General features: G+C 74.0%; 53 protein-coding genes (1 of these 53 cut by a window edge). 25 read left to right on the top strand and 28 right to left on the bottom strand.

Features of this window, described 5'->3' with window-relative positions:
* Positions 1–174: 174 nt before the first annotated feature.
* On the bottom strand, positions 175–1,068 hold the full coding sequence (locus AC27IY_RS02875; RefSeq protein ID WP_487177037.1) for a DUF1838 family protein: 894 nt from the start codon (positions 1,066–1,068) through the stop codon (positions 175–177).
* 151 nt (positions 1,069–1,219) lie between these two features.
* On the opposite strand from AC27IY_RS02875, the gene AC27IY_RS02880 reads away from it, so the two are divergent.
* Both AC27IY_RS02880 and AC27IY_RS02885 read left to right on the top strand, forming a co-directional pair.
* Positions 1,220–2,113 (top strand): SRPBCC family protein, encoded by an 894-nt coding sequence (locus AC27IY_RS02880; RefSeq protein ID WP_487177038.1) that lies wholly within the window; start codon positions 1,220–1,222, stop codon positions 2,111–2,113.
* Positions 2,110–3,279 (top strand): zinc-dependent alcohol dehydrogenase, encoded by a 1,170-nt coding sequence (locus AC27IY_RS02885; RefSeq protein WP_487177039.1) that lies wholly within the window; start codon positions 2,110–2,112, stop codon positions 3,277–3,279. Before AC27IY_RS02880 ends, AC27IY_RS02885 begins: the two co-directional genes overlap by 4 nt.
* Before the next feature lie 24 nt (positions 3,280–3,303).
* Here AC27IY_RS02885 and AC27IY_RS02890 read toward each other — a convergent pair whose 3' ends face one another.
* Entirely contained in the window at positions 3,304–3,426 is a 123-nt protein-coding gene (locus tag AC27IY_RS02890) for a hypothetical protein (RefSeq protein ID WP_344216622.1), read from the bottom strand.
* 218 nt (positions 3,427–3,644) lie between these two features.
* Positions 3,645–4,163, bottom strand: coding sequence for a DUF6232 family protein (locus AC27IY_RS02895; RefSeq protein ID WP_487177040.1), 519 nt, complete (start codon positions 4,161–4,163; stop codon positions 3,645–3,647).
* A 294-nt stretch (positions 4,164–4,457) separates the two neighbouring features.
* Between AC27IY_RS02895 and AC27IY_RS02900 the strand changes: the two genes are divergently transcribed.
* Complete coding sequence (locus AC27IY_RS02900) at positions 4,458–5,840, top strand: S28 family serine protease (protein WP_487177041.1); 1,383 nt, start codon at positions 4,458–4,460, stop codon at positions 5,838–5,840.
* On the opposite strand, the gene AC27IY_RS02905 is transcribed toward AC27IY_RS02900, so the two are convergent.
* From AC27IY_RS02905 to AC27IY_RS02950, 10 genes are read right to left on the bottom strand one after another with little or no spacing between them, the layout of a single operon-like run.
* Positions 5,841–7,070, bottom strand: a complete 1,230-nt coding sequence (locus AC27IY_RS02905) for an ABC transporter substrate-binding protein (RefSeq protein ID WP_449952446.1) — start codon at positions 7,068–7,070, stop codon at positions 5,841–5,843. It lies immediately after the preceding gene.
* Positions 7,067–8,098, bottom strand: a complete 1,032-nt coding sequence (locus AC27IY_RS02910) for a branched-chain amino acid ABC transporter permease (protein WP_487177042.1) — start codon at positions 8,096–8,098, stop codon at positions 7,067–7,069. Before AC27IY_RS02910 ends, AC27IY_RS02905 begins: the two co-directional genes overlap by 4 nt.
* Complete coding sequence (locus AC27IY_RS02915; RefSeq protein ID WP_487177043.1) at positions 8,095–8,952, bottom strand: branched-chain amino acid ABC transporter permease; 858 nt, start codon at positions 8,950–8,952, stop codon at positions 8,095–8,097. Before AC27IY_RS02915 ends, AC27IY_RS02910 begins: the two co-directional genes overlap by 4 nt.
* A gap of 4 nt (positions 8,953–8,956) precedes the next feature.
* Complete coding sequence (locus AC27IY_RS02920) at positions 8,957–9,649, bottom strand: ABC transporter ATP-binding protein (RefSeq protein ID WP_344216610.1); 693 nt, start codon at positions 9,647–9,649, stop codon at positions 8,957–8,959.
* On the bottom strand, positions 9,646–10,407 hold the full coding sequence (locus AC27IY_RS02925) for an ABC transporter ATP-binding protein (protein ID WP_487177044.1): 762 nt from the start codon (positions 10,405–10,407) through the stop codon (positions 9,646–9,648). Before AC27IY_RS02925 ends, AC27IY_RS02920 begins: the two co-directional genes overlap by 4 nt.
* A 9-nt stretch (positions 10,408–10,416) precedes the next feature.
* A complete protein-coding gene (locus AC27IY_RS02930) occupies positions 10,417–11,691 on the bottom strand; it encodes an ABC transporter substrate-binding protein (RefSeq protein WP_449952460.1) in 1,275 nt (424 codons plus the stop codon).
* A gap of 1 nt (position 11,692) precedes the next feature.
* Positions 11,693–12,784: a branched-chain amino acid ABC transporter permease gene (locus tag AC27IY_RS02935; protein ID WP_449952463.1), complete on the bottom strand. Its 1,092-nt coding sequence runs from the start codon at positions 12,782–12,784 to the stop codon at positions 11,693–11,695.
* Positions 12,777–13,667: a branched-chain amino acid ABC transporter permease gene (locus tag AC27IY_RS02940; protein WP_423448320.1), complete on the bottom strand. Its 891-nt coding sequence runs from the start codon at positions 13,665–13,667 to the stop codon at positions 12,777–12,779. Before AC27IY_RS02940 ends, AC27IY_RS02935 begins: the two co-directional genes overlap by 8 nt.
* On the bottom strand, positions 13,664–14,434 hold the full coding sequence (locus AC27IY_RS02945) for an ABC transporter ATP-binding protein (RefSeq protein ID WP_487177069.1): 771 nt from the start codon (positions 14,432–14,434) through the stop codon (positions 13,664–13,666). The genes AC27IY_RS02940 and AC27IY_RS02945 overlap by 4 nt, the downstream gene beginning before the upstream one ends.
* A 23-nt stretch (positions 14,435–14,457) precedes the next feature.
* Complete coding sequence (locus AC27IY_RS02950) at positions 14,458–15,237, bottom strand: ABC transporter ATP-binding protein (protein ID WP_487177045.1); 780 nt, start codon at positions 15,235–15,237, stop codon at positions 14,458–14,460.
* 188 nt (positions 15,238–15,425) lie between these two features.
* Between AC27IY_RS02950 and AC27IY_RS02955 the strand changes: the two genes are divergently transcribed.
* Positions 15,426–16,622 (top strand): helix-turn-helix domain-containing protein, encoded by a 1,197-nt coding sequence (locus AC27IY_RS02955; protein ID WP_487177046.1) that lies wholly within the window; start codon positions 15,426–15,428, stop codon positions 16,620–16,622.
* Between the two features lie 51 nt (positions 16,623–16,673).
* Here the strand turns inward: AC27IY_RS02955 and argG are convergent, their stop codons facing one another.
* Positions 16,674–18,122: an argininosuccinate synthase gene (argG, locus tag AC27IY_RS02960; RefSeq protein ID WP_344216596.1), complete on the bottom strand. Its 1,449-nt coding sequence runs from the start codon at positions 18,120–18,122 to the stop codon at positions 16,674–16,676.
* A 111-nt stretch (positions 18,123–18,233) separates the two neighbouring features.
* On the opposite strand from argG, the gene AC27IY_RS02965 reads away from it, so the two are divergent.
* Positions 18,234–20,081 (top strand): DUF2264 domain-containing protein, encoded by a 1,848-nt coding sequence (locus AC27IY_RS02965; protein ID WP_487177047.1) that lies wholly within the window; start codon positions 18,234–18,236, stop codon positions 20,079–20,081.
* An 8-nt stretch (positions 20,082–20,089) separates the two neighbouring features.
* Here the strand turns inward: AC27IY_RS02965 and AC27IY_RS02970 are convergent, their stop codons facing one another.
* Together AC27IY_RS02970 and AC27IY_RS02975 are read right to left on the bottom strand one after the other, a co-directional pair.
* Positions 20,090–20,788, bottom strand: coding sequence for a hypothetical protein (locus AC27IY_RS02970; RefSeq protein ID WP_487177048.1), 699 nt, complete (start codon positions 20,786–20,788; stop codon positions 20,090–20,092).
* 81 nt (positions 20,789–20,869) lie between these two features.
* Positions 20,870–21,508, bottom strand: a complete 639-nt coding sequence (locus AC27IY_RS02975; protein ID WP_344216592.1) for an HNH endonuclease family protein — start codon at positions 21,506–21,508, stop codon at positions 20,870–20,872.
* Positions 21,509–21,662: 154 nt separating this feature from the next.
* On the opposite strand from AC27IY_RS02975, the gene AC27IY_RS02980 reads away from it, so the two are divergent.
* Complete coding sequence (locus tag AC27IY_RS02980) at positions 21,663–21,959, top strand: hypothetical protein (RefSeq protein ID WP_423448309.1); 297 nt, start codon at positions 21,663–21,665, stop codon at positions 21,957–21,959.
* A complete protein-coding gene (locus AC27IY_RS02985) occupies positions 21,959–23,095 on the top strand; it encodes a bifunctional WXG100 family type VII secretion target/C40 family peptidase (protein WP_423448307.1) in 1,137 nt (378 codons plus the stop codon). The genes AC27IY_RS02980 and AC27IY_RS02985 overlap by 1 nt, the downstream gene beginning before the upstream one ends.
* Here the strand turns inward: AC27IY_RS02985 and AC27IY_RS02990 are convergent.
* Complete coding sequence (locus tag AC27IY_RS02990; protein ID WP_364451931.1) at positions 23,077–24,030, bottom strand: cation diffusion facilitator family transporter; 954 nt, start codon at positions 24,028–24,030, stop codon at positions 23,077–23,079. The genes AC27IY_RS02985 and AC27IY_RS02990 overlap by 19 nt on opposite strands.
* 137 nt (positions 24,031–24,167) lie before the next feature.
* Between AC27IY_RS02990 and AC27IY_RS02995 the strand changes: the two genes are divergently transcribed.
* From AC27IY_RS02995 to AC27IY_RS03020, 6 genes are all read left to right on the top strand, one after another.
* Positions 24,168–25,388 carry a cytochrome P450 gene (locus AC27IY_RS02995; RefSeq protein ID WP_487177049.1) on the top strand — a complete coding sequence of 407 codons (1,221 nt, stop codon included), beginning with the start codon at positions 24,168–24,170 and terminating at the stop codon, positions 25,386–25,388.
* 63 nt (positions 25,389–25,451) lie between these two features.
* Entirely contained in the window at positions 25,452–26,132 is a 681-nt protein-coding gene (locus tag AC27IY_RS03000; RefSeq protein WP_487177050.1) for a TetR/AcrR family transcriptional regulator, read from the top strand.
* 361 nt (positions 26,133–26,493) lie between these two features.
* Positions 26,494–26,856 carry an STAS domain-containing protein gene (locus AC27IY_RS03005; protein WP_487177051.1) on the top strand — a complete coding sequence of 121 codons (363 nt, stop codon included), beginning with the start codon at positions 26,494–26,496 and terminating at the stop codon, positions 26,854–26,856.
* A 112-nt stretch (positions 26,857–26,968) separates the two neighbouring features.
* Positions 26,969–27,367: an ATP-binding protein gene (locus AC27IY_RS03010; RefSeq protein ID WP_364451923.1), complete on the top strand. Its 399-nt coding sequence runs from the start codon at positions 26,969–26,971 to the stop codon at positions 27,365–27,367.
* A gap of 101 nt (positions 27,368–27,468) precedes the next feature.
* Complete coding sequence (locus AC27IY_RS03015; RefSeq protein WP_344216575.1) at positions 27,469–27,834, top strand: MarR family transcriptional regulator; 366 nt, start codon at positions 27,469–27,471, stop codon at positions 27,832–27,834.
* 19 nt (positions 27,835–27,853) lie between these two features.
* The gene (locus tag AC27IY_RS03020) at positions 27,854–28,243 is read left to right on the top strand and encodes an STAS domain-containing protein (RefSeq protein WP_423448297.1); all 390 of its coding nucleotides are present in this window, start codon (positions 27,854–27,856) and stop codon (positions 28,241–28,243) included.
* Between the two features lie 90 nt (positions 28,244–28,333).
* On the opposite strand, the gene AC27IY_RS03025 is transcribed toward AC27IY_RS03020, so the two are convergent.
* The gene (locus AC27IY_RS03025; RefSeq protein WP_423448295.1) at positions 28,334–29,788 is read right to left on the bottom strand and encodes an AAA family ATPase; all 1,455 of its coding nucleotides are present in this window, start codon (positions 29,786–29,788) and stop codon (positions 28,334–28,336) included.
* A gap of 162 nt (positions 29,789–29,950) precedes the next feature.
* On the opposite strand from AC27IY_RS03025, the gene AC27IY_RS03030 reads away from it, so the two are divergent.
* Entirely contained in the window at positions 29,951–30,106 is a 156-nt protein-coding gene (locus AC27IY_RS03030; RefSeq protein ID WP_329576518.1) for a hypothetical protein, read from the top strand.
* A gap of 72 nt (positions 30,107–30,178) precedes the next feature.
* On the opposite strand, the gene AC27IY_RS03035 is transcribed toward AC27IY_RS03030, so the two are convergent.
* The 6 genes from AC27IY_RS03035 to AC27IY_RS03060 all read right to left on the bottom strand — a co-directional run bounded on the left by AC27IY_RS03035 (position 30,179) and on the right by AC27IY_RS03060 (position 36,181).
* On the bottom strand, positions 30,179–30,433 hold the full coding sequence (locus tag AC27IY_RS03035; protein WP_344216568.1) for a hypothetical protein: 255 nt from the start codon (positions 30,431–30,433) through the stop codon (positions 30,179–30,181).
* Between the two features lie 56 nt (positions 30,434–30,489).
* Complete coding sequence (locus tag AC27IY_RS03040; RefSeq protein ID WP_487177052.1) at positions 30,490–31,593, bottom strand: hypothetical protein; 1,104 nt, start codon at positions 31,591–31,593, stop codon at positions 30,490–30,492.
* 62 nt (positions 31,594–31,655) lie between these two features.
* Entirely contained in the window at positions 31,656–32,249 is a 594-nt protein-coding gene (locus tag AC27IY_RS03045; RefSeq protein ID WP_364451911.1) for a response regulator transcription factor, read from the bottom strand.
* Complete coding sequence (locus tag AC27IY_RS03050) at positions 32,246–33,334, bottom strand: sensor histidine kinase (protein ID WP_487177053.1); 1,089 nt, start codon at positions 33,332–33,334, stop codon at positions 32,246–32,248. Before AC27IY_RS03050 ends, AC27IY_RS03045 begins: the two co-directional genes overlap by 4 nt.
* Positions 33,335–33,416: 82 nt before the next feature.
* The gene (locus tag AC27IY_RS03055; RefSeq protein ID WP_487177054.1) at positions 33,417–34,418 is read right to left on the bottom strand and encodes a glycoside hydrolase family 11 protein; all 1,002 of its coding nucleotides are present in this window, start codon (positions 34,416–34,418) and stop codon (positions 33,417–33,419) included.
* A gap of 218 nt (positions 34,419–34,636) precedes the next feature.
* Positions 34,637–36,181, bottom strand: coding sequence for an MDR family MFS transporter (locus tag AC27IY_RS03060; RefSeq protein WP_423449004.1), 1,545 nt, complete (start codon positions 36,179–36,181; stop codon positions 34,637–34,639).
* Positions 36,182–36,347: 166 nt separating this feature from the next.
* Between AC27IY_RS03060 and AC27IY_RS03065 the strand changes: the two genes are divergently transcribed.
* The 7 genes from AC27IY_RS03065 to AC27IY_RS03095 all read left to right on the top strand — a co-directional run bounded on the left by AC27IY_RS03065 (position 36,348) and on the right by AC27IY_RS03095 (position 44,925).
* Positions 36,348–36,932 (top strand): TetR/AcrR family transcriptional regulator, encoded by a 585-nt coding sequence (locus AC27IY_RS03065; protein ID WP_423470765.1) that lies wholly within the window; start codon positions 36,348–36,350, stop codon positions 36,930–36,932.
* 29 nt (positions 36,933–36,961) lie between these two features.
* Positions 36,962–37,405 (top strand): GNAT family N-acetyltransferase, encoded by a 444-nt coding sequence (locus tag AC27IY_RS03070; RefSeq protein ID WP_423470766.1) that lies wholly within the window; start codon positions 36,962–36,964, stop codon positions 37,403–37,405.
* A 158-nt stretch (positions 37,406–37,563) separates the two neighbouring features.
* On the top strand, positions 37,564–38,283 hold the full coding sequence (locus AC27IY_RS03075) for a YoaK family protein (protein ID WP_423470767.1): 720 nt from the start codon (positions 37,564–37,566) through the stop codon (positions 38,281–38,283).
* Positions 38,284–38,369: 86 nt separating this feature from the next.
* Entirely contained in the window at positions 38,370–39,530 is a 1,161-nt protein-coding gene (locus tag AC27IY_RS03080; protein ID WP_423470768.1) for an FAD-dependent oxidoreductase, read from the top strand.
* 123 nt (positions 39,531–39,653) lie between these two features.
* On the top strand, positions 39,654–40,988 hold the full coding sequence (locus tag AC27IY_RS03085) for an amidohydrolase family protein (RefSeq protein ID WP_423470770.1): 1,335 nt from the start codon (positions 39,654–39,656) through the stop codon (positions 40,986–40,988).
* A 39-nt stretch (positions 40,989–41,027) separates the two neighbouring features.
* A complete protein-coding gene (locus AC27IY_RS03090) occupies positions 41,028–44,252 on the top strand; it encodes an ATP-binding protein (RefSeq protein WP_423470771.1) in 3,225 nt (1,074 codons plus the stop codon).
* A gap of 34 nt (positions 44,253–44,286) precedes the next feature.
* Complete coding sequence (locus tag AC27IY_RS03095) at positions 44,287–44,925, top strand: hemerythrin domain-containing protein (protein WP_423470772.1); 639 nt, start codon at positions 44,287–44,289, stop codon at positions 44,923–44,925.
* Positions 44,926–45,092: 167 nt separating this feature from the next.
* On the opposite strand, the gene AC27IY_RS03100 is transcribed toward AC27IY_RS03095, so the two are convergent.
* Entirely contained in the window at positions 45,093–46,343 is a 1,251-nt protein-coding gene (locus AC27IY_RS03100) for an AI-2E family transporter (protein ID WP_423470773.1), read from the bottom strand.
* A 148-nt stretch (positions 46,344–46,491) separates the two neighbouring features.
* Here AC27IY_RS03100 and AC27IY_RS03105 point away from each other — a divergent pair, with 148 nt between their 5' ends.
* Together AC27IY_RS03105 and AC27IY_RS03110 are read left to right on the top strand one after the other, a co-directional pair.
* A complete protein-coding gene (locus tag AC27IY_RS03105) occupies positions 46,492–47,019 on the top strand; it encodes an XdhC family protein (protein WP_423470774.1) in 528 nt (175 codons plus the stop codon).
* A gap of 87 nt (positions 47,020–47,106) precedes the next feature.
* Positions 47,107–47,532 carry a hypothetical protein gene (locus tag AC27IY_RS03110; protein ID WP_487177055.1) on the top strand — a complete coding sequence of 142 codons (426 nt, stop codon included), beginning with the start codon at positions 47,107–47,109 and terminating at the stop codon, positions 47,530–47,532.
* 141 nt (positions 47,533–47,673) lie between these two features.
* Here the strand turns inward: AC27IY_RS03110 and AC27IY_RS03115 are convergent, their stop codons facing one another.
* Positions 47,674–50,400 (bottom strand): hypothetical protein, encoded by a 2,727-nt coding sequence (locus AC27IY_RS03115; protein WP_487177056.1) that lies wholly within the window; start codon positions 50,398–50,400, stop codon positions 47,674–47,676.
* A 131-nt stretch (positions 50,401–50,531) separates the two neighbouring features.
* On the opposite strand from AC27IY_RS03115, the gene treZ reads away from it, so the two are divergent.
* Both treZ and malQ read left to right on the top strand, forming a co-directional pair.
* On the top strand, positions 50,532–52,283 hold the full coding sequence (gene treZ, locus AC27IY_RS03120) for a malto-oligosyltrehalose trehalohydrolase (protein WP_487177057.1): 1,752 nt from the start codon (positions 50,532–50,534) through the stop codon (positions 52,281–52,283).
* A 4-nt stretch (positions 52,284–52,287) separates the two neighbouring features.
* Positions 52,288–54,291 (top strand): 4-alpha-glucanotransferase, encoded by a 2,004-nt coding sequence (gene malQ / locus AC27IY_RS03125; protein WP_487177058.1) that lies wholly within the window; start codon positions 52,288–52,290, stop codon positions 54,289–54,291.
* A gap of 10 nt (positions 54,292–54,301) precedes the next feature.
* Here malQ and AC27IY_RS03130 read toward each other — a convergent pair whose 3' ends face one another.
* Together AC27IY_RS03130 and AC27IY_RS03135 are read right to left on the bottom strand one after the other, a co-directional pair.
* Positions 54,302–55,030, bottom strand: coding sequence for a peptidase inhibitor family I36 protein (locus AC27IY_RS03130; RefSeq protein WP_423448268.1), 729 nt, complete (start codon positions 55,028–55,030; stop codon positions 54,302–54,304).
* An 84-nt stretch (positions 55,031–55,114) separates the two neighbouring features.
* Positions 55,115–55,660: the 3' end of a helix-turn-helix transcriptional regulator gene (locus AC27IY_RS03135; protein ID WP_487177059.1), read on the bottom strand. 564 nt of this gene lie beyond the right edge of the window; only the last 546 of its 1,110 coding nucleotides appear in the window; its start codon lies off the right edge, out of view; the stop codon is at positions 55,115–55,117.

Raw genomic sequence — 55,660 nt, forward strand, 5'->3', positions numbered from 1 at the left:
GGGCCAGCGCCGCGGCGAAGCGGGCGAGCACCGGGCCGCGCCCGGCCGGCCCCGCCGCCGCCCACCCGGCGGCCCGCGCGCGCAGCCCGGCCGCGATCCCGGCGAGCCGGTCCGGCGGGACGGGACGCAGGGGCCGCTCGATCCGGCCGGTCAGCGGGTCGAGGACCGGCGTGCTCACGGCCGGCCGTGGGCGGCGCACCAGCCGGCCCACGTCATGGCGCCCTTGTCGAGCTGCTTGGCGTGGAAGGAGGTCCAGGAGTTCTGGCTCGGCCCCGGCTCGTCCGGCGCGGCGGTGTAGAGCGGGTGATGGGCCTCCACCTCGGCGCGCAGCCACGGCTCGACGTCGGCGTACGAGTCGAGCGACCAGGCGTGGGCGCGGTAGGTGAGCTGCCCGCGCACCTCGCTCTCGGCCAGGCCCATGAACGGCGCCCACGGGGCCGTGCGCGTCCAGCTCACCTTGACCTTCATCGCGCCGTCCGGGATCTCGCCGGGGACGGTCCGCGCGGCCACCTCGCGGTCGTCCACCTGGAACTCGAACATCTCCTGCGCCGTGTAGACGCCGCCGACCAGGCCGAACGTCTCGCCCAGGGTGGCGCCGTAGTCGGCGCGGACGGCGATGTCGCTGGTCCAGACGGTCTCGTCGTGCAGCCGCCGCACGGGCGGCCCGGCGAAGGCGGGGGTGATGGGGAACGGGCCGAAGTTGACCGCGTCGTTGTTGATCGGCACGACCGGGTAGGTGCGGCCGTCGAGGGGGTTCGCCCATTCGCGCAGGACGCGCACGGGGTCGCCGGGGTCGGTGTAGCAGACGATCTCGCGGGAGAGCTGGTGGAGCCGGTCGGTGCCGGGCACGCGGTACAGGCGGCGAATGTTGTAGCCCTCGATCCCGAACAATTTCCGGCCATGCGGAATATCAGGTTTCAGCGCGTCACCGGGAATGTTGGCGTAGACGGAGCCGGAAATGCGGAAAACCATGTCCTCCCCATCCGGACGTCCGAAAGTTTGGAGGGCCAGCATTCCGCTCGAGTCGGTCACCGTTCGGTAAACGGGGCCGGGATGCGTCGAGTCCATGACGATCAGAATAAAGGCTTAACGCTGCGTGTATTTCGTGCCGGAAACTGGGTGTGTCATCCCTTTTGTCAGGGGTACGGGGCGCGAAGGGCACCGGGAGGCGTGGCGTCTCCCGGCGCTCGCACGTACATCCGACACCTGTGAGGACCGCATGATGACCGACCGATTCGGCCGTGCGCTGGGCTGGACCAGCCTCGCGCTCGGCACGGCGCAGCTCGCGGCGCCCCGGGCCGTGACCCGCCTGTGCGGCGTCGACGACGCGCCGGGGGCCACGACGATCGCCAGGCTCGCGGGGGGACGCGAGCTGCTGCACGCCGCGCTGCTGCTCGGCGGCAAGACGCCCGCCCGGTGGACGTGGACCAGGATGGCCGGCGACGCGATGGACCTCGGCCTGCTCGGCACGGCCGCCGCCACCCGCACCGGCGCCCGGCGCCGCCGCGCGCTGTGCGCGCTCGGCGCGGTCGCCGGCATCGCCGCCCTCGACGCCGCCTGCACCGGGATGCGCGCCCGCAAGGCCCGCAGCCCGCTCCAGGTGCGCGCCTCCATCACCATCAACAAGCCGCGCGCCGAGGTCTACCGCTTCTGGCGCGACCTGGAGAATCTGCCGACCTTCATGACCCACCTGGAGTCCGTCCGCACCCTCGGCGGGGGCCGCTCCCGCTGGCGGGCCAAGGGCCCGGTGGTCGACCTGGAATGGGAGGCCGAGATCATCGACGAGCGGGCCGGCGACCTCATCGCCTGGCGCTCGGTGCCCGGCAAGGGGGTTCGCAACGCGGGCCTGGTCAGCTTCACCGACGGCCCCGGCGGGCGCGGCACCGTCGTGGACGTCTCGCTGGAGTACGGCATGCGCGGCCGCAAGCTCGCCGCCGCCGTCGCCCGCATGTTGGGCGAGCATCCTGAGCAGCAGGTCCGCGACGATCTGCGCCGCTTCAAGCAGGTCATGGAGACCGGCGAGGTGGTCCGTTCCGAGGGCAGCCCGGAGGGGCACCGCGCCCGGCGTCAGCTCCACCAGCGTCCCGCACAACCGATCGGAGCACGGGCATGAAGGCCATCGTGTGGACCGGCCGCAACAGCGTCGAGGTCCAGAACGTCCCGGACCCGCAGATCCTCAACGCGCGGGACGCGATCGTCCGCGTCACCTCGACCGCGATCTGCGGCTCCGACCTGCACCTGGTGGACGGCTACATCCCGACGGTGAAGAAGGGTGACATCCTCGGCCACGAGTTCATGGGCGAGGTCGTGGAGGTCGGTCCCGGCGTGCGCAACCTGCGGCCCGGGGATCGTGTGGTGGTGCCGTTCCCGATCGCGTGCGGGGCGTGCTTCGCCTGTGAGGCGGAGCTGTACTCGGTGTGCGAGAACTCCAACCCCAACGCGGGCATGGCCGAGAAGCTGATGGGGCATGCGCCCGCTGGGATCTTCGGCTACTCGCACATGCTGGGGGGCTTCCCCGGCGGGCAGGCCGAGTACGCCCGGGTCCCGTTCGCCGATGTGGGCCCGATCAAGATCGAGGACGACCTGCCGGACGAGAAGGTGCTGTTCCTGTCGGACATCTTCCCGACGGGCTTCATGGGCGCGGAGATGTGCGACATCAAGCCGGGCCAGACGATCGCGATCTGGGGTGCGGGGCCGGTGGGGCAGCTCGCCGCGGCCAGCGCGTTCCTGCTCGGTGCCGACCGGGTCATCGTCATCGACCGGTTCCCGTACCGGCTCAAGCGGGCCCAGCGGACCGGCGCCGAGGTGCTCGACTACGAGGAGGTGAACGTGCTGGAGGCGCTGCGTGACATGACCGGCGGGCGCGGCCCGGACGCCTGCATCGACGCGGTGGGCATGGAGGCCCATCATCCGACCCCGGCGATGTACGCCTACGACCGCACCAAGCAGGCCGCCCGGCTGGAGACCGAGCGCCCGTATGTGCTGCGTGAGGCCATCATGGCCTGCCGCAACGGCGGCGTGGTGTCGGTGATCGGCGTCTACGGCGGGTTCGTCGACAAGTTCCCGATGGGCACCGTCATGAACCGTTCGCTGACGATCCGCACCGGTCAGTGCCACGTGCAGCGCTACATGCGTCCGCTGCTGGACCGGATCCGCGCGGGCGAGATCGACCCGAGCTTCGTCATCTCGCACCGGATGCCGCTGAACGAGGCGCCGCGCGGCTTCGAGCTGTTCAAGCACAAGCAGGACGAGTGCAACAAGGTCGTGCTCACGACGTAGCCGCCGAGCGCGGGGGAGGAGGCGTCAGCCCCGCCGGCCCTTCTCCCCCGCGTACGCGACCGCCGCCCAGACGGACAGCAGGACGGCGGCGGCCGCGAACACCCACCAGCTCCATGACGCGGTGAGCAGATTGATCAGCGCGCTCACGACCGCCGACAGCACCGCGCAGCCGGCCGCCGCCGCCCCGTTTCTCCGCGATTTCCGGTGCTTTCTTCCGGGCGCCCTTCCAGGCGGTGCCGGAGAAACCGGCTGCGGCGACTGCGGGGACGACTGATGTTTCCCGCCGGCCACGATGTCCCCGGTCCCGTGATGCACCGCTTTTCCGATGCTGCCCGGCCCGTATTGGTGGATCTCGTCGCCGCCGTTCAACGGGTCTCGATGTTTCCGGCGCCGTGGTGGGTCGCTTTCCCGATGCTGCCGGCGCCGTACTGGTTGATGACCTCGTTGCGGCCCACGGCGTGGGTGATGTTGAAGGTCATCGGCGGCAGGTCGAGCTTGCCCACGGCGGCGGTGAGATCGGCGGAGAGCTGGTCGATCTCGCCTCGGTCGGTGCCCCAGACGGCCTCGCGCTCGACTCCGGCGGTGCCGATGACCAGGCCGTACACCGGCGGCAGCCGGAGCACCGCCACGAGCCGCCAGATCAGCAGCGCGAGGACGACGACGAGCGCGAGCGTCCACATGTCGCCCAGCGTCCCCACGAGGACGCCGCCGAAGATCAGGGTGAGCAGGGCGCGGACGACGAATTTCCGCCACGCCGCGCCCTTGTCCGCCACCAATTTCCGCTGTCCGATGTGCGTGATGGTCCGCAGCGCGTAGGTGTCGCTGCCGACCTGCATGACCCCGTCGCGAACCAGCACCTGCACCGGCGCGTATTCAGTTCCCATTGTCCCGCCCCTTTCTGGGAGATGAGAAGAAATCTATGTTTCGGTGGCGGCCGATGGGCGGATTATTGATAACTAGTTGGATTCATTGGATCGACATTCGCGTAACTGTAAATTCCGAAAAAATAATAAAAGCTGAAATGTGGCAATATGTCCGGCGAGGGCCGCGAAGGCGGTCCGGCCTGTGCCGGCGGGAGCTTCTGGGGACGAAACGGGAGAAGTCAACCCTTGCCCTGCGGGAAGATCGCGGGGACACTGCGGTCGGACCCGTGCTCACGTCCGGCTGGAGGCGCCACCGTGCGAAGCCTGCTCCTGACCGTTCTGCTCATCCTGACCGCCGTCACCGTGCCCATGAGCGCGCCGGCCGCCGCGGCGGAGGAGGAGCAGGACCCGCTGGACCAGCTCAGGGCCATCCCCGGCCTGACCGTGGTGTCGGAGACGCAGCCGGCCGGCTACCGGTTCTTCGTCCTCAGCTACACCCAGCCGATCGACCACCGCGACCCGCGCAAGGGGACGTTCCAGCAGCGCCTCACCCTGCTCCACCGCGCCGTCGACGTTCCCGTGGTCCTCTACACCGGCGGCTACGGCCTGGCCGCCGACCCCGCCCCCTCGCGGACCGAGCCCACCAGGATCCTCGACGCCAACCAGGTCTCCGTCGAGCACCGCTTCTTCCGCTCCTCGCGCCCCGCGCCCGCCGACTGGCGCGACCTGAACATCTGGCAGGAGGCCACGGACGAGCACCGCATCGTCCAGGCGCTCAGGACGATCTACCCGGGCCGCTGGATCCAGACCGGCGCCAGCAAGGGCGGCATGACCTCCGTCTACCACCGCCGCTTCTACCCCGGCGACGTGGACGGCGTCGTGGCCTACGTCGCCCCCGACGACCCGGTCAACCAGCTCGACCGCGACTACGACCGCTTCTTCGCCGAGGTCGGCACCGCCCCCTGCCGGCAGGCGCTGGAGACCGTGCAGCGCGAGGCGCTGCTGCGCCGCGACCGGATGGTCCCCCTGCTGGAGGCGGACGCCGCCCGCAACGGCTACACCTTCACCAGGACGCTCGGCAGCGCCGACCGCTCGTACGAGATGACCGTCCTGGACACGGTGTGGGCCTTCTGGCAGTACTCGACGGCCGCGGACTGCGCCTCGGTGCCGCCGGCCACCGCGACCGACGAGCAGCTCTACGCCTGGATCGACAACGTCGCGTTCTTCGGCTTCTACACCGACCAGGGCCTCGAGTACTACTGGCCCTACTACCACCAGGCGGCCACCCAGCTCGGCTGGCCCGACCTCGCCTTCGCCCACCTGCGCGGCCTCACCCGGTACCGCGGCCTCTACCAGCCCAACTCGGTGCTGCCCGCCGAGCTGCGCGCCCGGCACCAGCCCCTGCCCATGCTCGACGTGGACTTCTGGGTGCGCAGCCAGTCGGAGCGGATGATGTTCGTCTACGGCCAGAACGACCCCTGGAGCGCCGAGCGGTTCACCCCGTCGGGCCGGGACTCGTACCTGTACGTCGTGCCGGGCGCCAACCACGGCGCCAACATCGCCTCCCTGCCCGAGGCCGAGCAGAGGGAGGCCGTCGCGACGCTGCGGCGCTGGGCGGGGGCGACGTCGCTGCTGCGCTCCCCGGGCACCGCGACGCTGCCGGACGACGACATGCTCGTCCATCGACGGCCCGCCTGATCACCCGGCGCGGGTGTCGATCACCCGCCCGAACGGCACCCACCGCTCGCCCTCGAAACGCGAAAGCTGCTCGGCCTCGATCGGGAAGGCGTCACCCGGCCCGGTGGACAGCGTGATCCCCGGCAGCAGCATGCCGAGCCGGACGTCGTCCAGCCGGTGCGCCGCCGCGCGCAGCGCCTCCCGCGAGGGGCAGCGCATGCTCCGCAGCGTCTTGACGAACGCCTCCGCCGCCATCCAGCCGAAGACCACCTGCTGGCTGCCGGGGTCGGCTTCGGGGGCGTAGCGCTCCAGCGCCGTCAGATACGTCCGCACGGCCGGGTCGTCGGCCCACTCCGGCGCGGCCGGGTCCTTCTGGAACCCGGCGGTGATCACACCCTGCACCTTGTCGTAGCCGACCGGCTTGAGCACGGCGGGGGAGGCGGCCACGCCGTTCAGTATGTGCAGCGGGTTCCAGCCGGTCATGGCGGCGTCGGCGGCCAGCGCCTGCGCGGCGAACTTCGGCGTGCTCACGTCGAGCAGCACGTCCGCCTTCGACGCGGCGAGGTTGGCGAGCTGGCCCTGCACGCCGGGGTCGGTCACCTCGTAGCCGCGCTCGGCCACGATCCGCACCGAGGTGCCTTCGATCGCGCGGCGGAAGCCGTCCAGCAGCTCGTGGCCGAAGTCGTCGTTCTGGTAGAGCACCGCGACGCGGGCGTGCGGCACCTCCTCGGCGAGGTAGCGGGCGTAGACGCGGGCCTCGGCGACGTAGCTCGGCTGGAAGCCGATCGTCCAGGGGCGGCGCGCGGCCTCGGCGCCCCACGCGGCGGCCCCGGTCGCGACGAACACCTGCGGCACCTTCCACCGGTGGGCGAACTCGCGCACCGCCGCCGTCGAGGGCGTGCCGAGCGTCTGGAACAGCGCGAACACCCGCTCGTGCAGCACCAGCCTGCGGGCCTCCTCGACCGCGCGGGCCGGCTCGTAGGCGTCGTCGCGGACGAGGAAGTCGACGCGCCGCCCGTCCACGCCGCCGTGCCGGTTGACGTGCGCGAAGTACGCGCCCGCGCCCTGCGCGACCGCCGCGTAGGCGGAGGCGGGTCCCGACAGCGGGTAGATCCCGCCCACCTTGACGTGGTCCGCGCCGATGCCGGTGCCGTCCTGGCCCGCGCACTCGCCGGTGAGCACGGCGCCGCCGCCGTCCGTCCTGCACCCCGTCACCAGCAGGAGCATCAGGACCAGCAGGACCCGTCTCATGCCCGCCTCCCCGCCGGGAGACGGGCGGCCACGGCGGCGGCGGCCCGGCGCAGCAGCCCCGCCAGGCCGGTCGGGGCCGCGTAGACCACCACGACGATGAGCAGCCCGGACACCAGGCCGGGGGCGGCCGGGTCCAGCTCGCGGGCCGCGGCCGGCACCGCCGTCACGACCAGCGCGCCGAGCAGCGGCCCGGCCGGCGTCGCCAGGCCGCCGATCACCGCCCCGGCCAGCAGGGTGATGGACAGGCTCAGCGTGAAGGTGTCCGGCGCGACGAACCCCGTCGTCCACGTGTGGAGGGCGCCCGCCACGCCCGCGTACATCGCGCTCCAGGCGAACGCCCGCGTCAGGTGGGACGCGGCGCGCATGCCGAGCACCTCGGCCGCCGCCGGATGCTGCCGGATCGCGGTGAGCGCCCGCCCGCCGCGCGAGCGTGTCAGGTTGCGGATCCCGGCCACGGCCACCGCCGCCGTCGCCAGCACCAGGAAGTAGATCCACTGGTCGTCGTCGAGCCCGGCCCCGCGCGGCGTGGCCACCGGCATCCCCATCGCGCCGCCGGTGACCTCGGGGAACCGCTTCAGCAGCGGCGGCAGCACCACCGCGACGGAGAAGGTCACCACGGCCAGGTACAGGCCGCGCAGCCGCAGCGCGGGCAGCCCGGCCGCCCAGCCCAGCCCGTACGTGACCAGCGCGGCGGCGGGCAGCGTCACCGGGTACGGCAGCCCCAGCCGCCCGATCATGACCGCCGCCACGTACGCCCCGACGCCGAAGAAGGCCCCGTGCCCCAGCGAGATCTGCCCGCTGTGTCCCACCACGAGGTCCAGCCCGAGCAGCGCCACGGCGTACACCAGCACCAGCGTCACCTGGAACAGCCGGTACGGCGGCAGCACGAACGGCAGCCCTGCCGCCGCCACCCCGATCACCACGAGCGCGGCCCGCCGCCACGGCCACGTCGGCCGCCGGTCACCGGCCGCCAGCCCCACCGCCGGCCGCCGGTGCCCGGTGAGCGCGGCCCCCTGGACGCCGGTCATGCCCGCTCCACCGGAGCCGAGCCGAACAGGCCCTGCGGGCGCAGCAGCAGCACCGCGACCACGATCACCAGCGGCACCGCGATCTTCAGGTCCGCCCCGACGAACCCGAGGTACGTGCCCGCCAGCGTCTCGGCGACCCCGACGGCCAGCCCGCCCGCCACCGCGCCGGGCGCGCTGTCGAACCCGCCCAGCGTGGCGGCGGCGAAGGCGTGGACCAGCACCCCGGTCATCATCGAGGGCTCCAGGAAGAGCGCCGGGGCGAGCAGCACGCCCGACAGCGCGCCGACCGCCGCCGCCGCGCCCCAGCCCAGCGCCAGCACCCATCCCACGCGCACGCCCGACAGCCGCGCCGAGCGGGCGTCCGCCGCGACGGCCCGCATCACCAGGCCGAGCCCGGTACGCCGCACCACCAGCGCCAGCGCCCCGAGCACCGTCCCTGCCAGGCCCGCCGCCGCGAGCGCGGCGAGCCCCGGCGGGGCGTCGGGGAACGGGCTAGGGAAGGCCCGCAGCGCCGCCGTCCACACCAGCGTGGCCAGCGCGTTGACCAGCACGTACAGGCCGATCGTGGTCACCACCAGCGTCACCTCGCCCGCGCCGCTCTCCAGCCTGCGGATGACCAGCCGCTCGGTCACCACGCCCGCGGCGAAGGCGAGCGCCACCGTCACCGGCAGCGCCACCCAGTACGGCATCCCGGACACGACGAGCTGCCAGGCCACGTACGTGGCGAGCATGGCCAGCTCGCCCTGCGCGAAGTTGACGATCCCGGTGAAGCGGTAGGTGAGCACCAGGGCGAGCGCGAGGGCCGCGTACCCCGCGCCCGCGCCCAGCCCTTCGAGGAGTTGCTGGCCGAACACCGGCTCACCACCTCCCTCGGACGCGCCTGGCGGTGATCCGGCCCGCCTCCATGAGGAAGGACCGGTGCGCCACCTCCAGCGCCGCCGGCACGTTGTGCTCGACGATGACCATCGTGGTCCCCTCGTCCCTGTTGATCGCGTGGATGGTGCGGAAGAGCAGGCCCGCCGTCCGGGGGGCCAGGCCGCGCATCGGCTCGTCCATGAGCAGCAGCCGGGGGCGGGCCATCAGCGCGCGGGCGATGGCGAGCAGGCGCTGCTCGCCGCCGCTCAGCGTGCCCGCGGGCTGGCTGAGCTGCGCCCGGAGCACCGGGAACCAGCCGAACAGCCGCTCCAGGTCCTCGCCGGCGCCGCGCCGCGGCCACGGGCGGGCCCGTGCGCCCACCCGCAGGTTCTCCTCGACGGTCAGCGGGCCGAACGTGCCGCCCTCCTGGGTGACGTGCGCGACCCCGAGGCGGGCGATCTCGTCGGGGGCGCGGCCGAGCAGCCGCGTCCCGCCGAGCGTGGCCGTGCCGCGCGCCCGTACCAGGCCGGACAGGGCGCGCAGCAGCGTCGTGCGGCCCGCGCCGTTCGGGCCGAGCAGCACCGCGATCTCGCCCTCCGGCACGGTCAGGTCGACGCCGTGCAGCACGCGGGCCGCCCCGTACTCGGCCCGCAACCCCCGCACCTCCAGCCCGGCCCCGCCCGTCGGGCCCGTCATGGCGTGACTCCCAGGCAGGCGGCCACCACGGCGGGGTCCCGGCGGACGACCTCCGCCGGGCCGTCGGCGATCTTGTGTCCCCGTTCCAGGCAGACGATCCTGCGGCACAGCGACAGCACGAAGTCCAGGTGGTGCTCCACGACGACGATCGTCAGCCGCAGCTCCGCGTGCAGCCGCCGGATCAGCGCGGCGAACGCCGGCACCTCGGACGGGGCGAGCCCGCCCGCCGGCTCGTCGAGCAGCAGCAGCCGCGGCCCGGACGCCAGCGCCCGCGCGATCTCGACGAGCTTGGTCGTCCCGTACGGCAGCGCCTCGGGCGGATGGTCGGCGTACTCGCCCAGCCCGAACCGGGCCAGCAGCGCGTCGGCCGTCTCCCGCAGCCGCCGCTCCTCGCCCGCCGCCAGCCCGAGCGCCGCCCCCCAGAACCCGGCCCGGCCGTGCCGGTGCGCGCCCGCCATCACGTTCTCCCGCACCGACAGGCCGGGGAACAGCGCGGTGTTCTGGAAGGTGCGGGCCACCCCGCGCCCCGCCACCCGGTGCGCGGGCAGCCGGGCCAGGTCCTCGCCCGCCAGCAGCACGTGCCCCTCCTGCGGCGCGCACCGCCGGGTCAGGCAGTCGAACAGGGTGCTCTTGCCCGCGCCGTTGGGCCCGATGAGGCCGACGAGTTCGCCCTCACCGACGGCGAGGTCCACGCCCGAGAGCGCGGTGACCCCGCCGAAGCGCATGGTGAGCCCGGAGACCTCCAGCAACGCGGCCATGTCGCCGGCTCAGCCCGCCGTGGGGACGGTGTAGCCCTCGGCCAGCTCGGACACGGCTGCCTCCTTGACGAGCGTGGCGCCGCCGACGGCGTCCTTGTCCGGCTTGACGATGTACGACGCGCGCGAGGCGGGCCGGTCATAGACGCTGAAGTCCATCGGCGTGCCGCCCAGCCCGGCCTCCCACGCCTTCTGCGAGCGGTGGGCCGCGATGATGCCCGCCCGGCTGAGGTCCTTGTTCTCGCACGCCTTGCGCAGGGCGTCGCCGACGATGACGGCCGCCGTCCAGCCCGCCGCCACGCCGCTGTCGAGCGGCTGGCCGGCGTACTTGGCGCGGTAGTCGGCGATGAGCTTCTGGTAGGCGGGCAGCGGCGCGCTGATCGGCGCGCCGGCGGTCACGTAGTAGAAGTCCTTCAGCAGAGCGGGCGCGGCCGGCGTCTCGAGCAGCTGCGGGCTGTAGGCCGAGTTGCTGCCCATGAACGGCACGTCCATCCCGCCGGCCAGGGCCACGCCGACCAGCGAGGCGGCCTGACGCGGGCCGGCCGAGACCAGCACGGCCTTCACCCCCGCCTTCTTGAACGCCGCCACCTGGGCCGTCATGTCCTGGTCCGTCGCCTTGATCTTCTGCTCGACCACGGTGAGGCCGAGCTTGCCGGCCGCGTACGTGGACCCGGCGAGCGCGCTCTCGCCGTAGTCGCCCTCGAAGTACAGGTGACCGATCTTGTCGCCGGACTTCAGCCCCTTCTCCTTCACCAGGAAGTCCACGCCGTTGATCATGTCCACGTCGTACGTGGTGCCGGTGACCTGGATGGCCTCGCTGCCGAGCAGCCCGGTCGCCCACGCCATCGGGATGGTGAGCACCTTGTCGGCGTTGATCTTGTCCTTGAGCGCGGTCACCATCGGCGAGCCGATGAACTGCGGGATCGCCGCCGTCTTCGGCGCCACCTCGGCGTAGGACGCCATCGCCTTCTGGGCGTCGTAGCCGTGGTCGCGCACGACGGTCTCGATCTTCCTGCCGCAGACGCCGCCCGCCTGGTTGACCTGGTCGAAGTAGAGCTGCTGGGCCTGGGTGAGGCTCTTGCCGAGGGAGGCGTACGGGCCGGTCAGGTCGGTGAGCAGGCTGAGGGTGATCGTGTCGGCGGTCACGCCGGGGCCCGTCTTGACGCCGTCGCCGCCGGTGGCGCTCGCCTGGCCGCCACCGCCGGTGGCCTTGCCGCTGGCGCAGGCGGTGGCGGCCAGCGCCAGGGACACGAGCGCGGCCACGACGGCCTTGCGGTTACTGGACATGTCAGCTCCTGGTCTCAGGGGACGGGGTGGGGTTCGCGGACAGGGGGAGCCGCAGGCCGGGCAGCCGCCGGCGCAGCGAGTGGAGCAGGCCGAGCAGCCCGCCCGGCAGGAAGAGCACGACCGCGACCACGGCCGCGCCGTACAGGAGGCGGGCGGCCTCGGCGGGGGAGACGCCGTCGCCCGAGCCCGGCGCGGCCACCAGCGGCAGCGCGTCGCCGTAGCGGGTCAGCAGCTGCGGCAGCAGGGAGACGAAGACCGCCCCGATCACCGCGCCGCCCACCGAGCCGAGGCCGCCGATCACGATCATCGCGAGGTAGTCGAGGGAGAGCAGCATGCCGAAGTAGTCCGGCACCGTGCGCTGGAAGACCAGGGCGAGCAGCACGCCGGCGAGGCCGCCGTACATGGACGACAGCACGAACACCCCGGCCCGGTAGCGGGCGACCGGCACGCCCATCACCCCGGCGGCGATCTCGTGGTCGCGGATGGTGTTCATGGCCCGCCCGGGACGGCCGCGCAGCACGCCGCGGGCGAACAGCGCCGCCGCCAGCAGCACCGCCCCGCCGAGGAACCACAGCCGCTCCAGCGCGCCGAACGGCACGTCCATGACGACCAGCTCCGGCGTGTCGGCGAGGACGAAGCCGAACAGCTCCAGGGGCGGCACCGCGCGGCCGTTGAAGCCGCCCGTCACCGGCCCCGCGTTGAACAGCAGGTGCTGGCCCAGGAAGATCAGCGCCAGCGTGGCGATGCCCAGGTAGGCGCCCTTGAGCCGCCCGGCGATCGGGCTGAACAGCCCGCCCGCCGCCCCCGACAGGGCCACGGCGAGCACGGCGGCGAGCGGCGTGGGCAGCCCCAGGCCGCCCAGCGCCTCCGTGGGCTCGGCGGCGAAGTACACGTAGGCGTAGGCGCCCACCGCCAGGAAGAACGCGTGGCCCATGGAGAGCTGGCCGGTGGCGCCGGTCAGCAGGTTGATCCCGATCGCGCCGACCGCGGCCGACATCGCGAACAGCCCCGCCTGCAGCCAGAACCCCTCCAGGTAGAAGGGCACCGCCACGAAGGCGGCCAGCACGCAGGCCCTGATCAGATGCCTAGACACGGGCGAGCTCCTTCGTGCCGAACAGGCCCGCGGGCCGCAGCAGCAGGATGGCGATCATGACGAGGAACGGCGCCACGTCGCCGATCCCGCGGCCCAGGAAGGTCAGGTCGTTCTGGTAGCCGGTCATCAGCGCCTCGGTGACCCCGACGACCAGGCCGCCGACCAGCGCGCCCGTCGTGGAGTCCAGGCCGCCGAGAATGGCCGCGGGGAACGCCTTCAGCGCCGCGAAGGAGGCGCCGCGGTCCAGGCCCGGCGTGGGGAAGACGCACAGGAACAGCGCGGCCACCGCCGCCAGCGCCCCGGCCACCGCCCACGCGCTGAGCGACACCCGGCCGAGCCGCACGCCCATCAGCGCGGCCGTCTCCGGGTCCTCGGCCGTGGCCCGCATCGCCACGCCCCAGCCGGTGAACTTGAACGCCAGCAGGAACACCGCGATCAGCAGCGCCGCCGTGACCAGCGCGACCAGCCGGGTCTCGGCCACCGGGACCGGCCCGAGATGCACCACCCGCGACCCCCACGGGTCGCCCATGGCCAGCACCTCGGTGCCGATCCTGCGGGTCAGCTCGGTCGTCAGCACGATGTCCACGCCGATCGTCACGATCGCGAGCACGCCGTGCGCGGCCGCCTTGGACCGGCGGATGACGAGGAACTCCACCAGCGCGCCGAGCACGGCGGCCACGGCGATCCCGGCCAGCAGCGCGGGCCAGAAGCCGATCGCGCCGTGCAGCCGCGCCACCACGTAGCCGCCGGCCAGCAGCAGCGAGGCATGCGCGAAGTTCACCACCTCGGTCGCCTTGAAGATGACGACGAAGCCGAGCGCGATGAGCGCGTACACGGCCCCGATGGAGATCCCGTTGACGAGCAGCTCCAGGAACGTGATCACGAGCCCTCCCCGGTGCCCAGGTACGCGCCGACGACCTTCGGATCGTTCTGGACCTCGGCGGGCGGGCCGTCGGCGATGCGGCGGCCGAAGTCCAGCACGGTCACCCGGTCGGCGAGGCGCATGACCATGCCCATGTCGTGCTCCACCAGCAGGATCGAGATCCCGAGGCTCTCCCTGACCGAGGCGATCAGCTCGGCCATCTCGACCCGCTCGCCGCTGTTCATCCCGGCCACCGGCTCGTCGAGCAGCAGCAGGCGCGGCTCCATCGCCAGGGCGCGGGCCAGCTCCACCCGTTTGCGGATCCCGTACGGCAGCAGCCCGACCGGCGTGCCGAGCAGGTCGCCGAGCCCGACGAACGCGGCGATCTCCGCGACCCTCGCCTCGTGGGCGCGCTCCTCGCGGCGGGCGCGGGGCAGCCGCAGCCCGGCCGCGACGAAGCCGGCGCGGGTGAGCCGGTGCCGGCCGAGCAGCAGGTTGTCGCGCACCGGCAGGCGGGGGGAGAGCGCGATGTTCTGGAAGGTGCGGGCCACGCCGAGCGCCGCCACCTCGTGCGGGCGCAGCGCGGTCAGCTCGGTCCCGCCCAGCCGGACGCTGCCCGAGGTGGCCCGGTAGACGCCGGACAGCACGTTGAAGCAGGTGGACTTGCCGGCGCCGTTCGGGCCGATGAGGGCGTGCACCGTGCCGGGCTCGACGGTGAAGCTGACGCCGTCGAGCGCCGTCAGCCCGGCGAAGCGGACGGTCACGTCACGGACCTCCAGCGGCGGCATACCGCCCGGTCGGTATGTGCCGGTCACGCCGACCACCTCGACAGCCCGGCGCGGGGGCGCGCCTCGGCCGGGGCCTCGTCGCTGACGCCCAGGTAGCGCCGTCTGACCTCGTCGCTGGCGGCCAGCGCGGCCGCCGGGCCCTCCATCGCCACCCCGCCGACCTCCAGCACGTACGCGTAGGAGGCCAGCGACAGCGCCGTGGCCACGTTCTGCTCCACGAGCAGCACCGACGTGCCCGCCGCGTTGATCGCCTTGATCGTGGCCGCGATCCTGGCGGCCATCTGCGGGGCCAGCCCCAGCGTCGGCTCGTCGAGCAGCAGCACCGACGGCCCCGCCATGAGCGCCCGGCCGATGGCCAGCATCTGCTGCTCGCCGCCCGACAGCAGCCCAGCGGGCTGGCGGGAGCGCTCGGCGAGCACCGGGAACAGCTCCCGCACCCGCTCCCTCGCCTCGGCGGCGGCCCGGCGCGGCGTGCCGAGGCCGCCCGCGCGCAGGTTCTCCTCCACGGTCATGCGGGCGAACACCCGCCGGCCCTCCGGCACGTGCGTGACGCCGCACCGCACCACCGCCGCCGCGCCGAGGCCGGACAGGCGGGCGCCGTCCAGCTCGACCGTGCCGCGCGCGATCCGGCCGCGCTGGAACCGGAGCGTTCCCGAGACCGCGCGCAGCAGCGTCGTCTTGCCCGCGCCGTTCGCGCCGAGCACGGCCACGACCGCGCCGGACGGGACCCGCATCGACACGCCGTCCAGGGCGCGCACCGGCCCGTAGTCCACGACGAGATCGCCCACGGTCAGTTCGGCCATACGACTTCCTCCCAAGACCCCATGCCGGCTCACCCAAACCGCTGACGTGCGCCGTCGTCCAGATGCCGGCGGGAAGTCAGGCGGCCTGCCCACCGCGGCCGGGCCCCGGTTGTGCAGCCGCACAACGATGGATCACAAAACGCTACAGAGCCTTGTTCTGGAGCGGAGGGCGATGGCAGCCTCGGGGAATGCGTCCCCCTACGGTCGTGGACGAGGACGTCCGCCAGACGTTGCGCACCGCCGCCGTGGTCCTGCTGGAGCACCTGCCCGAGCTGACCGGCGAGCTGGTCGCCCGCACCCGCGACGGCGACGAGGTGTACTGCGCCTGCGTCCCCTACGACGAGCACTGGAAGAGCACGCTCGAAGGCGTCCGGCTGGGGCTCACCGCCATCCTGCAGCCGCCCTCCGAGCGCCGCGACCTGGTCTTCACCGCGAACATGGCCCGCCGCCGCGCCGAGCAGGGCCTGCCCCTCGACTCTTTGCTGCGGATGTACCGCCTGGCCGGCCAGGTCGTCTGGTCGGCGCTGGTCGATCACATGGAACGCGAGCGGCCCGAACGGCTGAGCGTGCTGGTGCGCGCCGCCGGGCACGTCTGGCACGCCATCGACCGGCAGTCCATGGTGGCCTGCGACACCTACAACCGGCGCGAGCAGGAGATACTCGGCCGCAGCAGGGAACGCGTCAACGCCCTGCTCGACGCGCTGCTCGACGGCACCGCCGACGCCGGGGTGGTCCGCGCCGCCGGGGCCGCGCTCGACCTGCCCGAGCACGGCAGCTACGCGGTCGTCACCGTACGCCGCGGCGGCCGGCAGGACGACGTCCTGCTGCCCGAGTCGCTGGACGGCATGCGCCTGCTGTGGCGGATGCGCACCGGGCACGAGGTGGCCGTGGCCGCGCTCGGCGGGGCCGGCCTGGACGACCTGTGCAGGGAGCTCAGCTACGTCATCAGCGGCGTGGCCGGCGTGAGCCCCGTCGTGACCGGCCTGGCCGAGCTGGCGGCCGCCCACGAGCTGGCCCTGCTCGCCATGCGCACCTGCGTGGACGGCGGGCCCGAGATCGCCCGCCTGGACGGCCGGGTGCCGGCCGCGCTCATGCTCACCCGGCCCGACCTCGCCTTCCACCTGCTGGACAGCGCGCTCGGGCCGCTGCTCGCGCTCGACTCCGCCGACCGCGACACGCTGCTGACCACGCTGGAGACCTGGCTCGCCTGCGACGGCTCGGCCGCCAGGGCCGCGGCCCGGCTGTTCTGCCACCGCAACACGATCGTCAACCGGGTGCGCAGGATCGAGCAGCTCACCGGCCGCTCGCTGGCCCGCCCCCGTGACCTGGTGGACCTGGCGCTGGCCCTCGACGCGGCCCGCCTGCTGCCGAACAGGAACGCGTGAGGCCGCGGGGGAACACCCCGCGGCCTCACGTCGCTCACGCTCAGCTCACCCTCAGTCGGTGCCGAACTCCATCGCGGCCTGGTCCAGCAGCTCCTCCTCCACCACGGCCTCGCCGCGCGAGGCGATGGCCTCCGCGCCGCCCTCGTCCATGGCGCCGATGAGGCCGGTCGAGGCGGCCTGGGCCGCGCCCACCAGGGTCGGCTGCCCGCCGCCGACCATGCCGAGCCGGGCGTACTGCTCCAGCTTGGACCGGGAGTCGGCGATGTCGAGGTTGCGCATGGTGAGCTGGCCGATGCGGTCGACCGGCCCGAACGCGGAGTCCTCGGTGCGCTCCATGGACAGCTTGTCCGGGTGGTAGCTGAACGCCGGGCCGGAGGTGTCGAGGATCGAGTAGTCCTCGCCGCGGCGCAGCCGCAGCGTCACCTCGCCGGTGATGGCCATGCCGACCCAGCGCTGCAGCGACTCGCGCAGCATCAGCGCCTGCGGGTCGAGCCAGCGGCCCTCGTACAGCAGCCGGCCGAGCTTGCGGCCCTCGACGTGGTAGCTCGCCAGGGTGTCCTCGTTGTGGATGGCGTTGACCAGCCGCTCGTAGGCGGCGTGCAGCAGCGCCATGCCGGGGGCCTCGTAGACGCCGCGGCTCTTGGCCTCGATGATGCGGTTCTCGATCTGGTCGGACATGCCGAGCCCGTGCCGGCCGCCGATGGCGTTGGCCTCCAGCACCAGGTCCACGGCGGAGGCGAACTCCTTGCCGTTGATCGTGACGGGGCGGCCCTGCTCGAAGCCGATCGTGACGTCCTCGGGGACGATCTCCACCTCGGGGTCCCAGAACCGCACGCCCATGATCGGCTCGACGATCTCGATGCCGGTGTCGAGGTGCTCCAGAGACTTGGCCTCGTGGGTCGCGCCCCAGATGTTGGCGTCGGTCGAGTAGGCCTTCTCGGTGCTGTCGCGGTAGGGCAGGCCGTGGGCCAGCAGCCACTCCGACATCTCCTTGCGCCCGCCGAGCTCGTGCACGAAGTCGGCGTCGAGCCACGGCTTGTAGATGCGCAGGGAGGGGTTGGCCAGCAGGCCGTAGCGGTAGAAGCGCTCGATGTCGTTGCCCTTGAACGTCGAGCCGTCACCCCAGATCTGCACGCCGTCCTCCAGCATGGCGCGCACGAGGAGGGTGCCGGTGACCGCCCGGCCGAGCGGGGTGGTGTTGAAGTAGGTGCGCCCGCCGGAGCGGATGTGGAACGCGCCGCAGGCCAGCGCCGCGAGCCCTTCCTCCACGAGCGCCGCCCGGCCGTCGACCAGGCGGGCGATCTCGGCGCCGTAGGCGGTGGCGCGGCCGGGGACGGAGGCGATGTCGGGCTCGTCGTATTGGCCGATCTCGGCGGTGTAGGTGCACGGCACTGCACCCTTCTCGCGCATCCACGCGACCGCTACCGAAGTGTCGAGACCACCGGAGAAGGCGATCCCGACTCGTTCACCGACAGGCAGGGAGGTGAGTACCTTGGACACGAGCAGAAGTATATACACACCTCTGCATGTCCATGCAATGCGGCGCGCGGACGTGGCGGGGAGCGCGGTGATGGAAACCGCTTTCCGGCGGACGGCGTAGGATCCCGTTCCATGCCTCTCCCGCCCCCCGACCACCGCCTGTCACCCCGTACCGGCTGGACCCGCGCGCACTGGGAGGCCATGGCCGACCGCCTGCTCGACGCCGTGGTCCCGTACGCCACCGACGGCTTCGCCCAGTACCGCCTGCCCGGCAGCCCGAGCCGGTCCGGGCCCGTCAGCGACGGCCTGGAGGGCTTCGCCAGGACGTTCCTGCTGGCCGCCTTCCGCATCGCGGGCGCCGGCGGCGACGTGCCGCCCGCGCTGCTGGAACGCTACGCCGAGGGCCTGGCCGCGGGCACCGACCCCGCCCACCCCTGTGCCTGGCCGCCGCTGACCGACATGTCCCAGCCGCTGGTCGAGGCCGCCTCCATCGCGCTGGCGCTGCACGAGACCCGGCCCTGGCTGTACGACCGGCTCGACCCCGCCGTCCAGGAGCGGGTGCTCGCCTGGCTGGCCGGGATGCTGGGGCGGCGTACGCCGGACAACAACTGGGTGATGTTCCGGGTGGTCGTCGAGCAGTTCCTGGCGGAGGCGGGCGGCCCGTACGAGCCCGCCGAGATCGAAGCCGGCCTGGAGCGCATCGAGGACTGGTACGCCGGCGACGGCTGGTACTCCGACGGCAAGGGCAAGAACTTCGACTACTACACCGGCTGGGCGCTGCACCTCTACCCGTCGCTGTGGGCCAGGATGTCCGGCGACACCGCCCGGCAGGAGCGCTACGCCGCCCGCCTGCGCCTGTTCCTGGAGGACTACCAGCACTTCTTCGCCGCCGACGGCGGGCCCGTCCACCAGGGCCGCTCCCTGATCTACCGCTTCGCGACCGCCGTCCCGCTGTGGCTGGGCGAGCTCACCGGCGCCTCGCCGCTGCCGCCCGGCCGCACCCGGCGCATCGCGAGCGGCGTCCTGCGGCACTTCGCCGAGCGCGGCGCGCCCGACGAGCGCGGGCTGCTCACCTGCGGCTGGTACGCCCCCTTCCCGCCCGGCACCCAGGACTACTCGGGTCCCGCCTCGCCGTACTGGGCGAGCAAGGCGTTTCTCGGCCTGCTCCTGCCGCCGGACCACCCGGCCTGGGCCGCGCCGGAGGAGCCCGCCCCGGTCGACCTCGCCGACCAGGTCGTGCCCGTGCCCCCGGCCGGCTGGCTGCTGCACGCCACCCGCGCCGACGGCGTCGTACGCCTGCTCAACCACGGCAGCGACCGCGACCGCGTCCAGCGCCAGGACGGCGAGCCCGACCCGCTCTACCTGCGGCTCGCCTACACCAGCCACACCGGCCCCGACTTCGCGCCGGACGCGGCCGACAACCAGCTCGCCGTCGTGTCCCCGGAGGGCGTCCCCTCGCGTCGCCGCCGCATCGAGCCGCTGGCCGTGGGGGAGCGGGTGGCCGCCTCCGCCTACCGGGACGGGGACGTCCGTGTGGTGACGACCTCGGTCGCGGACGGGCCGGCCGAGATCCGCGTCCACCAGGTCACCGCGCCCGCCGGCCACCTGGTCCGCGACGGCGGCCACGCCCTCGCCGACGGGCTGCCCCCCGCCACGCACGTCGAGGGCGTCCACGCCGTGGCCCGGCGCCCGGACGGGCTGACCAGCGCGGCGCGCGGCCTGCACGGCTTCACCTCGGCCGGCGTCGTCACCGGCGACGGCGTCAACGCCTTCGGCCCGTGCTCGGCCACCCCGTACGTCACCTGCCCGGCCCACCCGGGCGGCACGGCCGTGTACGTCAGCCTGATCCTCCTCACCGCCGCCCCCGGCGCGCCGCCCCTGCCGGAGGTGCGGGTGACGGCGGACGAGGCCGTGATCACCCTGTCCACGGGCGAGCCGGTACGCGTCCCCCTGAACGAGGCGGCAGCCGGCGACCGGTGACCGGAGGGTCAGGAGGCGGTGGGGCTCTCCGACGGGCTCGGGGCGGGGGAGGACGTCGAGGGTTCGTGATGCCACCTGCCGTGGCCCGCGCCGCCGTCCCCGCCACCGTGGCCCTTGCCGCCCCAACCCCGGCCCCAGCCCTTGCCCTGCTCGGGGGCCGTGCCCGCGCGGTTGGTGACGTCGCGGACGACGACGGCCGTGGCCTTGCCCGCGTCCACCTTGGCGGCGACCATGACCTTCTGACCGGCCTTGACGGCGTCGGCGCCGTCGCCTCCCCGGTTTATCCGGGTCTCGGAGGTGAGCGCGTACTCCCTGGTGAAGCCGTCCTCGCTCTTGACCGTGACGGAGTCCTGGTCGGCGGCGGTGACGTCGCCGTACTGGGTGGCGATCGTCACGTAGCCGCCGTCCTCGCCGCGGACCACGTACTCGCCGTGCAGGGCGGGCCCGCCGAGGCCGGCCCGGTGGCCCCGGCCCCAGCCCTTGTCCTCCGAGGGCGTGACGGAAGGCGACGGACCGTTCCCGGCCGTCGCCGTCGCCGTCGGGGACGGTGACGGCGACAGCGCCGCCGCCGTCGCGACCCCCGCTCCGGCGACCAGGGCCACCGCGGCGACCCCGGCCAGCACCAGCGAACGGGGATACCGTCGCCTGGGCGGCTCCTCGCCGAGAACCTCCGCGGTGCTGAAGTCGTCCGGTCCAGAGGTTGTCATCGTGTCCTCCCGATACGGTTCATATGGCCACAAGAGTGCACTCAACCCGTTAAGAGCGACGTAAGCGCAGGTCAAAGGGTGTCACCGGCACGTACGCAGCATGTTGAGCAGTGCCACCCGCTCCCTCCGCGTGACGAACAGCCGGTAGTGGTGCTTCACGGTGATCCACGAGGTGGCGTACTTGCACCAGTAGGCGCGCCGCTGCGGCCGCCAGCTCTGCGGGCCCTGGCCGCCCTTGGCGAGGTTCGCCGAGTGGCTGACCGTGATGAGCTCGGGGCGGGTCAGGTCGTTGGCGAACGCCCGCCGCTTCGCCTGGCTCCACCGGCTGGCCCCGGAGCGCCAGGCGTAGGCGAGCGGCACCACGTGGTCCACGTCCACCAGGCGCTCGCTCTTCAGCCACTTACCGTCGTACGGGCTGTACCAGGCGCCCTTGACCGGGTGGCAGGCGGCGTTCCTGCGCACCCGCCGCCCGTCGCGGGCCAGCACCGTCTCGCGCGCGTCGCAGGTGCCCTTGTGGTGCGCCCAGCGCGGCATGAACCGCTGGTGGCTGTACCCGCGGATGGGCAGCGGACGGGCGACCTTGAGCTGATCCAGCAGGCGGCGTGCCCGCGCCGCCGACCCCGCCTCGGCCGCGGCCGGTGGCGCGGCGGCGACGAGGACGATCGGGACGGTCAGGGACGCGAGCACGGCGGCCTGGGCCGCCCGCCTGAAGAAGATCATGGTTCAACCCTTACCAGCATTCACGTGCGCTCGGTGCCGATACATCGGGAAGGCGGGCCCGATCCGGCCGGACGGATGCGTCAGAAGGGGCGATTGGTGCAAGATGGATCCCGCACCGACGGAGATCACGGCGAACACACGGGGTGAGCTGGCGATGGGCGGGCTAGAAGTCCACTTCCAGGCGTTGGAGGACTGTGCGTCCGTCGCGCTGCGGGTGGGGAAGGAAGCGGCCGAGCTGGCCGGCGGCTATCCCGCCGGCGCCACCGACTCCCTGATCTTCGGCAAGCTGGCCGACTCCTCCGGCCTGGCCTCCGCCGTCGACGCGATCGAGAAGGAGGCGGGCGGCGAGCTGGGCCAGGCCGGCTCCAAGCTCAAAGGCGTCGAAGCGGCGCTGGACAAGGTGCGGCAGAACGTCCGCAACGCCAACCTGGCCAGCGGGGCGGACTCCTGATGGGCGTCGCCGAGCAGGTCGCCGCGCTGCCGGACGGCGCCGAGCTGGCCGAGCTGCTGCGCAAGGTCAGCGGCAGCCCCGAGACCATCCGTGGCATCGCCAAGCGGTGGCGCGGCGCGGCCGGCAAGGTCGACGGCTACGCCGGCCGGGTCAGCGCCGCGGTCCGCACCGTCGACAACGCGTGGAACGGCGGGTCGGCGGACGCCTTCGTCACCTACATGAGCGGCTACGAGCGCGCGGGCACGGCCTTCCACCACGCCCTGACCAACAGCGCGGGCGCACTCGACAACGCCGCCCAGGCGCTGGAGACGGCCAAGTCGAAGGTCGAGGGGATCTGCAACACGCTGCTGGACGACGTGCGCGCCTGGCGGACGGCCCACCCCAAGGCCGACAAGAAGGAGGACGACGCCGCGGTCAAGCCCCTGGTCGCCAAGGCGCTGACCGATGCCCGGCCGCACGGCAAGGACGCCGAGACGGCCGTGACCCAGGCCATGAAGGACGTCAAGAAGCTCCTGGGCGACTGGGCGACCGCCGAGACCAAGGCGCCGAGCGACCGGGCGGCGACGTTCGCCGCGATCAAGGCGTCCGGCGACCAGACGTTCGTGCCGGGACCGGGCCACACGGTGAAGTGGGAGCCGGCTCCGCTGCCGAAGACGACCCTGCAGGGCAACGACGGAGGCGGGGCCGGCCCGATGGGCGGAACCGGGGGCGGGCCTGGCGGCGGACCTGCTGCCGGCTACGCCGGGGACGGCCCGCCGCCGACGCCCCTGCCGTTCGAGAAGGGCACCGCCACCGGCGCCCGCATCGTGGAGGCCGCCAGACTGCACATGGGCAAGCCGTACGTGTGGGGCGCCAACGGCCCGTCGGCCTTCGACTGCAGCGGCCTCGTCTACTACGTGCTCAACCAGGCGGGCATCAAGATCGGCGACACCACCGCCGCCGGCTACCAGGCGAGCGGCACGCCGGTCAGCACACCGCAGCCCGGCGACCTGGTCTTCTTCGGCAACCCCGCCGGGCACGTCGGCGTCTACATCGGCGACGGCAAGATGATCCACGCGCCGCACGCCGGGTCCACCGTCAGCATCGGGACCGTCGCCAACGACGGCCGCGCCGTCAGCTACCGCCGCTTCACCTGATCCTGGTCGTCCTGCCGCCGCTCCCGCTGGTCGGCGGGGGCCGGCGAGAGGTAGACGACGGAGGCGATCGGCACCCGGTCGCGGATGCGCCGCTCGGTCTCGCCGAGCGCCTCGGCGACCGCGTCCGACTCCCGGTGTCCCGCGACGGTGACGCGGGCGGCCACGAGCAGGTCCTCCGGCCCCAGGTGCAGGGTGCGGAGCTGGGTGTAACCGGCGATGACGTCGTCGTCCCTGAGTACGTCCTCGATGGAGCGCTGGATCTCGGGGGAGGCCGCCTCGCCGATGATCATGCTCTTGGTCTCCCTGGCGAGCGTCACCGCCACGATGATCAGCAGGACGCCGATCGCGACCGAGCCGACCCCGTCCCAGACCGTGTTGCCGGTGATCAGGGCGAGGGTGACGCCGATCAGGGCGAAGGCCAGGCCGGTCAGGGCCGCGGCGTCCTCCAGCAGCACCACCGGCAGCTCCGGGGCCTTGGCGTCGCGGATGTAGCGGGTCCAGGACCGGTTCTTGCGCAACCGGTTGGCGTTGCGGACGGCGGTGCGCAGCGACAGGCCCTCCATGACGATCGCGCCCAGCAGCACGCCGACCGCCCACGGCCAGCTCTCCAGCGGGTGCGGGTCGCTGATCTTCTCGTAGCCCTCGTACAGGGCGAACAGGCCGCCGCCGAAGAACAGCACCACCGACACGAGGAAGGCGTAGAAGTACCGCTCGCGGCCGTACCCGAACGGGTGGGCCGGCGTGGGCCCGCGTTTCGAGCGCGACCGGCCGAGCAGCAGCAGCCCCTGGTTGCCGGAGTCGGCGACGGAGTGGATGCCCTCGGCGAGCATCGACGACGAGCCCGTGAAGAGGAACGCCACGAACTTCATCACCGCGATCCCGATGTTGGCCGCCAGGGCCGCCAGGGTCGCCTGCTGGGAACCGCCTCGGCTCACGCCGCCTCCTCTCGATCGGAAGCCTCGCCAGTACCCAGAAGCGGGCGGGAACAACGCGGTGGCGGGCGGACGTTGCCGGAATAAGATGATCATCTTATATTCGGAGGGTCGGACTCACCGACTGGAGGGCCAAAGCGATGGCTGACGAGATCCCCGCATACCCGTTCGACCGCCCTGCCGCGCTGGAGCCGCCGCCGCGGCTCGCCGAGCTGCGCGAAGGCTGCCCGGTGGCGCACGTACGCCTGCCGAGCGGCGACGTGGCCACCCTCGTCACCCGCTACGACGACGCCCGCTCCGTGATGGCCGACCCGCGCTTCAGCCGCGACCTGGCCAGGGAGGGCGCGGCCCGGCTGGCCACCACCGAGGACGGCGGCGTGTTCAGCAGGCAGCGGGCCGGCGGCTCCGCCATCCGCGACGGGCAGGGCCACCTGCGGTGGCGGCGGCTGCTCAGCGGCTGGTTCACGCAGCGCAAGATGGAGGTGTGGCGGCCCCGCGTCCAGGCCATGGCCGAGGACCTGCTGGACGCGATGCTCGCCAAAGGCTCCCCGGGCAACCTGACGACCGGGCTCGCGCTGCCCCTGCCGGTGCGCGTCATCTGCGCCCTGGTCGGCGCGCCGGCCGAGGACCAGGACAAGTTCGCGCACTGGTCGCGGGTGATGCTCACGCTGACCGCCTACACGCAGCAGGAGGTCGACCAGGCCTACAGCGAGTTCAACGCCTACGTGTCGGACCTCGTCGACCGCAACCGCGCCGATCCCGGCGACGACCTGCTGAGCGAGCTCACCCAGATCAGCGACGCCGAGGACGGCCGGCTCGGCAAGGACGAGCTGATCTCGACCGTGCGCGGGCTGCTGCTGGCCGGGCACGAGACCACCTCCAACATGATCGCGATCATGACGGCCGTGCTGCTGTCCGAGCGCTCCCGCTACGAGGCCGTCGTGGACGACCCCGACCTGATCGCGGGCACCGTCGAGGAGGTGCTGCGCCTGGACAGCACGCTGTCGATCATCGGCGGCGTGCCCCGGTACATCACCGAGGACGTCGAGCTGAGCGGCACCGTCGTGCCCGCGGGCAGCACGGTGATCCCCAGCACCACGGCCGCCAACCGCGACCCGGCGAAGTTCCCCGACCCCGACCGTTTCGACCCCAGGCGGCCCAACGTCGCCCAGCACCTCACCTTCGGCGCCGGCCCGCACTACTGCCTGGGCCAGCCGCTGGCCCGCGTGGAGCTGCAGGTCGTGCTCGGCCTGCTCACCCGGCGCCTGCCCGGCCTCGGGCTCCGCGACCACCCGTCCGACCTGCGGCTGCGCACCGGCGGCATCGCCGGCGGGCTCCAGGAGGTGTGGGTGACCTGGTGAGCCGGCCGCGTCCGTGGTGATAATCGGGGAAAGACTGCACCGAATTCATCTTCAAGGACGGTCATGAACGTCAGCACGGCGGTCCCCGCGCCGTCCTCCCGGCCGTCCCCGCGCTCGCTGCGCGCCCGGGACAAGCTCATGCGGACCGCCGAACGCCTGTACGCCGAGCACGGCTTCGCCGGCGTCTCCATGCGGATGATCCGCGAGGCGGCCGGGCAGCGCAACAACTCCGCCGTGCAGTACCACTTCAGCTCCCGGGACGAGCTGATCGTCGCCATCCTGGAGCAGCACGCGGCCGCGGTCGAACGGCACCGCTCCCGGCTGGTGGCCGTGCTGGAGGAGCGGGGTGAGGCGTCGCCGCGCGAGTGGATCGCCTGCGTCGTCGAGCCCGGCATCGAGCATCACGTCGAGCTCGGCACCCCCTCCTGGTACGGGCGCTTCCTCGCGCAGGCCGTCGTGGATCCGGGGCTGCGCGAGCACGCGCGGCGGGCGTACACCTGCACGCCCTCCTTCCAGCGCCTCGACCGCCTCCACCCCGTCGCCGGGGCCGGGCGGGACGCCGAGCTCACCGAGCGGCACGCGGCCATGATCCGGCTGCTCCTCGTCCACATGTGCGCCGACCTGGAGACCGAGCTGGCCGCCGGGGAGGCCAGGCCGGACGAGGCGGAACGGGCCTGGCGGAGGCTCGGCGACAATCTCGTCACCGCCGTTCTCGGCCTCAGCTCCGCCCTGCTCCCCGGCTGAATTCCGCCGTTCATCCACGCCTGGACTCCCGGGTTTCGGCATGGCGGCGGGGGGAAGGGGCGGCTGACACTGCTGCGGACATATGCCGTGAACCGCTGCGGAAGCGTGCGTGACGCCGGATCTGGGCGCCTTCGCCGCGACCACCGCGGGAATCGGACGCGACCATGTGCGGACCACGAAGCAACAAGATTGTCGACGACCAGTGAAGACGATTGTGGGCGATTCCCCGAGATGCGGCGCCAGGAAGGGCGTACCGCGGGCCGTCCGCGTCCGCGTAGGCTTGCCGCCAAGCCGCCGCGGGGGTTCCGCGACGGCCCGGACGAGACGTCCGGCCTGGATCACGGACCTTGAGGGGAAAGCGGTGACGGCACTCGCGATCGAGGTGGAGCGCCGGCCTGGCTACTGGCTGCTGACCCTGAGCGGTGAGCTCGACAGGCAGACCCAGCCCGACCTGTCGCGCGCGTTCGACGAGCTGCTCGGCGGCGCGCCGCACGCGTGCCCGCACATCGTCTGCGACCTGGGCGGCCTGGCCTTCTGCGACTCCAGCGGGCTGCGCGCGCTGGTCATCGCGCAGGAGCGGGCGCGCGAGCGGAGCGGCGGCCTGCGGCTCATCGAGGTGAACCCGAGCATGGCGGCGCTGCTGGAGATCACCCAGCTGGAGGAGCAGCTGCCCGCCTACGACGACCTCGACCACGCCACGAACGGGCTGATACGCCCGGAATGACCGTCGTGCCGGCCTCAGGAGCCCCCGGCCGCCTCTCCGGCGGGCGGGCGGTCTCGCACTGGACGGATGCGCCCGTGAGCCGCGGCACGTTGACGAGACGGGACATGACACGTTGAGCGACCTGCTCGAACTGAGCCTCCCCACCGGCACGGACCTGGCCGCGGTCCGGGCTGTGCTCCGCGATCACGCGCTGACGTCCGGCATGACGGCCAGACGGGTGGAGCTGCTGGTCCTGGCGGTCAACGAAGCCGTCACGAACGTGCTGGACCACGGAGGGGAGGGCGGCCGGCTCGTCGCCCGCGCCGGAGACAAGGGCATGGTCGTCGAGATCCTGGACGAGGGCGGCACCCTCCTCCCCGAGCACCTGAGGCGGCTCCCGGCCCGCAACCCCACGAGCGGCATGGGCCTGTTCATCATCCGCAGCGTCTGCGACCGGGTCGACCTCGACCACCCGGACGGCCACTCCCGGCTCCGCCTCTACATGGACTACGCGGGTCCGACCGCTCACTGAGCGGCGCGCGGTGCGCCCCCCACTTTCACGAAAAACTTTTCCGTAATAGTATTTCGCCAGGACGTGCGCACACCACCCATCCGCGACCACCAGGAGGATCAATGGAGCAGGTGCGTTCCTCCCCGGCGGACCGGTCCTGGACGTTCCTGACCAACCACGCCCGGGTGCTCACCGAGATCGCCCGCGATCCCGGCGCGCGGGTGCGCGACATCGCGGCCGCGATCGGCATCACCGAGCGCGCCGCCCAGAACATCGTGACCGACCTGGAACGCGGCGGCTACATCACCCGCACCCGCGTGGGCAGACGCACCCGCTACAGCGTCGACCCCAGCCGTCCGTTCCGCCACCCCGCCGACGCCGACCATCAGATCGAAGGGCTGTTGTCCCTGTTCACCGACGACCACCCGCCCGGCCAGGAGCGACCGGACGGAGACCTCGACCGCCGCGCGCCTTCTCTTCCGTCGTGACAGGAGCCACCCGATGCCGATGACCACCGACGAATCCAGCCACGCGCTGCCCGGCGGCCGCGCGCCCGACTGGCTGACGGTCCTGGTCGAGGAGCGCGACGGGCACGCCGTGGTGCGCCTCGACGGCGAGCTCGACCTCCTCACCCGCCCGCGGCTGAGCGCGGCCTGCGACGAGCTGCTGAGCCGTGGCGTACGCAGGATCGTCATCGACGCGGCCGGCCTGAGCTTCAGCGACTGCGCCGGGCTGAGCGCGCTGCTCGGCGTGCAGCGCGAGGCGTGGCGGCGCGGCGGCTCCCTCGTGCTGACCGGCGTGCACGGCATGCCGGCCCGGCTGCTCGCCATCACGGGCGCCGCGGCCACCCTGCTGCCCGGCGAGGCCACCGGCCCGGCCACGGCCGTCGGCGAGTGACCGGCCCCGGCCCGGGCGGCCGGGGCGCGGGGCGGTGGGCGGCGCGTGAGCGGTTGGGTCAGCAGGTGGGCAGCGGGTGAGCGGCGTGGGTCAGCAGGCGGGCGGTGACAGGCGGGCCGGGGTGCGGGTGTCCTTCGGGTCGGCCGGGATCACCCCGTCCCGTGAGTCCTCCTGCGACCCGAGGAGGGCCCGGGTGAGTGACTGGTCGTCGCCCGCCATCGCCCGCAGCGCCGTGTCGAAGTGCTCGTCGGTGAGCGCGGGCGCGCCGGCGCGCAGCGCGATCAGGATCACCCGCCGCATCAGCTCCTTCACGAACGACGCCGTCACGCCCTCGGTCGCGGCGACCACCTTCCCGGTGTCGGCGTCGATCCGCTGGTCACGCGCGTAGAGCCGGACCAGCCGCTCCCGCGCCGCCGCGTCCGGACGCGGCACCTCCACCGCGAGGTCCACCCGTCCCGGCCGCTGGACCAGGGCCCGCTCCAGCGCCTCGACCCGGTTCGTGGTCAGCACGAACGTCACGTCCGCGTCGCCGCCGATGCCGTCCATCGCGTCCAGCAGGGAGAACAGCAGCGGGCTGGTCTCGTGGTGGCCGCGGTCCTCGGCGATGAGGTCGACGTCCTCGATGACCACGAGGGACGGCTGCAGCGTGCGGGCCAGCGCCACGGCGTAGTCGATGCGCCGCATGGCGGGCCCGGTGATGAGCACCGCCGTGTGCTCGCGCAGCCGCCCGATCAGGTAGCGGGTGGTGTGGGTCTTGCCCGTTCCCGGCGGCCCGTACAGCAGCAGGCCGCGGCGCAGGTGCTGGCCGGCGGCGGTCAGCCGGTCGGCGAGCTCGGCGATGCCGACGATGTGCTCCTCGATGGCCTCCAGCCGTCCCTCCGGCAGCACCACCTCCTCGGCGGCCAGTTCGGGGCGGGGCAGGAAGCTGAGCATCTCGTTGTCCCGGTGCTCGCTGAAGCCGAAGCTGAGCACCTGGCCGCGGAGCGGGTCGTGCTCCCGCTTGAGCCGGTCGATCTCCTCGCGCACCGCCGTCGCGGTGCCCCGCTCGGCCGTGAGCACGGTGAGCAGGGTGTGCGGCTCGTGGTCCTCGCGCTCGCTCAGCGCGAGGACCACCGGCGTGCCGTCCGGCGCGACGGTGGCCACCAGGCCGAGCTGCACGACCTCGATCGTGGCCTCGGGCCCGACCGCGGCCGTGCCGTAGTCGGGGCGGCCGAGCAGCCGGCTCCCGTCCCGCATCGCGGCCAGCAGCATGTTGATGATGCTCTCCCAGCGGCGCTCGCCGCCGACGATGCCGAACCAGCGGGCGCCCGGCGAGTGGCGGTCGAGGTAGAGGTCGGTGGCGATCTGCAGCGCGGCGTGCTCGTAGAAGCGGTACCTCTCCTCGACCACCACCACGTCGCTGAGGGGGCAGCCCAGGTGCTCGGTCACCTGAGTGATCAGGGGGGAGGCCGCGTTGTCGGCGCCGATGCTCTCGGCCACGGCGCTGTAGACCTGCCGCAGGCTCTCGGCCAGGGCCCGCGCGCTCGCGGGATCGATGTCCGTCACGATCGCCATCATGCCGCACGGGGTTCCGGCCCGCGCGGCGTTATTTAACGTGCTTTGTCGCATCTTGGCCGCTCGGTCGTTCGTGGACCTCCCCTGAGGGCATCCGCGTGTACGGGGAGTAGTGAACCGCTTCTCTCCGTGACACGCAGAAAGGGAAGTCGGATGGCTCAGGACGCGCGCAAGCCGAAGAGCGGCGACAAGGACAAGAACAAGGGCAAGGCCAAGGGCGCGATGCCGGGCCGCAACGGCGCCGAGAAGAAGCCCGGCGCCGCCAAGCCCGAGGACTGGAAGAACAACGTGCCGGGCGACCAGGGCTGACGCCTGACGTGCTGGTGCCCTGCGGCCTCCGGCCGCAGGGCACCTTGCGTTGTCCGGGACGACGCTGGCGAGTCAGTCGCCGGACTCGCTCATCAGCCGGGTCCAGAAATGCTGCAGCTCTTCGGCGATGTAGCGGCGGTAATGGATGCGCTGCCGGCCGTCGTCGTCCCGGTAGACCGAGACCTCGGTATAGGGCGTCCCATCGTCGATGAAACCCGTATGGAGCTGCGCCCAGTCTTCCGCGCGCGGTGTCCACTCCGGAAAAGCCAGCGTCGCGGCGCGGTCCCGGATGGCGGTGTGCCAGCGTTCTTCCCCCAATATGGCCATACTCCACGGTGCCAGAGCAACGGTCAGGACCGGGCAAAACACCCCGTTGCGGAGGGTCAGAGCGTGGCGGTCTCCTCCGCCCCGCGCGCCGACCGGACCCGGGACCAGGCGACGGCGAGCAGGACGACGGCCGCTGCGGCGAAGGCCACGTTCCCCGCCAGGTCCACCGCCGGGGTGGCGGGCAGGGCCGGGGGCTGCGGGAAGGAGTGCCAGGCGTAGGTGAGCATCCAGCCCGCGCCCAGCGCGAACCGCTGGGCCGGTCCCCAGCCCGCCCGGCGCGCCCAGCGGGCGACGAGCGCGTACGCCGCCCCGTACAGGGCGAGGTTCGCGGCCACGGCCGGCCACGCGCGGAGGACGCCGATCGTCAACGCGGCCAGCCAGAAGGCGAGGCCCGCCACGAGCGTGAGCCCCAGCACCGCCCCCGCCCCCGGCGCCCGCTTCACCACCCGTCCCGGCACCTGCCCCTGTGCCCGCTCCGCCGCCTGCTCCTGCGCCTGCCCCTGGGTTCGCTCCCGCTCCCGCTCCTGCGCCTGGGCCCGCTCCCGCTCCTGCGCCTGCGCCCGTTCCGCGAGTGTGGTGGCGGGCCGGTGGCGGCGCAGGGCGAGGGCGGTCAGCAGGGCCGCCGTCACGGCCGCCGCCGCGAGCTGCCCCGCCGGCGCGCGGTAGGCGTCCGGGTTCAGCGCGGTCGCCGCCGCGCCCAGCGCGTACAGCACCCCGGCCACGACCAGGCCGGGCCGGCCCAGCCACGGCTCCTCCGCCCTGGACGGCACCAGGGCCTCCATGACCGCGATCGGCGCGAGAACGCTCCCCGCCGCGTGCACGCCGCCCAGCACGAACGTCGTCCACCAGGCGCTCACGCCCACCCCCGGCAGCCACGCGTACGACGCCAGGTCCATCCCGGCGAAGTGCGGATCGAACAGGGACCGCGTGAGCAGCCCCTCCTCCACCACCCCGTACGCGACCGCGAGCAGCACCATGCCCGGCCAGCCCGCACCCCGCCGGCGGGCCAGCTCGCGGATGAGCAGGGCGCCGCCCCCGTACAGCGGGGCCAGGACGATCAGCGCGGGCAGCGCGGTGACGGGCAGGTTCCCCAGCAGGAACTCGCCCGCCAGCGGGGACAGCACGAAAAGCCCGAGAGCGGGCAGAAGCCGTTTTCCCATGCCTCCAGCGTCGCCAGGCCCCGGCGGGGCCGGTAGTGACGTTCGTCAGCAGGGCGCGCGGGTCACAGCCAGCCCTTGGCCTCGGCGGCGCGGGCGGCCTCGGCGCGGTTGCGGACGCCGAGCTTGCCGATGGCCGACGACAGGTAGTTGCGCACGGTGCCGTCCGACAGGTGGAGGCGGCGGGCGATGTCGGCCACGGTGCCGCCCTCCGCCGCGGCCCGCAGGACGTCCCGTTCCCGGCCGGTCAGCGGGTTGGCGCCCGTGGAGACGCTGGCGGCGGCCAGCTTGCGGTCGAACACCCGGCCGCCCGCGTGCACCCGCCGCACCGCGTCGGCCAGCTCACCGGCCCGCGCGTCCTTGACCACGTACCCGGCGACGCCGGCGTCCATCGCCCGCCGCAGGTAGCCCGGCCGGCCGAACGTGGTCAGGATGATCACCCGCACGCCCGTCAGCTCCCCGGCGACGGTGAGGCCGTCGCGGCCGGGCATCTCGATGTCGAGCAGCACCACGTCGGGGCGGAGCGCGGTGACGGCCGGGGCCACCTCGTCGCCGCGGCTCACCTGGCCGACCACCTCCAGGTCCGGCTCCAGGCCGAGCAGGGCCGCCAGCGCCGCGCGTACGAGGTGCTGGTCGTCGGCCAGCAGCACCCGGATCATGCGGCCGCGCCCGCCAGCGGCAGGCGGGCGCTCAGCCGGAAGCCGCCGCCCGCGGCGGGGCCGCCGTCCAGGACGCCGCCCGCCACCTCGACCCGCTCGGCCAGCCCCCGCAGCCCGTTGCCCGCCGCGCCCGCGACGTCCGTACGGCATCCGCCGCCGTCGTCGCTCACCTCCGCGTACGCCTCCCCGTCCCGCACCCCCAGCCGGATGCGGCAGTGGCGGGCCCCGCTGTGCCGTACCACGTTGGTCGTCCCCTCCCGCACCACCCAGGCCAGCACCGGCTCCACGTCGGCGGGCAGCGGCCCGGCGGCCACCTCCAGCCGCACCCCGGCGGTGGCGAGCGCCCGCCGCGCGCCGTCCAGCTCGTCGGCCAGCGACAGCTCCCGGTAGCCGGTGATCGCCTCCCGCACGTCCGCCAGCGCCTGCCGGGACAGCTCCTCCACCTCCTCGGCCTCCGCCCGCGCCCGCTCCGGGTCGGCGGTGACCAGCCGCGCCGCGAGCTGGCTCTTCACCGTCATCACCGCGAGGCTGTGGCCGAGGAGGTCGTGCATGTCGCGGGCGAAGCGCAGCCGCTCGTTGTCCACGGCCAGCCGCTCCACCTCGGCGTTGGCCTGGCTGAGCGCCCGGTTCGCCGACTCCAGCCGCAGGAAGGCGCGCATCGCGACGGCGAAGATCACGCCCTGCAGCGGGAACCACCAGCGTTCGGCCAGTGACAGGCCGAGCAGCAGCGGGAAGGCCAGCGTGACGGCCAGGATCGTCGCCCCCGCCGCCACCGGCAGCGCCCGCTCCGGCAGCGACACGGCCACCGCCGCGATGAGGAAGAACCACATCGACAACAGCCACAGCTCGCCCAGCAGCGGCGTCATCGCGGCGGCGACCGCGTACAGCAGGGCCAGGGCGAGCAGGCCCGCCGTACGGCGCGACCGCTCCACGCACCACATGACCCCCAGGTAGAGCCCGACGAAGGCGGCCAGTCCGGCCGCCGCCAGCGCCACCCGCACGGGGGAGGGGGAGGAGGCCAGGAACGTGGGCAGCGGCCAGACCAGGACGACGAGGTAGAGACAGTTCCACAGCCTGCCCTTCACGCCAAGCAGCCTATACAGCCCATCGCCGGCCGTCCCCTGACGAATGTCATGGGCACGGTCCGGCGAGGGACGGATCAGCTGGTCAGCTGGCGCTGCAGGAGACCGTCGGCCAGGTGTAGTTGCCGTTGTGCTGGATCGTCACCCCCCAGTTGTTGCCGCTGCCGTTGGGCCGGGCGGTGAGGGTCTGGGCGTTCGGGTAACTGGCGCTGATGTTCCAGGTGGCGATGACCTTGGCGGGGGAGGGGACGTTCATCGTCACGGTCCAGTTGCTCGATCCGCTGACGGCGACGTTGAGGTTGTAGCGGTCGCTCCACTGCTGCCCGGCGGAGAGCGTCGCGGAGCAGCCGCCACCGCCGCCCCCGCCCCCGCCGCCCCCGCCGCCTCCGGAGGAGCTGCCGAGCGTGATGTTGGAGCTGCCGCTGCTCTGGTAGCCCTCCGTCGCGAGGATCTGGTAGTCGTGGCTGCCGAGGTTCATGCCCTTGCCGGCCCAGGCGTCGAAGTGGTTGCCGGCGGTGATGGTCCCGCCGGTCCGCTTCGACTGCCGGACGCTCCAGTACTGGTCGAAGGTCCTGGTGCCCTCGATGGAGGGGGCGTTGTAGCGGGTGGTCCGGTAGATGTCGTACGTGCCGCCGTCGCTGGTCACGGTGCCCATGTACGTCCCGGTGGGCCGGAAGGTGCCCCAGTTGTCGACGATGTAGTACTCGATGAGCGGGTTCCGGGTCCACCCGTAGAGGGTCAGGTAGGCGTTGCCCGACGGGTTGAAGCTGCCCGAGTAGGTGACCGTCCTGCGGCCGCCGGTGCTCCAGCCCTTGCCGGCGACGAAGTTGCCGGTGTTCCTCCAGGACGTGCTGTAGTTGCCGCCGGAGCCGAGGTTCATGGAGACGGTGCCGGAGCTGTCGGTCCAGAACGAGTAGAAGTAGCCGTTGTCGGTGCCCGTCTGGTTCGAGGTGACGGTCGTGTCGGCGCCGGCGGTGCCGGGCATGACCAGCGCGGACAGGATCAGCGCGAGGGCCGAGGCGCCGCCGAGGAGCAGCCGGAGCCGGCCGCCGCGGCGGGGTCGGTGACGGGTCGGGGCATCGTTCATCGGATCTCCTCTACCTCGAAATTATCGGCAGACTGGCGAAAGTATCGGATTCGTCAAGAGGGATGTCAACGCCTCGTACGGTCGTGGCGACCTCGCCGGTACGTCTACGGCTCTCGCGGACAGGGAGAACGCCTCCGGCGGCTCCTGAAACTTTCGGAGAGTTTCCGAACAAGAAGAAGGCCGCGCCCCCTGAAGGGACGCGGCCTTGATGGCGAGGGTCAGGCCTTGCCGGCGACCTTCTGCTCGGCGGCCTCACCGGCCGGCTCGGGCAGGTCCAGGCTGTCGCGCAGCTTGGCGGGCCGCAGGAACGCCGCGGCGATCAGGCCCACCACGGCGATGCCCGCCGAGACGAGGAAGATGTGGCCGGTGGCGTCGCCGTACGCGGCCCGGACGATCGGCACGATCGGCGCGGGCATGTCGGCGATGTTGAGGCTCCTGCCCGCCTGGCTTCCCGTCACCGGGATGCCCGCCTTGGCGAGGCCCTCGGCGATGCTGGTCGCCACCTGGTTGGCCAGGATGGCGCCGAGCACCGACACGCCGACCGTGCCGCCGAGCGAGCGGAAGAAGGTGATCGCGCCGCTGGCCGCGCCGATCTCGCGCAGCGGCACGGTGTTCTGGATGACCAGCACCAGGTTCTGCATGGACATGCCGACGCCGACGCCGACGGCCAGCATGTAGAGCGACACCAGCACCAGCGAGGTCTCGTGGTCGATGGTCGACAGCCCGATGAAGCCCGCCAGCAGCACGACCAGCCCGACCAGGATGTACGGCTTGGTCTGCCCGCTCCTGGACACCATCCGGCCGCTGATCGTGGAGGAGAACAGCACGCCGACCATCATCGGGATGGTCAGCAGGCCCGCGGCGGTGGGGCCGTACCCGCGGCCGATCTGGAAGTACTGGCCGAGGAAGACCGCGCCGCCGAACATCGCCATGCCGACCGCGAGGCTGGCCAGGATGGCGAGGGCCGGGTCGCGGCGGCGGACGACGTGCAGCGGCACGACCGGCTCGCGCACCTTGGCCTCCACCCACGTGGCCAGGGCGAGCAGCACCACGCCGCCGCCGACCATGGCGGCCGTCTGCCAGGACAGCCACTCGAAGGAGTTGCCGACGAAGGTCACCCAGATGAGCAGGACGCTGACGCCGGCCGCGATGAGCGCGGCGCCCCAGTAGTCGATGGTCACGTCCGTGCGGCGCACGGTGGGCAGGTGCAGGGTCTTGGCCAGCAGCGCGAAGGCGGCGACGGTGAACGGCACCGCGATGAAGAAGCACCAGCGCCAGCCGAGCCACGAGGTGTCGGCGATGAAGCCGCCGAGCAGCGGGCCGCCGACGGTGGCCACGGCCATGACCGCGCCGAGGTAGCCGTTGTAACGGCCGCGCTCCTTCGGGCTGATCATGGCGGCGATGACGACCTGGGCGAGGATCTGCAGCGCGCCCATCCCGAGGCCCTGGATCGCGCGGAAGGCGATGAGCTGCCCGGTGTTCTGGGCGAAGCCGCAGGCCAGCGAGGACACCATGAAGATCACGATGGCGATCTGGAGCAGCAGCTTCTTGTTGAACAGGTCCGCGAGCTTGCCCCAGATCGGGGTCGAGGCGGTCGAGGCCAGCAGGGACGCGGTGACGACCCAGGTGTACTGCGACTGGCTGCCGTTCAGCGCGCCGATGATCTGCGGGAGCGCCACCGAGACGACGGTGCCGCTGATCATGGCGACGAACAGCACGAGGAGCAGGCCGCTCAGTGCTTCGAGGACCTGCTTGTGGGTCATCGGCTCCGCCGCGGACGGCGCTGCCGGCTGTGCGCTCACGCGCAACCTCCTGTGGGGGAACGAACGTCAGGGATGATCCCGGATCGCGGGACCCGGATACCTTACATGCACATCGGGAAACTTTGCGCACTGGGCATATATTCCCGGCGGGTAGACTTCTTTCATCATGAGCAGCACGCCAGGGCTGCGTGAGCGCAAGAAGGCCGAGACCCGCCAGGCGGTTCACGAGGCAGCGCTCCGGCTCACCCTCGAACACGGCCTCGACCACGTCACCGTCGAGGCCATCGCCGACGCGGCCAACATCTCGCGCCGCACGTTCAGCAACTACTTCGCCGGCAAGGAGGACGCCCTCCTCTACGGCGACGAGCAGCGCCTCGGCACGCTCGTGCGGCGCGTACGCGACCAGCCGCCCGAGCTGACCGCCTGGCAGGCGCTGCGCGCCGCCATGGACGTCCTCTACCACGAGGCCGGCGGCGGCGACCGCGACCTGCTCGTCCGCACCCGCCTCGCCATGCGCCACCCCTCCCTGCTGGCCCGGCAGCTCACCGTCAGGGTCCGGCTGGAGAACGAGCTCACCGAGGCGGTCACCGGCCGCGCCCTGCCCGACGGCGTACGGCCCGAGGTGATCACCGCCGCGTTCCTGGCCGCGCTGCGCGTCGCCACCCAGTGGTGGTGCGCGGGCAACGACGAACGCGACTTCCGCGACCTCATCGACCAGGCGCTCGACCAGATCGCGGGCCCGTTCCGCTGACCCCGGCCCGCCGCTCTAGGCTGGCCGGTGTGCTGATCCGCCCGAGAACCCCCGGCGACCTGGAGGCGTGCGTCAAGGCCCTCGCCGAGGTGCAGGTCGTCGACCGCTACCCCGTGGACTGGCCGGACGACCCCGGCGGCTGGCTGACGCCTCGCGGGCTGGAGCGGGCGTGGGTGGCCGTCGAGGACACGGCGGTGCTCGGGCACGTGGGGCTGACCGCCGATCTGGAGGTCACCCGGCTGTTCGTCGTCCCGGCCGCGCGGGGGCGGGGGCTCGCCGGGCTGCTCCTCGACACCGTACGGGCCGCCGCGGGCGGGCGGCCGGTCACGCTGGAGGTCTCCTCCGAGGGGAAGGCGGCCATCGCCCGCTACGAGCGCTCCGGCTGGCGGCGTACCGGCAGCAGCCGCGCCACCTGGCTGAACGCGGCCGGTGAGCCCGCGCTCCTGCACCACTACGTGAGCCCGCCCTCCTGACCGGCGCCCGCGCAAAGACCCGGCAATGATCGCGCCCGCCGGGCCGGCCCGTCCCGGCAGCCGGGGTAGAGCCCCGGGAGCGGGACGAAGGCGGAGGCGCGGATGAGGCTCACCGGGGCGGGGACGACGCCCGGCACCCGCGCGCCCGCGCCCGGCTGATGCCCGCCGGCCCATCGGCACCGGTCCCGCCGGCCGAGGGCGGAGGGCGGCTGGCCGTGCTCGCCGTCACGCTCACCGTCGGCACCGGCGCGCTGGACGTGGCCGGGTTCGCCCGGCTCGGCGGCGTGTTCAGCAGCGTCATGACCGGCAACCTGGTGGTGTGCGGGTTCGCGATCGGCACCGCCGCCTTCGCCCAGCTCCTGACCGGGGTCACGGCCATCGGCGGTTACGTGGCGGGCGTCCTCGGCGGCACTCGCATCACGAGCCGCTTCCGCGGCAGGCGGGACGCGGCGGCCGAAGCCGGGTGGAGGTGCCCGCGAGGGGTGATCGCGGCGCTGGCGGCGGAGCTGGCCGTGCTCGCCGTGTTCGCCGCCGGCTGGGTGGCCGCCGGTCCCCGGCCCGCCGCCGTCCCGCTGCACGGGCTGCTCGCCCTGGCGGCCGTGGCGATGGGCCTGCAGAGCGCGGCGATGCGCGGGCTCGGCGGCGGCCATCCGGTGTCGACGACGTACCTGACCGGGACGCTCACCGGCGTCGTCGCCGCGCTCATCACGGTCGGCCGCCCGCAGGGGGCGCGGTTGCGCGACCTGACGGTCCTGACCGCCGTCCCCGTCGGGGCCGCCGGGGGAGCGCTGGTGCTCGCGTACGCGCCCGCCCTCCTTCCCGCCATCCCCCTCGCGACGGTGCTGACCGCCGTGACGGTGGCGACTCTCCTGCACTGACCCGGCCGGCGCCGCATCCGGATCATGGACCGCGGACCCCTTCTGTTCTACTTGAGGTAGTACTACCAACGGTAGAGGGGTGGGTCATGCGCATCGTCATCGTGGGAGCCGGCATCGCCGGGCTGGCGGCGGCCAGAGGGTTACGGACGGCGGGACACGAGGTCACCGTCCTCGAACGCGCGCCCGCGCTGCGCGACGGCGGCTGCGCGATCATCCTGTGGAGCAACGGCACCACCGTCCTGCGCGACCTCGGCGTTCCTCTGGACGGCCTGGGCCGGCGGCTCGACTCCCTGGAGGCGCGCAGCGCCCGCGGCCGGCCGCTGATGACGGTGGACACCGCCCGGCTGGAACGCGAGCTCGGCGCCCCGACGATGGTCATCCCCCGCCGCACCCTGATCGCCCGGCTCGCCGAGGGCCTGCCGGAGGACACCGTACGGTTCGGCGCCCGCGTCACCCGGCTCCACGACGACGGCCGGACCGTCCGCGCCGAGACCGAGGACGGCACGCGGCACGCCGCCGACCTGCTCATCGGCGCCGACGGCGCCAACAGCCCGGTCCGCTCCGCCCTCTTCGGCGCCGCCCCGGCGACAGGGGCCCGCCCGACCGGCGCGGCCTCCTGGCAGGGACTGATCCCCGCCCCCTTCGACCTCGGCTCCCGCTCCCTGCTCTTCCTCGGCCGCCTCGGCCTCGTCGGCCTGCTCCCCGCGGGCGACGGCATGCTCCAATATCTCATCGACCTGCGATGGCGGCCCGGCGACGAGGCCGACCCCGAACGGGCGCTGGCCGCCCTGCGCGAACGGTACGCGAGCTACGGCCCGCCCGTCCCCGCCCTGCTGGCGGCGCTGTCCGAGAAGGACCTCCAGCTCTTCCCGCACACCAGGCGCCGCGCCTCCCTGCCCTGGCGGCGCGGGCGGAGCGTGCTCATCGGGGACGCCGCGCACGCCATGCCGCCCATCCTGGCCCAGGGCGCGGGCCAGGCGCTGGAGGACGTCGCGGCGCTGACCCACGCCCTCACCGGAGTCACTGGCGAGAACGCCGCCGCCGCGCTGCCCGCCTACGAGCGCGCCCGCAGGCGGCGGGCCGCCCTGGCCTCGACGGCCGCCACCCGGGGCGTGGCGACCGCCGGGCCGCGTACGGCGTTCCAGAGCGAGGCCGCACTGCGCGGCGCCGTCGCGCTGCCCGACCGGCTGGCCACCTGGCTGTTCGGCCGGCTCGTCACCGGCGTCAGCACCCGCCTCGCCCGCTGACCCCGGCCGGGCGGGCGGCCACTTGCGGACGACTGAAGCGCCGGCTTGAGTCCGCCACAAGGGGGTCATGGCACAAATCGGGTCGTGCCACGAACACGGCATCACCGACCCGGGAGGAAGACGATGTCCGAGACGATGTCCAAGACGATGTCCCCGTACGACCTGATCATCACCGGCGGCCACCTCATCACCATGGACGCGGCGGTCCCCGACGGCCCGGCGACCGTGGCCGTGCGCGACGGCCTCATCGCGGACGTGCTGCCCGCCGGCCGCGAGCTGCCGCCCGCCGCCGACGTCCTCGACGCCGGCGGCGCCCTGGTCCTGCCCGGCCTCGTGGACGCCCACCGCCACACCTGGCAGTCCGCCACCCGGCACTTCGGGCTCGACTGGAGCCTGATGGACTACCTCGGGGCCGCCTTCCTGCGCCTCGGTCCGGCCTTCCGCCCGGCCGACGTGCACGCGGCCACGCTGCTCGGCGCGCTCGGCGCGATCGAGGCGGGCATCACCACGCTCGTCGACTGGGCGCACATCCAGAACACCCCCGAACACTCCGACGCCGCCGTCGCGGCGCTGCGCGAGAGCGGGATCAGGGCGGTGTTCGCCTACGGCTGGCCGCAGACCGACCCGATGCGCTGGGTGGGCGACAGCGACGCCGTGCTGCCCGACGACGTCCACCGCGTCCGCGCCGGGCTGTCGGACGACTCGGCCCGGGTGACGATGGCGCTCGCCGCCCGCGGCCCCGAGATGTCGCGGGCGAGCGCGGTCAAGCGTGACCTTGAGCTCGCCAGGGCGCTCGGCCTGCGCGCCACCATGCACCTCAGCAACGCCGGCAGCCTCACCCAGCTCGACAGGCTCGGCCTGCTCGACGAGACGATCACCATCGTGCACGCCTGCGGCTGCGGCGACGACGAGCTGAAACTGGCCGCGGACCTCGGCGTCACCGCCGCCGTGTCGCCGCTCATCGAGCTGACCATGCCCGGCCTCGGCACGCCCGCCACCGGCCGTCTGAAGGCGGCCGGGATGGTGACCGGGCTCAGCGTGGACACCGAGATCGCCACGTCGGGCGACCTGTTCGCGCAGATGCGGGCCGCCCTCGCCCAGCACCGGCAGTCCGGGCACCCCGAACCGCTGTCCGCGCGTGACCTGCTTGCCATGGCGACCGCCGGCGGCGCCGCCGCGGCCGGCCTCGGCGACCGTACGGGCAGCATCACCCCGGGCAAGCGGGCCGACCTCATCGTGGTCGCCACCGGCGGCGCCGCCACCGCGCCGGTCGTCGAGCCCGCCGCGAGCCTCGTGCTCGGCGGGCACCCCGGCCTGGTACGGGACGTCATGGTCGAAGGACGGCTGCTCAAGCGCGACGGCGTCCTGCTGGGCCCGCTGCGGGAGGCGCTCGACGCGGCCGTACGCACCCAGGAGCACCTGCGCGAAGCCGCGCCGGAGGTCTTCCCGGCGCTCTGAGCCGGGTGACAGAACCGAAGATCGTGGCACAATCTCCGCATGGCGGTGGAGTTCCACGTCCTCGGCCCCTTCTCCGTGAGCGTCGACGGGCGCCCGGTCGACGTCGGCGGGCCGCGTCCCCGGCTGCTGCTGGCCCGCCTGCTCCTCGCGCGCGGCGCCACCGTCTCCGTGGACGCGCTGCTGGACGCCCTCTACGGCGGCGAGCCGCCGGCCCGTGCCGTCGGAACGCTCCACACTCACGTCTCCCACCTGCGCCGCCTGCTCGAACCCGGCCGCGCCCCCCGCACCCCGTCGGCCGTGCTCGTCAACCGGCCGCCGGGGTACGCGCTCGGCCCGCACCGGCTCGACGCCGACGAGTTCGCCCGCCTGTCGGCCGAGGGGGACCAGGACGCGGCGCTGGCGTTGTGGCGGGGGACGCCGTACGAGGAGTTCGCGGACGTCCCCTGGCTGCGGCCTGAGGTCGAACGCCTGCACCAGGCCCATCTCGCGGCCCGCGAGCAGCGGCTGGCCGCGCTTGCGCCCTCGCCGGCGACCGCCGCCGAGCTGGCGGAGCTGGCCCGCGCGCACCCTCTGCGCGAGAGCCTGTGGGAGGCGCTGGCGCGGGTCCTGTACCGGCTCGGGCGGCAGGCCGACGCGCTCGACGCCCTGCGCACCGCGCGGCGGCATCTCGCCGAGGAGCTCGGGCTGGACCCGGGGCCCGGCCTCCGCCGCCTGGAGTCCATGATCCTGACCCAGGACCCGGCACTCGGCGAGACCACCCCGGCCTTACCCGACCCGGCGCCCGGCGGCGCGTCACCGGGTGCGGAGGGGACCGGCGGGGGGCCGGTGGTGGTGGGGCGGGCGGGGCCGCTCGACCGGCTGGCGGAGCTGGCCGCCGAGGTCGAGGCCGGGCGCACCAGGATCGCGGTGATCTCCGGCGAGCCGGGGATCGGCAAGACGTGGCTGGCGGAGGAGTTCGCGCGCGGGCGGCAGGCCCGGGGCTGGCTCGTCGCCTGGGGACACTGCCACGAGAGGTCGGGCGCTCCGCCCCTGTGGCCCTGGCGGCAGATCGCCAGAGAACTGCTGGAGCAGGGCGGAGCCGAGCCGCCCGCCGCGCTCCTCGACGCCGACGACGGTCCCGGGGACCCGGAGGGGGAGACGGGGGAGGCCAGGTTCCGGCTGCACCGCGAGGTGGCCCGCCACTTCGCCGCCGCGGCGGCCGAACGCCCCCTGCTCCTGCTCATCGACGACCTCCAATGGGCGGACACCGCCTCGCTCGGACTGCTCGCCGACCTGGCCCGCCTGCTGCGGGGCCGCGTCGCCGTGGTGATCACCGTGCGCTCGGGCGAGGGGCCGCCCGCCATGTACGACGCGCTCGCCATGGTGAGCCGCAGCCACGCCCTCCGGCTGCCGCTGGCCGGGCTGGACGCCGCCGCGGTGGCCGAGCTGTCCGGGCTCGACCACGGCCAGGCCGCGGCGCTGGCCGAACGCACCGGCGGCAATCCGCTGTTCATCCGCGAGACCCTGCACCTGGCCGCCGGCGGGGGGCTCGCCCGCGCTCTCGCCACCGTGCCCGAGGGGCTGGCCGACGTGCTCCGCCAGCGCATCGGCCGCCTGCCCGCGCCGCACCGGGCCGTCCTGGAGGCCGCCGCCGTCGCCGGCGACGCCACCGACCACCTCCTCCTCGCCGGGGCGCTCGCGGCGGTGACGCCGGCCGAGGCAGGCGCCGTGCCGGTCGAGGAGGCCGTCGCCGCCGCTCGCGCCGCCCGGCTGCTCGCCGACGACCGTACGTTCACCCATGACCTGATCAGGGAGACCTGCTACGCCGACCTGCCCCCGGCCCGCCGCGCCGCGCTGCACCTCGCCGTGCTGCGCGGACTCGCCAGCCGCCCCGCCGCCGACCCCGCGACGATGGCCGCGCACGCCCTCGCCGCCGGGCCGGCCGCGACGGCCGAGGCCGTGGAGCTGTGCGTGGCGGCGGCCGGGCGGGCCGCGTCCCGCCACGCCTACGACGACGCGGTCACCTGGTGGCGGCGGGCCGCCGACACGCACGGCCGGATCCCCGGCGCGGACCCGTCCCGGCACGTGCGCCTGCTGCTCGGCCTGGTGCGCGCCCAGCTCGACGCGGGCGACGGCTTCTCGGCGCGGGCCACGCGCAACGAGGCCGTGCTCGCCGCCGACGCCACCGGCGACGACACCCTCACCGCGCAGGCGCTCACCAGCCTGGACGCCCCCGGCCTGTGGAAGTTCTACACCTACGGCGACACCGAGGTGCACGTCGTCGAACGCGTCGAGGACGTGCTCGACCGGCTCCCCGCCGGCGACTCCGAGCTGCGCTGCCGCCTGCTCGGCTGCCTCGGCATGGAACGGTACGACGGCTCGGCCGACCCCCGGTGCGACGACGCGACCGCCGAGGCGCTCGCCATGGCCCGCCGCCTCGTCGCCGCCGGCGCGGGCAAACGCCTGCTGGCGGTCACGCTCAACGCCCGCTACCTCGGCATCCAGCTTCCCGAGCGGCTGCGCGAGCTCGACGCGATCGGCGACGAGCTGACCCGCCTCGGCCTGCCCGGCTTCGAGCTGCTCGGATGGCTGATCCAGGAACGCACCCGCCTGGAGCTGTACGACGTGCGCGCCGCCGACGAGGCCGCCCACCGCGCCGACCGGCTGGTCGAACGGCTGGACCTGCCCTGGCCCCGCTTCCAGCACCTCATCTACCGCGGCGCCCGCCGCCTGATGGAAGGCGACCGGGCCGGGGCGGAGGAGGCGTACACCGCCGCCGCCGAGGCGGGGGAGCGGCTCAACCTGTGGCACACCCGGCCCGCGCTGGACTCGGCGGTCGTCGCCACGCACCTGCTGCACGGCGAGCCGGTCGAGGACGAGGAGCTGATCGAGCGCTTCTCGCCGTTCCCGGCGCACCGGCAGGCCGTCCGCATCCTGACGGCGGCGGCCAAGGGGGACGGCGCGGCGCTGGAGGCGGCCCGGCGCGAGGGCCGCCCGCCGATGCCCCGCGACTTCGGCGAGCTGCCCGCGCTCTGCCTGGTCGGGCTCGCCTGGCAGGCGGCGGGGGACGCGGAGGCGGCGCGGGAGATGTACCGGCGGCTGCTGCCGTACGAGGACCGCCTGGCGATCGGCGCGGGCACGTTCCCCGCCGGGCCGGTCGGCTACTACCTCGGCCTGCTGGCCGAGGACCCCGGCACCCGCCGCGCCCACCTGAGCGCGGCCGTCCGCCGCTGCGAGCAGGCGGGCCTGACCTGGTGGGCGCAGCGCGCCGCAAGCGCCGGTTGAGTCGTCCTGCAGTGCCCCGTCGCATCGTGGCCGCATGACGACGAACACGACACCTGCCACGAACGCCGGCCCGGACCTCACCCTGTTCCTGGCCTTCCACCGCGGGCTGCGCCGCGACTTCGGCCGCCTGGCCGACGCGCTCGACCGCTGCCCCGACACCGACGAGGCCCGCCGCGCGCTCATCGACGAGCACACGGCGATGCAGCTGCGGGCGCTGCACCACCACCACAGCGACGAGGACGAGAACATCTGGCCGCTGCTCCGCGGCCTGGTGCCGGCGGCCGTCGAGGTGCTGGACCGGCTGGAGTCCGACCACCAGGAGATCGACGTGGTGATCGAGCGCCTGACCGGCCCGCGCCGCCCGGCCGCCGAGCAGGCGGCGGACCTGCGCCGCCTGCACGAGCTGCTGAACGCGCACCTCGACCTGGAGGAGTCCCAGGTCGTGCCGCTGATCCGGGCGCACGTCACGCCGGAGTGGTGGGAGGAGGCGGGCAAGGCGGTCAGCAAGAGCCACGGGCGCGACCTGCCGATGGTCGCCGCCTGGACGCTGGACGCCGCCAGTGAGGAGCAGCGGGCGCACATCTTCGCGACCGCGCCCTTCCTGCTGCGGGTGCTCTACCGGCTGAGCTGGCGCCGCGCGTACGAGCGGCGCGCCGCCCAGATCTTCGGCTGATCAGCGCTTCAGCCAGCGCCGCCCCGGCGGCAGGAACAGCGTCACCAGGGCGGCGGCGACGGCGAGGGCGAGAACGAGCAGAACACGACGCATGACTTCTCCTATGGGTGAAAACGTGGCTGACAGACCACGAATACCCACAGTAGTTGCCCGATTACACCTGCCGATCAGTGCCGGTCCTGTCGCGGCAGCGTCACCTCAAACAGGACGAGCTGGATCGCCGCCGCGATCGGGATGGCGAGCAGCGCGCCCACGACGCCGAGCAGCGTCCCGCCGATGAGGGCCGCGATGATGGTGACCGCGGCGGGCACGTCCACGGACGACATCATGATCCGGGGCGCGATCAGGTAGTTCTCGATCTGCTGGTAGACGATGAAGAAGATCAGGCAGGCGATGCCCGTCGGCACCGACACGAAAAGCCCGACGAGTGTCCCGACGGCCGCCCCGATCGTGGCGCCGACCAGGGGGATCAGGTCGGTGATCGCCACGATGAGGGAGATCGCGAGCGCGTACGGCACGCGGGCGATCGACAGGAAGACGAACGTCGTGACGCCCGCGATCAACGAGATCAGCAGGTTGCCCGCCACGTACCCGCCGATCCGTTTGATGACCTCGTCGCCCAGCAGCTGGACGCGCTCGCGGCGGCTCGCGGGCACCAGCCGGTAGCCGAGGGAGGTGATCGAGCGCAGCGACGCCAGCAGGTACAACGTCAGGATGAGCACCGTCAGCGCCGAGAACACGGCGCTGACCACCACCGTCGCCGCGCCCAGCAGCCCGCCGAAGACCTGCCGGCCGAGATCGCCGCTGAGCAGATACTGCTGCAGCCGGTCGAGCAACTGGTACTGCTGGTCGAGCGCGCGGATCTGCGGGTGGTTCTGCAGCTCGCCGATGTAGGTGGGGAGCTGCGTGACGAAGTCGCCGGTCTGCGTGGCCAGCGGGGGCACCACGGCCACGCCGAAGCCGACGAAGAAGACGATCACGGCGGTGAAGACCGCCGCGATCGCCCACTGCCGCGACAGCCCGCGCTCCTCCAGCCACCGCACGGCGGGGTTGAGCCCGATGGCGAGGAACAGCGAGACCGCGATGAGGATGAGCACCGACGCCGACGCGGCCAGCGCCTGCACCAGCAGCCACGCGCTCAGCACGCCCAGCGCGGCGGTGAAGCCGAACACGAACGGATGGCGGGTCAGGGCGCGTCCGGGGCGGCCGAAGTAGGCTTCGGCCTCGCCGCGCCGCGCCAGCGAGGCGGCGGGCTCACCACGCACGTCGTCCGCGGGCAGGCGGGAGGCGTCACCGCCGGCCGCGCCGCCTGAGGCATCGGCGGGGCCGCCTGGGGAGCCGGCGGGTCTGTCGGCGGCGGCGCCGGCGGGGGTGGGGTGATCGGCGCCGGGGCCGGTCGGGGGGAGCGGGCGCGTCATGTCGGCCTCTTCTACGCAGGGCCCGAATCGGGGGAGAACCGGCATGGCTACTGTCCCGGCCGCCGCCGGATATTCACCCCGTGATGGAATCGTTGCCGGACGGTCAGGGCACCCCCTGCGACCCGCCGTCACGTGTCACACTGCCGACATGACCCACACCCACGACGAGGACCCGGCCTGCGAGGTCGCCCACGGCGACGCCCCCGCCCAGGAGAGCGGCGGCGAGACCGGTCGCACCCTGGTCGCCGTCTTCGCCTCCCCGGTGGCCGAGTGCCTGCTGCGCCTCGGCGCCGAGCTGGGCTTCCGGCCGGTCCTGCTGGAGCCCGACCCCGCGCGCGGCCTCGACGGGTTCCCCGCCGTACGCGAGATCGGCGGGCACGTGGGCGCCACCGCCGACGTCGTGCTCACCGACCACCACCGCGACGAGATCGGCCCCGTCCTGCGCGACCTGCTGAAGTCGCCGACCCGCTGGATCGGCATCATGGGCAGCCCCCGCCACGTCGGCCCGCACGTGCGGGCGCTGGCCGACCTCGGCGTGCCGCCGGAGGAGGTGGCCCGCGTCCACCGACCGATCGGGCTCAACATCGGCTCCCGCACCCCGCCGGAGATCGCCGTCGCCACCCTGGCCGGGCTGATCGCCGACCGCAACGGACGCCCCGGCGGGTTCGCGTTCTGACAGCGCCGTCCCGCTGCCGCCCCGCTGCCGTCCGCTGCCGCTCGCTTCCAAGCGGTCCGCAAGTCGGCCACGGTACCTCTGGTGCACGTGAAGAGACCTCTGCTGACCCGCGCCCTGACCACCGCCGCGGTCGCCGCCGCCGTCGCGCTGACCGCGTCCGCGCAGCCCGCCGCCGCCGCGCCCACGAGCTGGAAGTGGGGCGCCGTCCACTCCACCGACGGCATGGCCACCGCCTGGGGCAAGGTCGTCGTCGGCCAGTCGGGCCTGGCGGTGACGGGCAACCTCGACGACCATTACGGCAAGGGCTGCTCGTGGGCGCTGATCAAATATCAGAGCGCCCGCAACGGCCACTGGCGCACCCACGGGATCTACAACTGCGCGCCGGGCACCGGCACGTTCCGCAAGAACGTCGGCGGCGTCCTGCAGATCAGGATCCAGGTCTGCCGGGGCACCGCCACCCGGCCGACCGGCAAGTGCTCGCGCTGGCGGACCGTGTGGACCCAGGGCGGCTGACGGCCGCGCGGACGTGACGGTCAGCGGCCGGGGCCGGCGTCCTCCTGCGCGGGGTGACGGTCAGCGGCCGGGGCTGGCGTCCTCCTGCGCGGGCGTGAAGGTCGGCGGCTGGGGCGGCGTCCTCCTGCGCGGGCGTGAAGCTCAGCGGCCGCGGCCGGTGTCCTCCTGTGCGAGCTGCCCGTGCAGTCGGCGGGCCGCGCGGACGAGCCCGCTCGACCCGGTGCGGGCGGCGAGGTCCGCGACCTCGGGGATCACGCCACGCGCCCCGGCCCACCCCGCCACCTCGGCGGCGAACTCCAGCGTCCGGGTGTGCGCGGTGGTGGCCCGCTCGCCCGGCCCCGGCAGGTAGACCGGCAGCAGGCCGCTCATGATCTGCCAGACCTCCCGGTGCGCGCCCCGCCGCGCGCACTCGTCGAGGGCCCGCACCACCACGGTGGGCCTGACGCGGTCGAGCAGGCGCAGGCACCGCCCCAGTTGCCTGCCGCACTCGACGGCGGGCAGTGAACCCGTGGCGACCGCGCGCAGCAGCGGCTCCCTGCAACGTTCGGCGTCCCAGCCCTCCTCGCCCAGCAGGATGCCCAGCAGCAGCGCCATGCCCTCGCCCGCCGTCCCCTCCTGGTGGCAGAGCCGGGAGATTTCCGGCTGCAGGCTGCCCGGCCCTCGCCAGTCGCCGTACAGGTAGGGGACGAGATGCATGGCCAGGACCTCCCGGTCGGAGGGCAGCACGAGCCACCACGCCGACTGGTAGTAGCTCACCCAGCGGCGGGACGGCGACTCGCAGAACAGCGCGTCCACGAACGCGATCCCGGTCGGCTCGTGCCGGACGAGCGGCCGAGGGCGCTCACCGGGCTTCGCGGGCCACTCGACGCTCGTGACGGGCTCGGGCCGGTCGGCCAGCCAGCGCGCCAGCGTGACGCCCGCCTCGGAGGTCAGCCGCCCGGCGCGGACCACCACATCGGGGTCCACCGCGCGCGGCAGCCTCAGCAGCGCCTGCCCCAGGTCGTCGGGCAGGGCCCGGACGCCCTCACGCTCGTAGCCTTCGAGCCTGGCCACCAGCTCGGCCGGGTCCAGGTGACCGGAGGTGCAGGTGGGCGTGGCCAGCAGGTACGGCGGCAGCGCCCCCTCCACCAGCGCGGCATGGACCTCGGCGCAGCGCCGCAACAGGGCGAAGTGGAGCGGCGCGATCTGCCCCGGGCCGGGCAGCCGTCCCTCGGCGGTGAGCGCGACGGCCTCCCCGGCGGCGGCGCGGAGCAGCGCCTCCGTCCACTGCTCCAGTTGCAGCCATTCGCCCACCTGGCGCAGGTCCGTCACGCCGCCCGGCGACCTCCTGGCGTGCGGATGCCGGACGAAGCCGTCGAGCCAGCGGTCGAAGGCGAACTCGTGATCCAGCCGGTTGAAGGTGCCGGTCAGCGTCTCCATCGCCGGGCGGACCGGGTGGCGGCCGGGCGCGTCGAACACGGGCGGTTCGCCCGGCTCGAAGGCGTCGTCCGGCGCGGCCTCGGTCTCGACCGCGCCGTAGCCGGGGATCAGGTGGGCCGCGAGGTCGGGCGGCAGGACGGCCGCCGCCTCCCGCACGGTCTCCGCGCCCAAGGCCGACAGGCGGCGCGCGTGCTTGACGGCCCAGCGGACCGCGCGCTCCCGCACCTCGTACGACTCGCACAGGAACGCCGAGGCGAGCGCCGGCGCCAGGTCGTCGAGGTCGCCGGCGGCGTCGCGGGCGGCCCGGTCGAGCAGCGTCAGCCCGGCCCGTACGAGCTTGCTCTCGGGCCGGAACAGCAGCGCCGTCACCGCCTCGCCGATCTCCTCGCCGCTCAGCGTGACGCCGGGCCCGCGCAGCATCCGCAGGGCCAGCTCGGCGACCGGGCCGGGCGCGGCGGGCAGCAGCCGCAGGTAGTCGCGGACCTGTTCCTGGCCGGGGGCCGGATCGAGCAGGTCGTGCAGCCGTACGAAGAAGCGCAGGTCGGCGGCCGTGCCGCCGCGCAGGAAGCGGCTCAGGCAGCCCGCCACGAGCTGCTCGTGCCCGACCGGCGAGGCCGTGGCGAGCGCGCGCAGCCAGGACCGCCCGGCAGGGGCGTCGGACCGGTCGTCGCGCAGCGCCCGGCCCACGCCCTCGGCCTCGAACAGCCGGGGGATCAGGTGCGGGGCGAGCGGGTCGGTGGCGAGGCGGGGCTCCATGGACGCCCAGGCGACGACCAGCGGCTCGTGCGCGGGCGGCTCGGCGCCGGTGCGGCGCAGCAGCTCCAGCGCCAGCCCGGCGGCGCCGTTGTCGAGCTGGGCGCGGGTGCCGCGCAGCCGGGCGGCCAGGCGCGTGGCGAGGTCGGCCTGCCACTCCGCGGGCCGGGCGGCGACGACCCGCAGCAGCGGCTCGATCGGCATCGTCTCGCCCCACTCGGCGAAGTCGCGCCTGAGCAGCCAGTCGGCGACCGCGGCGGTGCCGCCCAGCGTGCCCGCTCCCACGACGCGGAGGGGCGCGATCCAGACGTTGCGCCGGCTCCAGGGGACGTTGTGCCGGTGGTCGTAGTGGTAGGGACTCTCCCACCACCAGCGCTGCGCGACCTCCTCGGTCACGCCCCGGTCCACGTGCTCACTGACGAACTCCCGCCTGGCCTGCTCCTCCGCCTCCCGCGCCCGCTGCTGGGCCTCGTCGAACCGGGCGTGGGCGGCCTTGCGCGCCTCGCCGATGTAGGCGCGCAGCCGGCCGGCGATCTCGCGGCGCTCCTCCGCGCCGAGCCGCAGCACCACGTCGGCCGTCGCCGCCGCGTCACCGGCGGCGACGGCCTGCCGGACGGCGTCCCATCCGCTCGGGCTCGCGGAGATCTCGTCGGGGGGTGGGCAGGCGCGCTCGGGCGCCCGCTGAGCAGTCGTCATGGGCACGAACATTAGAGATCACCACCGACAGATCGAGGAGGGGCTTGCCGGAGGCGGGAGCGGGTAGGAACCGGCGCGCCCGGCCTTCCGCCCGCACCGGGACGGAGGCGCCAGGCGTTCGCCGCGGATGGATGCCGAGTGGGGGAGCACGGTTGGCGCACGAGTTCCGGGTGTGGGCGCCTGAGCGCGAACGGGTGGAGCTGGTCCTGGGGGAGCGCCGGCTCCCCATGCGGCCTGCCGCCGGCGGCTGGTGGGAGCGCACGGTGGAGGAGGCCGGGCCGGGCACGGACTACGCGTACGCGCTGGACGGCGGCCCGCCGCGGCCCGATCCGCGCTCGGCGTACCAGCCGCACGGCCCGCACGGGCCCTCCAGGATCGTCGACCACGCCGCCTTCCCCTGGACCGACGCCGCCTGGCGGGGCACCCCGATGCCCGGCGCGGTCCTGTACGAGCTGCACGTCGGCACCTTCTCGCCCGAGGGCACCTTCGACGGCGTGATCGAGCGCCTGCCGCACCTGGCCGCGCTGGGCGTGGACGCGATCGAGCTGATGCCGGTCGCCGAGTTCTCCGGCCGCCGCGGCTGGGGCTACGACGGCGTCTCGCTGTACGCCCCCCACCACGCCTACGGCGGCCCCGACGGCATGAGACGCCTGGTGGACGCCTGCCACGCGCACGGCATCGGCGTCGTCGTGGACGTCGTCTACAACCATCTCGGCCCCTCCGGCAACTACCTGCCGGAGTTCGGCCCGTACTTCACCGGCCGCCACACCACCAACTGGGGCGACGGGGTCAACTTCGACGGGCCGGGCAGCGGCGAGGTCCGCGCGTTCGTCATCGACAACGCCCTCATGTGGCTGCGCGACTACCACTGCGACGGCCTGCGGCTCGACGCCGTGCACGCCATCGCCGACCACTCCGCCGCGCACGTGCTGGAGCGGCTCGCCGAGGAGGTCGCGGAGCTGGCCGCGCACGTGCGCCGCCCGCTGTTCCTCATCGCCGAGAGCGACCTCAACGACCCCCGCTTCGTCCGCTCCCGCGAGAGCGGCGGCTACGGCCTCGACGCCGCCTGGGCCGACGAGTGGCACCACGCCCTGCACGCGGCGCTGACCGGCGAGCGCGACGGCTACTACGCGGACTTCGGCCCGCTCGGCCTGCTCGCCAAGGCGTTGCGTCAGGCATGGGTGTACGACGGCACGTGGTCGCCGCACCGCGGCCGGGTGCACGGGAGGTCCCCTGCGGGGCTGTCCGGGCACCGGTTCGTCGTGTGCGCCCAGAACCACGACCAGGTCGGCAACCGGGCGCGGGGCGAGCGGTCCGGCGCGCTCATGAGCGAGGGGCGGCTGCGGGTCGCCGCCGCGCTGCTGCTCACCGCCCCCTTCACGCCGATGCTGTTCCAGGGCGAGGAGTGGGGGGCGGGCACCCCGTTCCAGTACTTCACCGACCACGAGGACCCCGAGCTGGGCCGCGCGGTCAGCGAGGGCCGGCGCAGGGAGTTCGCGGCCTTCGGGTGGGAGCCCGGACAGGTGCCCGACCCGCAGGACCCCGCCACGTTCGACTGCTCCCGCCTGGACTGGGACGAGCCTGGCGAGGAGCCGCACGCCGGGCTGCTCGCCTGGCACCGCGAGCTGATCGCGCTGCGCCGGCGGCTGCCCGCGCTCACCGACGGCCGCCTCGACCGGGTCCGCGCCGACTGCGACGAGGCCGCCGGGCTGGTGTCCGTCGAGCGCGGGCCGGTCCTGGTCGCCGCCAACCTCGGAGACGGTACGCGGGTCGTGCCCGCCCGGGGCCGGGCCCGGCTGCTGGCCGCGTCCGATCCCGGGATCACGCTTTCCGGGGATGACCTGACCCTGCCGCCCGACACCGTCGCGATCCTGGGAGGCTGAGCCGATGACCGACGCGTGGGGGATCGACCACGAGTACGAGGACGCCGCCGGCCGCCACCAGCGGGTGCCGCCCGAGACGGTCGCCGCCCTGCGCGCCGTCATCGGCGCCCCGCCCGACCACAGCGGCGACGGCCCGGGGGAGCCGGGGGTCCGGGGCCGCGGCGGTCCTGGCGAGCAGGGGACCTGGGCGCGGGGGCGCGGCGGTCCTGGGGAGCAGGGGACTCTGGCGCGGGGGCGCGGCGGTCCTGGGGAGCAGGGGACCCGGGCGCGGGGGCGCGGCGGTCCTGCGGAGCCGGAGACCCTGGTGATGCGGCGCGGCGACCAGGTCGGGGTCGCCGACCTCGTCCTGGAGGACGGCGCCGAGCTGCGCGTCGACGGCGCGCTCCCGCCCGACCTGCCGTACGGCTACCACACGCTGCGCCGCCCCGGCGAGGACACCGCGCACCGGCTCATCGTCAGCCCCGGCCGCTGCCGGCTGCCCGACCGCAGGGCCTGGGGGTGGGCCGTGCAGCTCTACGCGGCGCGGTCCCGTACGAGCTGGGGCGTCGGCGACCTCGCCGACCTGCGCAGGCTCGCGGGCTGGGCGGCGGGGCACGGCGCAGGGTTCCTCCTGGTCAACCCGCTGCACGCCACCGCGCCGGTCGTCCCCGTCCAGCCGAGCCCGTACTATCCGGCAAGCCGCCGCTTCCACAGCCCGCTCTACCTGCGGATCGAGGACGTGCCCGGCGCGGCGGCGGTCCTGGACGAGGAGACCGTGGCCCGCGGGCGCGCGCTCAACGACCGGCCCGAGCTCGACCGCGACGCCGCCTGGCGGCTCAAGCTCGCCGCGCTGGAAGGCGTCTACGCCGCCGCGCCGCCCGGCGGCGACTTCGAGCGGTGGCGGGCCGGCCGTGGCCGGGCGCTGGAGGAGTTCGCCACGTGGTGCGCCCTCGCCGAGCGGCACGGGCCGAGCTGGCGGGCCTGGCCTGCTGAGTACCGCCGCCCGGACGGCCCCGCCGTGGCCCGCTTCGCCCGCGACCACGCGGGCCGGCTCCGCTTCCACGCCTGGCTGCAGTGGCTCGTCTCGCGGCAGCTCGCCACGGCCGCCGCCGAGCTGCCGATCATGCAGGACCTGCCCGTCGGCGTGGACCCCGACGGCGCCGACGCCTGGTCCTGGCAGGACCTGCTCGCCGAGGGCGTCAGCGTCGGCGCGCCCGCCGACGAGTTCAACGCGGCCGGGCAGGACTGGGGCCTGCCGCCGTTCGTGCCGTGGAAGCTGCGCCGGGCCGGGTACGCGCCGTTCGCCGAGAGCGTCCGCGCCGCCATCGCCGGCTCCGGCGGGCTGCGCATCGACCACGTGATGGGCCTGTTCCGCCTGTGGTGGATCCCGGCGGGCGAGAGCGCAGGACGGGGCGCGTACGTCCGCTACCCGGCCGGCGACCTGCTCGACATCGTCGCCCTGGAGAGCCACCGGGCCGGCGCGCCCGTGGTCGGCGAGGACCTCGGGACGGTCGAGCCCGGCGTGCGCGAGACGCTCGCCGGGCGCGACCTGCTGTCCTACCGCCTGCTCTGGTTCGAGCAGGACGACCCCGCCTCCTGGCCGGAGCGGGCGATGGCCGCCGTCACCACCCACGACCTGCCGACGGTCGCGGGCCTGTGGGACGGCGGCGACCTGGCCGAGCAGCGCCGGCTCGGGCTCGAACCCAACGAGGACGGCTCGCGCGCCCTGCGCGACGCGCTCGCCGCCCACGGCGGCCTCGGACCGGACGCCGGCGCCGCCGACGCCGTCCTCGCCGCCTACCGGCGGCTCGCCGAGGCGCCGTCGCTGCTGCTGACGGCCACCCTGGACGACGCACTCGCCGCGCCCGACCGCCCCAACATCCCCGGCGCCGACGGCCTGCGCCCCAACTGGCGGCTGCCCCTGCCGGTGCCGCTGGAGGAGCTGGAACGGCTGTCCCTGCCCCGCGAGCTGGGCGAACTGCTGTCCGGCGCGGTCCGCGGCAGCGCGAAAGGGGCTCTCGGGCGGTGAGCGGCCCCGGTCAGCCGATGTTCCAGACGGAGGAGATCCGGTCGTTCCAGCCGCTGGGGACGAGGTTGGGGACATCGGTGTTCGGCGGGACGAAGAAGGAGCTGCCGGAGAAGTTGATGTGCTCGTAGTAGCGGACGGCGCAGTTCGTGCCGCCCAGTGAGCTGATCTCGTCGTTCCAGTCATGGACGTGCAGCGGCCCGTGGTGGACGCCCCTCAGGTCGTTGTACGCCTGCCGCGCGCCCAGCCAGAACCAGTCGCCGCCGTAGTCGACGTGCTCGAACATCTGCACCTCGCCCTGCGTCGGCGGACGGGGGTCGGCCATCGCCGCCCGCAGCTCCGCCGCCGCCCACAGGGCGCCGTTGAGCGCGCTGTCGTCGGTGAGCGCGACGAGCCGGTCGGCGCCGTAGACGTAGGTGAGCGGCCGGCCGTCGTAGCGGGACAGGTCGGCCGGGTCGTGCTCGACGCCGTCGAGGACGACGGCCATGGCGGGCGCCCGGTGGGTGACGGGCTGTTCCGTCCCGGTGGAACGGGACAGCACGCGGGCGGGGTCCATCCGCGCCGGCGCGGCCGAGCGGGGCGCGGCGAGCGCCTTGCCGACCAGCTCCCGCAGCGTGCCGATGCCCTGCTCGCGCAGCAGCGCCAGGACGTCGTCCTCGGCGAGGCCGCCGACGTGGCCGGAGAAGTCGAGGAACCGCTCGACGTGGCGGCGGGCCTCGGGGGTGATCTGGGTGGCGGTCATGAGTGCCTCCTTCGTGGCTGGTGTCGCTCCTTCATGGTCGGGAACGCGGGCGTCCGGGACAGCCCCCCAACATTGGGGATGGCGTCAGGCGGTGAAGGCCGCCATGAGCTCGTCCCTGCCGCCCGCGCCGGTCTTGCGGAACAACGCCTTGAGGTGGTCGTGGACCGTGTGCGCCGACACGCCGAGCACCCGGGCGACCTGCTTCGGGGCCGCGCCCCGGCACAGCAGCTCCAGCACCTGGCGCTCGCGGGGGGTGAGGCCGTACCAGTCGCAGAAGGAGGGCAGCACCAGCGCGCCCGCCGGCGACTGGATGACGACGGCCACCTCGCCCTCGCCCGCGGCGTCCAGGGGCTGGGCCTCGATCATCAGCCAGCGGCCGAAGCCGGCGGGCGGCGCGCACACGAACGGGCGACCCCCGCCGGTCCCGCCGCCGACGTTCCCCCGGGCGTTCCCCCTGGCGTTCCCCCTGGCGTTCTCCCGGGCGTTCTCCCTGGCGTCGAGCGCGAGGGCCGTCACCAGTGCCGGCATGAGCCAGCCCGGCGTGCCGGGCCCGCCCGGGCCGCTCATCCGGTCGAACCAGGCCCGGGCCTGCGGCGTCACCGTGCGGATGCCCTGGCCCTCCGCCACGAT

This window comes from Nonomuraea sp. B208 (assembly GCF_057536035.1).

What these genes read in the sequence shown, in the direction of transcription:
- AC27IY_RS03015 (WP_344216575.1), top strand. Translation starts at nt 27,469, where the DNA reads ATGGAGCAGGTGCGTTCCTCCCCGGCGGACCGGTCCTGGACGTTCCTG.
- AC27IY_RS02920 (WP_344216610.1), bottom strand. Translation starts at nt 9,649, where the DNA reads ATGACGGGCCCGACGGGCGGGGCCGGGCTGGAGGTGCGGGGGTTGCGG.
- AC27IY_RS03115 (WP_487177056.1), bottom strand. Translation starts at nt 50,400, where the DNA reads ATGACGACTGCTCAGCGGGCGCCCGAGCGCGCCTGCCCACCCCCCGAC.
- AC27IY_RS02910 (WP_487177042.1), bottom strand. Translation starts at nt 8,098, where the DNA reads ATGACCGGCGTCCAGGGGGCCGCGCTCACCGGGCACCGGCGGCCGGCG.
- AC27IY_RS02905 (WP_449952446.1), bottom strand. Translation starts at nt 7,070, where the DNA reads ATGAGACGGGTCCTGCTGGTCCTGATGCTCCTGCTGGTGACGGGGTGC.
- malQ (WP_487177058.1), top strand. Translation starts at nt 52,288, where the DNA reads ATGACCGACGCGTGGGGGATCGACCACGAGTACGAGGACGCCGCCGGC.
- AC27IY_RS02965 (WP_487177047.1), top strand. Translation starts at nt 18,234, where the DNA reads ATGCCTCTCCCGCCCCCCGACCACCGCCTGTCACCCCGTACCGGCTGG.
- AC27IY_RS03095 (WP_423470772.1), top strand. Translation starts at nt 44,287, where the DNA reads ATGACGACGAACACGACACCTGCCACGAACGCCGGCCCGGACCTCACC.
- AC27IY_RS02975 (WP_344216592.1), bottom strand. Translation starts at nt 21,508, where the DNA reads ATGATCTTCTTCAGGCGGGCGGCCCAGGCCGCCGTGCTCGCGTCCCTG.
- AC27IY_RS03085 (WP_423470770.1), top strand. Translation starts at nt 39,654, where the DNA reads ATGTCCGAGACGATGTCCAAGACGATGTCCCCGTACGACCTGATCATC.
- AC27IY_RS02950 (WP_487177045.1), bottom strand. Translation starts at nt 15,237, where the DNA reads ATGGCCGAACTGACCGTGGGCGATCTCGTCGTGGACTACGGGCCGGTG.
- AC27IY_RS02970 (WP_487177048.1), bottom strand. Translation starts at nt 20,788, where the DNA reads ATGACAACCTCTGGACCGGACGACTTCAGCACCGCGGAGGTTCTCGGC.
- AC27IY_RS03060 (WP_423449004.1), bottom strand. Translation starts at nt 36,181, where the DNA reads ATGACCCACAAGCAGGTCCTCGAAGCACTGAGCGGCCTGCTCCTCGTG.
- AC27IY_RS03030 (WP_329576518.1), top strand. Translation starts at nt 29,951, where the DNA reads ATGGCTCAGGACGCGCGCAAGCCGAAGAGCGGCGACAAGGACAAGAAC.
- AC27IY_RS02875 (WP_487177037.1), bottom strand. Translation starts at nt 1,068, where the DNA reads ATGGACTCGACGCATCCCGGCCCCGTTTACCGAACGGTGACCGACTCG.
- AC27IY_RS03105 (WP_423470774.1), top strand. Translation starts at nt 46,492, where the DNA reads ATGACCCACACCCACGACGAGGACCCGGCCTGCGAGGTCGCCCACGGC.
- AC27IY_RS02945 (WP_487177069.1), bottom strand. Translation starts at nt 14,434, where the DNA reads ATGCCGCCGCTGGAGGTCCGTGACGTGACCGTCCGCTTCGCCGGGCTG.
- treZ (WP_487177057.1), top strand. Translation starts at nt 50,532, where the DNA reads ATGCCGAGTGGGGGAGCACGGTTGGCGCACGAGTTCCGGGTGTGGGCG.
- AC27IY_RS02895 (WP_487177040.1), bottom strand. Translation starts at nt 4,163, where the DNA reads ATGGGAACTGAATACGCGCCGGTGCAGGTGCTGGTTCGCGACGGGGTC.
- AC27IY_RS03055 (WP_487177054.1), bottom strand. Translation starts at nt 34,418, where the DNA reads ATGAACGATGCCCCGACCCGTCACCGACCCCGCCGCGGCGGCCGGCTC.
- AC27IY_RS02955 (WP_487177046.1), top strand. Translation starts at nt 15,426, where the DNA reads ATGCGTCCCCCTACGGTCGTGGACGAGGACGTCCGCCAGACGTTGCGC.
- AC27IY_RS02985 (WP_423448307.1), top strand. Translation starts at nt 21,959, where the DNA reads ATGGGCGTCGCCGAGCAGGTCGCCGCGCTGCCGGACGGCGCCGAGCTG.
- AC27IY_RS03130 (WP_423448268.1), bottom strand. Translation starts at nt 55,030, where the DNA reads ATGACCGCCACCCAGATCACCCCCGAGGCCCGCCGCCACGTCGAGCGG.
- AC27IY_RS02925 (WP_487177044.1), bottom strand. Translation starts at nt 10,407, where the DNA reads ATGGCCGCGTTGCTGGAGGTCTCCGGGCTCACCATGCGCTTCGGCGGG.
- AC27IY_RS03075 (WP_423470767.1), top strand. Translation starts at nt 37,564, where the DNA reads ATGCCCGCCGGCCCATCGGCACCGGTCCCGCCGGCCGAGGGCGGAGGG.
- AC27IY_RS03020 (WP_423448297.1), top strand. Translation starts at nt 27,854, where the DNA reads ATGACCACCGACGAATCCAGCCACGCGCTGCCCGGCGGCCGCGCGCCC.
- AC27IY_RS03045 (WP_364451911.1), bottom strand. Translation starts at nt 32,249, where the DNA reads ATGATCCGGGTGCTGCTGGCCGACGACCAGCACCTCGTACGCGCGGCG.
- AC27IY_RS02995 (WP_487177049.1), top strand. Translation starts at nt 24,168, where the DNA reads ATGGCTGACGAGATCCCCGCATACCCGTTCGACCGCCCTGCCGCGCTG.
- AC27IY_RS03080 (WP_423470768.1), top strand. Translation starts at nt 38,370, where the DNA reads ATGCGCATCGTCATCGTGGGAGCCGGCATCGCCGGGCTGGCGGCGGCC.
- AC27IY_RS03100 (WP_423470773.1), bottom strand. Translation starts at nt 46,343, where the DNA reads ATGACGCGCCCGCTCCCCCCGACCGGCCCCGGCGCCGATCACCCCACC.
- AC27IY_RS03040 (WP_487177052.1), bottom strand. Translation starts at nt 31,593, where the DNA reads ATGGGAAAACGGCTTCTGCCCGCTCTCGGGCTTTTCGTGCTGTCCCCG.
- AC27IY_RS02980 (WP_423448309.1), top strand. Translation starts at nt 21,663, where the DNA reads ATGGGCGGGCTAGAAGTCCACTTCCAGGCGTTGGAGGACTGTGCGTCC.
- AC27IY_RS02885 (WP_487177039.1), top strand. Translation starts at nt 2,110, where the DNA reads ATGAAGGCCATCGTGTGGACCGGCCGCAACAGCGTCGAGGTCCAGAAC.
- AC27IY_RS03035 (WP_344216568.1), bottom strand. Translation starts at nt 30,433, where the DNA reads ATGGCCATATTGGGGGAAGAACGCTGGCACACCGCCATCCGGGACCGC.
- AC27IY_RS03090 (WP_423470771.1), top strand. Translation starts at nt 41,028, where the DNA reads ATGGCGGTGGAGTTCCACGTCCTCGGCCCCTTCTCCGTGAGCGTCGAC.
- AC27IY_RS02880 (WP_487177038.1), top strand. Translation starts at nt 1,220, where the DNA reads ATGATGACCGACCGATTCGGCCGTGCGCTGGGCTGGACCAGCCTCGCG.
- AC27IY_RS02930 (WP_449952460.1), bottom strand. Translation starts at nt 11,691, where the DNA reads ATGTCCAGTAACCGCAAGGCCGTCGTGGCCGCGCTCGTGTCCCTGGCG.
- AC27IY_RS03065 (WP_423470765.1), top strand. Translation starts at nt 36,348, where the DNA reads ATGAGCAGCACGCCAGGGCTGCGTGAGCGCAAGAAGGCCGAGACCCGC.
- AC27IY_RS03000 (WP_487177050.1), top strand. Translation starts at nt 25,452, where the DNA reads ATGAACGTCAGCACGGCGGTCCCCGCGCCGTCCTCCCGGCCGTCCCCG.